The organism is Candidatus Limnocylindrales bacterium (assembly GCA_035559535.1).
In the GTDB taxonomy this organism is placed as follows: Bacteria; Moduliflexota; Moduliflexia; order Moduliflexales; family JAUQPW01; genus JAUQPW01.
The window spans coordinates 1-57671 of record DATMBG010000035.1 but is presented as its reverse complement, the minus strand read 5'-3'; the positions used below and the strand labels follow the sequence as shown (position 1 = coordinate 57671).

Genomic DNA, 57671 nt, shown 5'->3' with positions numbered 1-57671 from the left:
TCTATCTTCGATTTTGCCCAAATCAATCCGGGATTTGGGATGGTTAAGATCAAAATGATCAGTGTGGAAATGATCCACCTAAAAAAGATATACAACGTTGATTTACCTCCTTTTTGAAAAATCCAGTCTTTTAACAAACGCCCTTCCTCCTTACAGTATACTCCCTCTGAAGATTAGGTCAATGAAAAAACAACCGACCCCCTTAGGCCGATACCTTTGGGTAGAGTTACCTTTCTCAGAAAATAAAAAGCCCAACCGGCTTATCGGTTGGGCTTTTTATGAGAGAAATTAATGGAGGCGGCGGGAATCGAACCCGCGTCCGAGATTATTCGGCGATCAGCCTCTACATGCTTAGCCGATGTTTTTTTTCTCACATCCTCCGGGTCCCATCGGCAGGACTTGGAAGATGCCAGTTCGGATGCGTTTTCGCTTACCTTCCTCCGAACCGAGAAGATAAGCCAGCCTGCTTTATTACGCCCGCTTCACTCCTGCAGGCCTGGGTGAAGGAGCGTTAGCTGCACTAGGCAGCTAAAGCGTATTCCTGCGTAGAATAAGTGTCAGCAGTTGTTTTTTTCCTGCTTGTTTTACGAGATAACAGGACCTCGACATGCCGCTGATGCCTCAACTAACCCCGTCGAAACCTGTCGCCCCCCTATGTTTTAAAGTAAGGCTCTGGATTGGGATTGTCAAGGGTGAATAAAAGTCCTATAATTAATTTAAAGTTTATGGTGAATTCGTTGGATAAAAACAAAAAATATCTCGTCGTTATAGCCGATGATTTTGGTTTGACAAAAGGAGTCAACTCCGGAATTGTAGAGGGATTTCAAAGAGGTCTTATCACCGGGGCCAGCCTGATGGTTTCCGGAGATGCCTTTGAAGATGCCGTTCAAAAAGCTAAAGAAAATCCCGAACTGGCCGTAGGAATTCATTTGACCTTAGCCGCTGGAAAATCTCTCCTACCCCCCCGGCAAATACCAACTTTGGTAGATGAAGAAGGAAATTTTTATCCAGGCTACATTTCCTTTTTTTATTATCTGAGCCTGGGAAAAATTCGACGAAGGGATATCCAACAAGAACTCCAGGCCCAGATCGAGAAATTCTTGGATACGGGACTTAAAATCTCACACCTTGATGCCCATCTCCATATCCATTTACATCCGAGTTTGATTTCCCTGGTCCTCCATCTTGCACAAAAATATCGGGTTTCCTATATCCGATGTTCGGAAGAGATGCGGGTTAAAGAGAAAAGATGGGTTCTCTCCCCATGGATAAAAACCGAGGCCCTACGCCTGGCTGCCGGAATGGCCCGAAAAAAAATCCTCAAGGCCGGTTTAAAAACCTCTACCTATTTCTACGGCATATACCATAGTGGCTGTTTTACAGAAGAAACCTGGCTGACCTTTTTACCTCAAGTTAAGGAAGGAATAACCGAAGTGATGTGTCATCCCGGTTATGAAGATGAAGAACTCTATCAACAGGTTGTCGATCCAACTTATCGGAGAAAAGATGAATTAAAAAGCTTGACAAGTCCAAAGGTTAAAGAGATGATAGCCCGGTTGAATATCGAACTGACCAACTATTTGAAATTAGAGCAAATTCGATGAAATATCGCTATTATCTGAAGGCCTTTCGATTAGATCATTGGTTTAAAAATCTTTTTACACTCACAGGTAGCCTGGCTGCACTTTCTTACTTCAATCGGGAACTTCCCTGGGATCTTCTCTCTAAAATCCTGACAGGATTGTTGTTGGCCTGTTTGGTTTCCTCGGTCAACTACGCTATCAATGAAATCCTCGATGCTTCTTACGATCTTCAACATCCGGTGAAGCGATTCCGACCTATTCCCAGTGGTCTGGTGGACATTCAGACACTGGTCATTCTTACCCTGGGACTCCTTCTGGTTTCCTTATCGCTGGCCTTCTATTTTTTTAATCCTTACTTTCAATTCTCCTTAATAGGCCTCTTTCTGGCCGGAATGATTTATAACCTGAGACCCCTTCGCGCCAAAGAGATTCCCTATATCGATGTCCTCTCTGAGTCCATCAATAATCCGATCCGGCTTTTAATTGGCTGGTTTTCTGTGACTTCTGAACGCATACTCCCCCCTTTTTCTCTCATTCTGTGGTTATGGGTCTTCGGAGCATTTTTGATGACGGCTAAGCGGTTAGCGGAGCTCCTTTTCCTGGGATCCCAGGCCGTCTTTTATCGACGGGCTTATAAATATTATTCCAAAGGATCTCTGCTGGGTGTTATGATATTCTATGCGGGTCTGACCATGCTGGGATATGTCTACCTGGCCCTCCAATTCCAGAGAGCACTCTTCTTCACCCTCCCCTTTTTTTTGATTTTTATCCTTTGGTTCTTTATCCTGACTTTAAAAAGTAGTCCCCTGGTCAAGGAACCCGAGAGAATTTTTACAGAACCTCTTTTTTGTATTTATTCTTTAGTCCTTTTCTTGATTATGATTTTCCTCTGCTTTCGGTAAGCTAAGATAACTTGCATTTCATAAAGTAATCCGTCATGGCGAGGAATGAAGGAACCGGGTGATCCATGGGACAGGAAATTATCTCCCTCGCACTGACACCAGACCTGTTTAACTACAAATCAGGACCCGATCATGCTGACTCGAGCCTTTAAATTTCTCGTTGAAATCCTCTGGATAGTTTGTTTCATTTTATTGGAACTGTCCTGGTTTCGTAAAGGTGGTTCTCTTCGGGTTCGCTCGTTTTCTTTTCAGATTCCCGAAGTGGAAAAGCTACTGGTGATTCTCATAGGCCTGGGGTTAGTCTGGTTATCGGTTGCAAACCCCTGGAAGAAAAGCTCTTTTTGGTTTAATTTTAAAAGCTCCATAAGCCATGTAGTCCTCATCCTGCTCTTCACCCTATCGGTCCCTATAGTTTTTCTTGTTAAAGAAAAAAACTCTCTGACCCATGGACTGATGGGAAGCTATTACTCAAGGGAAAGCATGCAGGAAGAGCCGTTATTTAAACGGATAGATCCGGATATCAATTTTCCCAACCATGCCCTGGACGAGTTTTCCAGGGAAAATTATTTTATCACCTGGACCGGATATATCCGAATTCCTCGAACAGATGAGTATACCTTCACGCTACGCTCCGATGATGGTTCCGCCCTGTTCATTGATGACCAACTCATCATCGATAACAGTGGCTATCATAATGCCAGAGCAAAATCCGGAGTTCTTCGGTTAGAGGAAGGATTTCACGCCCTCAAAGTTTCTTATTTTCAATATGACAAGGCCCATCTTCTTCATCTTTATTGGGCAGGTCCCAGACCTTTTCATTGGATGAAAATCATACCAAGCCGATATTTCTACCCTGAAAAACCTGATTTAAAAGCCTATCAACGGGAACAGGGAACGGAAAATATGATTCTGGCTATTAAAATCCTTTGGTTAGGGGTAGGCCTGTATTATACCCGGGCTTTTCTAAAAAGTAGAGAACTTCGGGAGGCCTATTTGACTCCTTTTCTATTTATCCTGATCTTCGTGTTGGCCCTGGTCGTTCGACTGTACCTGCTGGAATACCCTTTGGGAACCCTCGACTCCGATGAGGCCATTGAAGGACTTATGGCCAAACATATTCTGACCCGGGGAGAACGACCTATTCTCTACTATGAACTTCCTTACATGGGAAGCCTGAAAGCCCATTTGGCCGCTGCTGTTTTCTATTTTTCCGGTGTCTCGGTGATAGGGCTTAAACTCATATCGGTTCTCTTTTTCCTTGTCTTTCTCCTGCTTATGTTCCTTTTTACCCGCAAGATTGCAGATACCAAAACTGCTCTCTTGACCGCCCTTCTCCTGGCCGTTTCACCGGGATTCCTGGCCTTGAGAAGTATTTACGCAGGAGCTGCCTACATGGAGCTTCTGGCTTTCGGAACGGCCCTGTTAGTCATTCTTGCCAAGCTCTTATATTCAAAAGACGTCTGGACATCTTATCCTTTAAGATGGTACGGCCTGGCCGGTTTTTTAGCCGGAGTCGGATTTTGGACGAATCCTCAGATCATCTCCTATGTCCTGACTTTTATCTTCTTTTGGTTCCTCAAAGACAGATTGTTTGTTTTGAGAAAATCGTTCGCCGTATTTCTCCTCTTTGCCCTGGTGGGGGTTTTTCCACTCCTGTTATGGAACGTACAAAATCAATGGGAGACCTATACTTTCTTAACTGATGGGGAAAAAAGTTCCTGGGAATCCCAATGGCTTCAATTTCCCACCCATTTTCATGACTTTCTTACCCAGGCCTTGCCGATCCTGGTAGGGACCCATACTCAATATGCCATGACCAATATCGCAGGCGATTTTGCTTACCTGGTCATCGGAGTTTATGTTTTATCTTTAGGATATGCTCTGTGGCGGTGGGATCGTTCCCTTTCTTTTTCACCGGTCTTCAAATCTCCTGAAAACAGATCAGATCCGATAACTCCTTCAGCCGGGAAGAATCCAGAGCGATTAGAGATTCCCCTGGTTTTAACCCTCGTGACAATAGGGCTGTTCTGCAGTAGCAATTTTGGAACCCTTTCCCGAGTCCCCCGATATCTTCTACCCCTTTACTCAACACTTCCCATCTTTCTGGCTTTGTTCCTCTTGCGGATCAAGCGGGTATCTTTGGTTTTGTTCGTTTTCTTGATCGCCGTGGTCTTGGGGGTTAACCTTCTTGGAATTTTCCATATTCATAAGAACTCTGCCGTGGACGGACGAGGGTTACAAACCTTCCTCTCGATCTTGAAGGATCGACATATCCGATATATTGATACCGATTATTGGATTGCCTATACTCTCACCTTTGCCAGCAATGAAGAGGTGATCTGCTCTCCGAACCTGGGTCCGTTTACAGAAGATAAATACCCAACCTATACCCAACAGGTCCTTAATGCCAGGGATCGGGCCTATGTGGCTAAAATTGGGCTTATCAAGGACAAAGAATTAGAAAAAACCCTTTTAGCCAAACCTTCTCATCCCAGATATCATAACATCAAATATTTTTACAGCCTGTATTATCCCATTGTCGATCAGTCTTCGGGTTTGAGGGATTCTCAAGATCGGGAAGAATCTCCTTAACCAGCCCTTTTTGATAGACAGGACTTTGGGATCCTTTTTAATAAAAGGTATGGAAAACAAGGACTAAGGTTGAAGATTTAAAAATCAGAACTTATCTTATGGAAGGATTAGGTAAGAAGTAGAGGAAGCTCCATCAACCCATATTCTTCGAGAGGAATACCATGCGACGATATTTCTTATATAGTATAGTTATTGTAGGGATCAGTTTATGGGGGTTTTTACAGACCCGAGCAGCTACCCAGGAGTCTTCATTGAATGTAGCCTTGATAGCCCACTCGGGGTATCAACCTAAGGATTATGAGCGGCTCTCTCAGCTTTTCTCCGAGATTTCGGACATTTCAGTTAGTATCAATTATATCCCCTATGAAAAGCAACTCGAAGAAATCAACAAAAGTACTTCACAACCCCAGCCCACCTATGATGTGATCGCCGTCGATGCCACCTGGATACCGGAGCTTATCAGTAGGGGAGCGATTCTACCCCTTCAGGAGTTCATAAAGGGGTTTAAAAGTGATCTGGTTCCTTCTACCCTTACGGCCTTTACCTTTAATGAGAAGCTGTGGGCCATGCCGCATCTCAGTAACTTTCAACTCTTATTTTATAACAAAGCCATGCTGGCAGAAGCGGGATTTGATAAGCCTCCTGACACGTTGGAAGAAATGGCGAACCAGATGAGGGTTCTGAAGACGCGGGGTACTGTGGAATATCCCTGGCACGATGCCTGGGGAGTTAACAAGGGGTTGATAGATGAGTATATCTGGTTGGTTGGAGCTTTTGGAGATACTCTTTTTAGCCCTTCAGGAGAGCCTGTTTTTCATAGAGGAGGTGGACTGGAAGCCCTCAAGTTTATGATTCAGGCGGTAGAGAATAAATGGATAAACCCCACTTCGTTGACTTCTGGAGTTCTGGAGACCAAAGATGAATTTATTACCGGAAATTGTGCTTTTAATACCAACTGGGTTTTTCAGGCTGCCATCATCAAAGATAGCAGTCTTTCTAAGGTGAGTAATGTGGCAGAGGTTGGATTGTTACCCGTCTCCAGGAGGGTTCAGCAGAAAAAACAGTACGAGTTTAACTCGGTTTCGGTGGGCGCATTTCAAGGATTGGCCATTGCTGCAAATACTTCAGATCCCAAGCGAGCCTGGAAATATATTCGATTCTTGACGAGTCCTCTGGTCCAGAAAGGGTTTCCACAGGAGACACCCATCTGGATCTCTTTGTTAACGGATACAAAGGCCCAGCAATTAGATCCTTTACTGGATCTTAAACGGAGGGAACTTTTAAGTACCGTTCCTCCTCCTCGGGTTATGAATTATCGTACAGCTTCTTCGATTATTGAAAAGTATGTGATGTCCGCCTTGAAAAAAGAGATAGACCCGGAGACGGCTTTAAATCGAGCTGTGGAAGAGATCAAGGCTGCCGGAATTACGACGGTAACCCTTCCCACCTCATCGAAAAATAACTAAACGAGTAGAACATTCCTCTGGAGCTTAGGGGATAATGTTTTTACCTTAACGGGCGGACGGGGGGGCACCCCTACTTTGGTAAATTTCCTCTTGACAAGGAGGAGAGACATTCATTAGCATAAATGAGCTTTTTGTAGAATGGATCCTCTGAGGTTTTTAATGAGGTTTTTAAACTGACAGGTCCTTAGTTCCTCTGAGATCCATCAGCATAAGAGGTATGATTATTCGAATCGATGAAATTCAAGCATCACCTTCGGACTTCGAACTGGAACTGCACCCCTGGGAGTTTGATTCACAAAACGATGGATTTGTCCTCCACTCTTCCACTCAAGCTAAGATTCGGGTGAGCAGGGTTGGGTTGGACATCGAGGTGTATGGTTACATACCGGCAGAACTTCAGTTGGAATGTTGCCGATGTTTGGAGTCCAAAATATTCCCTGTTCAAAAGTATTTTCATGCCATATATCGAGATGCGAAGTGGATGGAAACCCGGGAGGAGGTCGAGTTAGAAGCCGAGGATCTACTGGTGAGTTATTATTCCGAAGATACCTTAAATCTTACCGAGATCATTCGAGAGCAACTCATTCTGGCCATTCCCATCCAGGTTTTTTGTAAAGCCGATTGTGCAGGTCTTTGCCCCCAGTGTGGGCAGAATTTAAATTTTCGGAGGTGCTCTTGCCGGGAAGATAACATAGATCCAAGATTAGCGGTCCTGGCCAAATTGTTAGAGAATTAAGCAGTGGACCGTAGGTAGTAGGCCGCCGGCGGAGGAAGATCTATGTACGGCCCCCTGCCCACCGTCCCCTGCTTAGGACTTTAAAAATGGGAGTTCCCAAGAGAAGATCGTCAAAATCACGTAAGAATAAAAGAAAATCCCATCACCATTTAAAAGCTCCGACTTTATCTGCTTGTTCAGAATGTGGAGAACCTAAATTACCGCATCGGGCCTGTCCCCATTGCGGCTCTTACCGAGGTAAAACCGTTATCCAGCCCAAGGAAGAGGAGTAAAACCGGGGATCTGGAATCGAGGATCGGAAATCTTAAATTCCTTGATCCGGAATCCTTAGCCTGACGAGAATGAAAATTGCTGTTGATGCCATGGGAGGGGATCACGCACCCCATGCTATTGTAGAGGGTGCGGTGCAGGCGGCTCGTGAATATGGAATGAGTTTGGTCCTGGTAGGCATTGAGGAGGTGGTTCGACGGGAGTTGGAAAAGTATGATACCCGGGGTTTGGATATAGAAGTGCGACATGCCTCTCAAGTGGTGGATATGCACGATTTACCAGCCGTAGCTCTCAGGCGAAAACCGGATTCTTCAATCCGGGTAGCTGTGAACCTGATCCGGGATGGGATTGTAGATGCCGTCGTAAGTGCCGGAAATACCGGGGCCTCCATGGCTATTGCAAAGGTCGTTTGTGGTACCTTAGAAGGCGTGGAAAGACCTGCTATTGCCGCCGTTATCCCTAATCTTAACCGTGCTACAATCCTTCTAGATGTGGGGGCCAACGTGGATTCTAAACCTCGACACATCCTTCAGTTTGCAGTGATGGGACACGTCTACGCGAAAGATATCATCAACGTGGAAAAACCCCGAATCGGCCTTCTGAGTATCGGTGAAGAATCTTCTAAGGGAAATGAACTAACCAAGGAAGTCTTTGAAGCTCTTCGGCGAACAGAGCTTAACTTTATCGGAAATGTGGAAGGACGGGACATTTTTAATGGTAAAGTAGATGTGGTGGTCTGTGATGGATTTGTGGGTAATATCGTTTTAAAAGTAACCGAAAGTTTTGCAGAAACCATGGGTGTTGTCTTAAAAGAAGAATTTTCCAAGAGCCTGAGAACTAAACTGGGCTACCTGCTCATTAAACCGGAGATCCTCCGTCTGAAAAGAAAAATGGATTACGCCGAATACGGAGGAGCCCCTTTACTCGGGATCAATGGGGTTTTGATTAAGGCCCATGGAAGTTCAAAGGCCAAGGCCATTAAAAATGCCATCCGGGTGGCTGGGGAATCTATCCACCAGCAGATCAAAGCCCACATTACGGAAACGATTACAAAATATCAGTTTAATTATCCGGAACCGATCCGGAGAAGAATTAAGGTTAAAAAATCCTTTAAAGATTCCCATCGTCCCGATGAAAGTGATGAAAAACGGGAGATGAAAGAAGAATGGCATAAGCTTGTAAACGAAAAAAATCCTGAAGAAAAAGAAAAAAAGGAGAATAAGCCCTCATGATTTATCCTAAGATTATCGGTACCGGTTCCTATGTACCGGAAAAAGTTATCACCAACTTTGACTTAGAAAAGTTAGTAGATACCAGTGATGAATGGATAACCACGCGAACCGGAATCAAGGAAAGGCGTGTGGTTAAAGAAGATGTTCCCCTTTCTGCTCTGGCCTTTGATGCATCAAAAAAAGCGATTCGCAGTGCAGGGATAGAAGCCCAGGATCTTGATTTAATCATTGTGGGAACTATTTCTCCGGATATGCAGCTCCCTTCTACGGCCTGCTTCCTCCAGGAGATGTTGGGTGCAAAGCGGGCTGCCGCCTTTGATATTGCAGCAGCCTGTAGTGGCTTTATATACGCCTTGTCCATTGCCGAGCAATACATTAAAACCGGTAGCTATAAAACCATCCTCATCGTGGGTGCTGAAGTCTTATCTAAAGTCATCGACTGGACCGATCGAAGTACCTGTGTTATCTTCTCCGATGGGGCTGGAGCTGCTGTCCTTCAGGCATCTTCAGAACCCAGTCAGGTGGTTTTGTCGACCCACCTCTTTGCAGATGGACAGTTTGCTAAATATCTTTACATACCAGGAGGAGGTTCCCTCCATCCGGCCAGTCATGAAACGGTGGATAAACGGATGCATTATGTTAAAATGTCCGGTAATGAACTTTTTAAAGTCGCCATCCGCTCCATGGAAGAAGCCTGTCTGATTGCCTTAAAACATAATGGACTCAGGCCGGAAGATGTAGATCTGCTGATCCCCCATCAAGCAAACCTTCGTATCATTGAAGCCACTGCAAAACGCCTCAATTTACCCATGGAGAAAGTGGTCGTTACCATTCATAAATATGGTAACGCTTCTTCAGCAACCATTCCCATTGCTCTGGATGAAACGATTCGGGCCGGAAAAGTCAAAAAGGGAGATATCATTCTCTCGGTCGCCTTTGGTGGGGGAGTAACCTGGGCTTCCACCGTCATTCGCTGGTAGCTTTCTGAAGGGTGAAGGTAAAATACCCCTTCGTTCCTTCATCCTTTATCCTCTAGAAAATGTCAGAGTATATAGTGGTTTTGATTACGGCCTCGTCTTTAGAAGAAGCTAAAAATATAGGTACAACCCTGGTGGAGGAACGATTGGCGGCCTGTGCTAATCTAATTCCCCATGTACAATCTATCTTCCATTGGCAAAATAAACTGAGCCAGGAAGAAGAAGTGCTGATCCTTCTGAAGACGCAAAGATCTCTCTTTGAACGTATTAAACAACGTGTCCAGGAGCTTCACAGTTATCAAGTACCGGAGATTATCGCTTTACCTGTTCAACACGGTTCAGAAAGTTACTTGAACTGGATCTTAACTGAGACAACGCTTTAAAAGGAAAAAGCGAAAGGGAAAAGGCGAAAGGAAACCCTCAATTTTACCTTTCGCCTTCGTCTTTTCACCTTTCGCTTTGTTTCTTTCCCATGTGGAAATTTTTTCTTATTCTACCGGTTGTTTTAGTGATCTATATCGGTTTATTTGATTCACAAATTGATGGGAAATCAGAAATACCCGATTCTTTGAAGGAACTCAGGGAAAATATCGATAAGATCTTACATAATAAGATCCTGGAAAAAGCTTCTGTAGGAATTCAAATCGTTTTTCAAGATTCAGGAGAGGTGATTTATCAGTCCGGGATGGATCAACTTTTAAATCCCGCCTCTAATACCAAACTGATTACTTCAGCCGTGGCTTTATCGGTCCTTAAGCCGGAATACACCTTTAAAACCGCCATCTACACGGATAAAGCCCCTCATAATGGGACCATAGGAGATCTTTATATTAAAGGCTTTGGAGATCCCGATCTTTCTTCACAAGATCTGTGGGTCATGGCCAAGGATATGGTCAATGAAGGCGTTAGTACGGTTGAGGGGGATATCATCGCCGATGATTCGTTTTTTGATGACCAGATCATTGTTAAAGGCTGGGAGAATTTTACTTCTCCGGCTTCTGTGGGAGTCAGCGCCCTGTCCGTCAATGAGAATACCATAAAACTTTTTATCCGACCGGGACCTAAACCGGGATTACCTCCCTTTGTTATGACGGATCCCCCGGTTTCTTACCTTCGGGTTACCAATCGTGCGCTGACCCTTGCAACCCGCGGCGGCATTACCACCTATTATAATCAAGAGGATGGGGATGGGGAACTCGTAGTAACAGGTAAAATTTCAAAAAAGTCCCGAGGATTGTATTCTCAAATCCAGGTCCGGGAACCGGCTCTTTATACGGCAGCCATTTTTAAGGAAGTCCTTGAAAATTTAGGAGTCAAGATCCAGGGGATCGTCCGAAAAGGAACGGTCCCAGCTAAAGCTCAACTCCTGGTTCTCCATCAATCCAAACCCTTATCGGTTATCCTCAATGATTCCAATAAAGTAAGCGATAATTTCGTAGCCGAGCAGATATTAAAAACCCTAGGTGCGGAAGTTAAAGGGGCACCGGGCAGTACCGAAAAGGGAATTGAAGTTATCCGTGAATTTCTCAAGGAGGAAATCGGCATTCCCCCCGATAGCTATTTTCTAGAAAATGGCTCCGGCTTATCCCGGGAAAATCGAGTTTCCCCGGCACAAATCGTTAAACTCCTCCGATATATGTACAATAACTTCGAGGTTAAATCGGAGTTTTTATCTTCTTTAGCCGTGGCTGGAGTCGATGGAACCATGAAACGACGGCTACGAGATACTGCCGCCGAGCGGAGACTCCGGGCTAAAACAGGCGCGTTAAAAGATGTTTCCTGTCTTTCCGGTTATGCACTGACCCGAGATAATGAGGTCCTGACTTTCTCGATCATGATTAACGGATTTAACACGGGAACTTATCCCATTAAACAGATCCAGAATCAAATCGGACTCCTCTTAACAGAGTTTCAACAGGCTACCTATGCAAAGAGACAAGGAATATGATCGTTTGTGTCTCGGATGCCCATATCCAGGGTGACCCGGATGAAATCAAAGATTTCCTGACCTTTCTCAACCATCTTAAAGGATCTACCCAAACCCTCTATATTCTCGGAGATCTCTTTAACCTGTGGTTGGGTCCAAAAAAAATGGCCCTGCCTTATCAGGAACCCATCCTCCGGGGCCTCCAACAACTCGCGGCTTCCGGTGTGACCGTCAAATATGTGGAGGGGAATCGAGATTATTACCTCTCGGAAAGCTATCGGGGCTCCCCTTTCACAGAAGTAAGTTCCTCTTTCCTGGAAGAACAGATCGGAGGAAAAAGGTTTTATCTTTCCCATGGAGATTTGCTGAATTATCGAGATAGACCCTATCGGCTTTGGCGGACCCTTTCGAGGAATCGTATCTTTTATAAAGGTTTTACGCTTTTACCTTCCCGAATAGGCCTGTCCCTGGCCCATTATCTGGAAAAAAAATTCAGGAAAACCAATCAAAAACATAAATCCTACTTTCCTATGGAGATTTGTAAAGAATACGCCAGGTCCCTTTTTAATCAAGGCTACGACGGAATCATCTTGGGTCATTTCCACATGGAAAAAGTCCTCGCCCTGGATAGGGAAGATTCCAGGAAACTTCTTTATATTCTCCCGGATTGGAAGACCCAACGGAAATTCCTTCGATTGGATGCTCATGGGGAAGGAAGTTTTATAAGTCTATAACGGGGATTTTGCCTGGAAAAGAAAGTAATTATTTAAATGATTGACAGCTTTTCTTTAAAGAGGTATATTTAAATTAAATCGCTAGGGGAGTTTTTAAGGCTGAGAACTCGGTTCTTAAGGGAAATTCCCTGGGAACCGGAAACCCTCTGAACCTGATCTGGGTAATACCAGCGTAGGGAAGCGGTTAAGATTTTATAGATAGAGAAACGCGTGGACGTATACCTTAACGATTGATAAGGAAGTAGTCTACCTTTTCTTTTTAAAAAATTTAGCCGTATTCCCTTCCAGGGGGTACGGCTTTTTTATTTATGTCGCTAAAACTTAAGACAGCTTTAACCATCGCAGGATCTGATTCGGGCGGAGGTGCCGGGATTCAGGCCGATCTTAAAACTTTTACGGCACTGGGAGTTTACGGAATGACGGCCATTACCGCCCTCACAGCCCAGAATACCCTGGGTGTTCAAGGAATCCTGGATATTCCTCCGCAGTTCGTGGGAGCCCAACTGGACTCCATAGCCACAGATATTGGAATCGATGCAGCCAAAACCGGGATGCTCTCTAACCGGGAGATCATTGAAATGGTTTGTAGTAAAGTGGTCGAATATGGCATAGATCGATTGGTCGTAGATCCGGTTATGGTGGCCGCAAGTGGAGACCCGCTTTTGCAACCCAGTGCCCGGGAAGCTTTACAAAATCAATTGATCCCCCTTGCCTTGATTGTAACCCCTAATATTCCAGAAGCCGAGGTATTAGCCGATATGAAGATTACTTCCCTGGAAGATATGGAGAAAGCAGCCCGGATCATCCGGGAGAAGGGGGTCCGAAATGTAATCGTAAAAGGGGGCCATCGAAATGGAGAAGCGGTGGATGTTTTCTATGATGGACAGGAATTCTCTTACTATAGAGCGGAGCGTATTCAAACCCGAAATATCCATGGAACCGGTTGTACTTTCTCGGCTGCTATCACGGCAGAATTGGCTAAAGGTAAGGACGTAAAAGAAGCCGTTCGGATAGCGAAAGAGTATGTAACACTGGCGATTCGTTATTCTCTGGATATTGGAAAAGGACACGGGCCTACCAATCATCTGGCCTGGATTCAGTATAAATAGTCTGTAGGCCGTTGTTCATGGTTGACAGTATAAACCACGGACAACGGGCAACGACACAGGGATTAAATTGTCTAAGACAACCGATGTTATCGTTATAGGAGCGGGAGCTATTGGATGCTGTATCGCCTATCAGTTGGCTAAATCAAAAGTCAAGGTGGTTGTGATTGAAAAAACACAACCCGGATGCGAGGCATCCTCTGCAGCAGCAGGAATGCTATCCCCACGATATGATCCTGCCGGTCATCGACCGTACTTTGATCTCAGTATCGCAAGCTATCAGCTTTATTCCACCTTATCTGAAGAGCTGAAAGACCTTACAGGTGTTGATATCGAGTTGCTACACTACGGAACATTGGAACTTTTTTTGGATGAAGATGATGAAAAGGAAGGTCGGTACCTCCATCCCTTTCAAAAAGAGGTGGGACTGGCTACAGAACTTCTTACTTCTGAAGAAGTATTGGAAAGAGAACCTGCTTTATCTAAAACAATACGTGGAGCTCTCTTCTTTTCAAAGGATTGTCATGTAAATAATCCTCGACTGGTAGAAGCTTTGGCCCGAGGTGCCCTCCAGCTTGGAGCCGAGTTCATGGTAGGGAAACCGGTCACGGCCGTTCTCAAGGAGAATTCTCGGATCACCGGAGTTCAGGCTTATGATGAAATCATTCGAGGCCATACCATAGTTATTGCAACCGGGTGTTGGTCTAATCAGATAGGCTCTCTTTTAACCTATCCCCTTCCGGTCGAACCGGCTAAAGGACAGATGGTAGCAACAACGGTTTTTCCTCCTCTCCTTCATCATGTTGTCTCCTCTCGAAAGGTTTATCTGGTTCCTCGCCTGGGAGGAGATTTGCTGATCGGCGCTACGGTGGAATTTGTAGGATATGATAAACAGGTTACTTTGGAAGGTGTAGAAACATTGATCCGTGCGGCTCTTGAGATGGTTCCCTCCCTGGCCAGTAAACCCCTGACAAGAACCTGGGCCGGGTTACGACCCTACTGCCGGGATTTACTTCCCATTTTGGGGCCTATCCCTGAAATGGAAAATGTGATTGTAGCCACAGGTCATTTTCGGCAGGGAATCCTTTTAACTCCTATAACCGGAAAGCTCATTCAGGAACTCATTGTAGATGGGAAAACTTCCCTCTCTCTGGAGCCTTTTAGCCCAAAACGGTTTGCGATATGAGGAAGGCGCCCTTTAAAGTTCAGGTGGTTAACGTGAGTAAAACCTTCTCTCCAGGTCCGGTTACAGCGCTCCAAAAGGTTAACCTGTACGTAAGGGAAGGTGAATTTGTTAGTTTAGTAGGTCCCAGTGGATGCGGAAAAAGTACCCTCTTTAACATTATCGCTGGTCTCCTCCAACCCGATGAAGAGGGTGAAATTTATCTGGACGGAGAACGCAGGGAAGATAGACGCGGCTTTTCAGCCTATATGCCCCAGAAGGATCTCTTGTTACCCTGGAGAACCATTTTGGATAATGTCATTCTGGGTCTTGAGATTCAAGGGATAAAAAAAAGCATGGCCCGGAAAGAAGCCCTGGCCCTCTTTCCAAATTTCGGACTGGCAGGGTTTGAGAAAAATTACCCGGATTCCTTGTCGGGTGGCATGCGACAACGAGCCGCTCTCATGCGTACAATCCTCTTTAAAAAAGATATCATGTTGTTGGATGAGCCCTTCGGAGCTTTGGACGCCATGACCCGATCTATCATGCAGCAGTTCTTGTTGAAAGTCTGGGAAGAATTCCGAAAAACCATCCTCTTTGTAACCCACGATATCGAAGAGGCGATCTTTTTATCCGACCGAATTTATGTAATGACGGCCAGACCAGGAACGATTAAAGCAGAACTTTCCGTTCCCCTTCCCAGACCCCGGGATCCCCATCTGGTTACCTCAGCTCCTTTCGTGGGTATAAAACGTATCCTGATGGACCTTATCCAAGAGGAAAGTCTAAAGGCCTTTGAAGAAATGTCTGTCGTCCGTTGTCCATCATCCGTAGGGTTGCCTGACTCCGTTTCGAACCCTCCCCAGCAACCCCTGACGGATAGTCCACAACGAACCACAAGACAATCTACAACGGATAAACGGTTATGAAAGTGATTATTAACGGAGAGGAACGAGAAGTTCCATCCGATATCACGATTCTCCAACTGCTCCAATATCTTCAGGTGGATAAACGCGTCGTTGCCGTCGAACATAATTTGCAAATTGTACCTAAAAGCGCCTACGAACACCAGACCCTTAAGGAAGGAGATAAATTGGAGCTGGTTCAATTTGTCGGGGGAGGATAAATAAAGGAAAGTATGGGGGTGTGTAGGGGCGACCGGCCGGTCGCCCGTACTGGGAGTGTGGGGGTATGGGAGTATGTTTTCCTATATTCCCCTACTTCCCTACTCCCACACCTCCACACCCCCATACCATCTATTTTTATATGTTAGAAAACGATCATCTGATTATTGCAGGTAAAGCTTATAGATCCCGTCTCATTGTTGGAACGGGAAAGTATCCCTCTTTTGAGATTATGAGGGAAGCCCTTGAAAAGTCCGGCGCAGAAATTGTGACGGTGGCCGTAAGGCGGGTTAATCTGTTCGATAAATCTCAACCTTCTCTGCTGGATTATATTGATTTGAAAAAGTACACCCTGTTGCCGAATACGGCCGGTTGCTATACGGCGGAAGAAGCCATTCGTACCGCTCGACTTGCCAGAGAGGCCGGCTTTTCCAATCTCATTAAATTGGAGGTTATTGGAGACCAAAAAACCTTATTTCCCGATAATATAGGTCTTCTGAAGGCAACGGAAACCCTGGCTAAAGAAGGTTTTGTGGTTCTCCCTTACACCAACGATGATCCGGTCATGGCTAAGAAACTTGAGGATGCCGGTGCTGCGGCTGTAATGCCCCTTGGAGCGCCGATCGGGTCCGGATTGGGAATTCGTAATCCTTATAATATCAAAATTATCCTGGAAATGGTCTCTGTACCTGTCATTGTAGATGCCGGAGTAGGAACTGCTTCAGATGCAGCTATTGCCATGGAGTTAGGTGTGGACGGAGTACTCATGAATACAGGGATCGCAGAGGCCAAGGATCCAGTTAAAATGGCAGAAGCCATGAATTACGCAGTTCGGGCGGGCCGTCTGGCTTATCTGGCCGGTAGAATCCCCAAGAAATTGTATGCTACCGCCAGCAGCCCTCTGGAAGGGATGCTAGAATAATGGAGGTATGGGAGTGTGGGAGTGTGGAGGTATGGGGGTGTGGGGGTATGGGGGTATGGGAGTGTGGGGGAATCCTCCTACACTTCTATACTCCCACACTCCCATACCTCCATCCTTAAATGAAGATCCCTGAGCTATCTCTATACTTAATCACAGACCGGCATCAGACCCTGGGGAGGAATCTACTTACTGTATTGGAGGAGGCTATTCGGGGAGGGGTTCGAGCTATTCAGTTGAGGGAAAAGGATCTGTCTGCCAGGGAGTTATATACTCTGGCCCAGGAGGTTCGAAAATTAACCGAGATGGCCGGTGTAAAGCTCTTTATTAATGATCGAGTGGATGTGGCCCTGGCCATAGAGGCCGATGGAGTTCATCTGGGGCAGCAAAGTCTGCCTCCCCATGTGGTTCGGCGTTTGATAGGAAACAAACTGCTGGGCGTTTCGACCCATAATCTTCAAGAAGCTCTACAGGCTCAAGACTCAGGTGTCGATTTTATTACTTTTGGCCCTCTTTTCTTTACTCCCTCCAAGGCTCCCTATGGAAAACCTGTGGGTCTCGAGGCCTTAAAAGAGGTGCGAAAGTTTATTTCTGTTCCTATTCTCGGATTGGGAGGAATTAAGAAAGACTCTGTCCGAGAAGTTCTGCTGGCCGGAGCCGATGGGATTAGTGTTATCTCTGCCATACTCTGTGCATCGGATGTCTACCAGGCGGCTAAAGAATTAACCGAGGTTGTTTTATCGCAACGGCGCGAAATTGCAAAATCCTAGGGGAGTTATAGGATTTGTATCCATTTAATAGGTGAAAGAAGAGATGTTGGTGAGAAAGTTTTTGATTTCTTATCTGGCTCCAGGGACCCTCTTCGCTTTACTGCTGGTAAGTTGGGAGGCTTACGTAAAAATCTTTAAAATCCCTCCCTATATTCTCCCCTCCCCCACCAGAATTCTCAAAGTGATGGGGGAATCTTCAGATATGTTGTTACAGCATACCTGGATTACGCTAGGGGAAATAATGGCAGGTTTTTTCCTGGCTTTTGTAATCGGTCTCGCCCTTGCCATTGCCATTGTCTATTCCCGGGTTCTGGAGAAAGTTCTCTATCCCCTCATCATTGCCTCTCAAACCATCCCCGTTTTTGCCATAGCCCCCCTGCTGATCATCTGGTTTGGGTACGGGCTGATACCCAAGGTGGTTATGGCCGCTATTATTGCGTTTTTTCCCTTAGTCGTGAATACGGTGGATGGATTAAGATCGGTAGATGTGGAGTTACTTAATCTGATGCAAACTTTGAAAGCGACTTCCTGGCAGTTATTCCGTAAGATTCGATTTCCTGCTGCCCTCCCTTTTATTTTCTCAGGGATACGGGTAGCCATAGCCGTAAGCGTCATTGGAGCCGTTTTTGGAGAATGGGTGGGATCGGATGTCGGTCTGGGATTTCTCATGAAGAGATCCAATGCCCAGCTCCGTACCGACCTTCTCTTTGCAGCTATCGTAGTTCTTTCTATTTTAGGTGTGGGACTTTTTGCTTTGGTTACAGTTCTGGAAAGAATCTGCTTACCCTGGCGGGTAAAACATAAGGAGGGGAGGACGGTAAGCCTGGAACCGTGGAGATAACGACCGGCCTGTCGATTTCTGCCCCAGGTCTATGAACCCGAGTTTACAGAAGATGGATTTACATGTGTTAACTGATAAGAGATTAGCCAAAGGCCGCTCGCATCTGGATGTGGTTCGGGAAGCCATAGAAGGAGGGGCTCCGGTCATTCAGCTTCGGGATAAGGAAGCTAATTCTCGTCAATTGATCGATATCGGCCAACAACTTCGACGCTTAACCCGGGAAAAGGGCGTTGTTCTGATTATCAACGATCGGGTTGATATTGCCCTGGCCGTAGAGGCCGATGGCGTTCATGTAGGTCCGGAAGATATGCCGGTTCATCTGGCCAGAAAAATCCTTGGCCCCCATGCCATTATCGGTGCTTCGGCAGGAACCCTGGAAGAAGCCCTCCGGGCTGAAGAAGAAGGAGCCAGTTATCTGGGGGTAGGATCTATCTTTGCCACCTCTACAAAAAGTGATGCAGGAGCTCCCATAGGCACGCGTCTTTTAGCCGAAATTAAAGCCCATGTTAAAATTCCTGTGGTGGCCATCGGGGGAATTAATTATGGAAATGTGGAAGAAGTGCTGCGAGCCGGTGCAGATGGGGTGGCGGTGGTTTCTGCCGTCGTCGGTGCGGAGGATATTAAAGAAGCAACCCGGAGCTTGCTGGCTAAGATCCGTGGAATCAAAGGGCTCAAAGCAATCAAAATCCCCTCTCCCGAAGCTTCAGGAAAGGGACCGGGGACATACGCGCCGGGTTAAGCTGAAAAACCCCGTCAGGGGTGAACCCTGGGTAGCCCCCGACGTAAGTCGGGAAGGGGGGTTTCTTCATTTTTTCAGGCTCTGTAGCAGCGGCCTGTGAAACAGGTTGCCCCGCTGGGTCTATTTTTCTTATCCTGGCACGTAGGGAAGCCGGGGGGTGAGGACCACTTAAACGTTAAACAAAACTAAGTAAACAGAGTACTACTACACTGTTACCTTAATTTTGACCTCATAGGGCTGCTTTCACTCCCCAACTCCCCTCTCCCGCAGCGTGGGAGAGGGGCCAGGGGTGAGGGTCACTTAAACATTAAGCAAAATTAAAGTAACAAAGCACTACTCCACTCTCTTTCAAACATGCTCATTACCGAACTTGGAGAATTTGGTTTAATCCAACGAATTAAACAGATCATTGGAAATAAAGGACCTGGAGAAGTTATCGGAATTGGAGACGATACGGCAGTTCTCAACGTCTCAGGAGATCAACTTCTGCTGGCGACCTGTGATGTGCAAATTGAAGGAAGACACTTCTTGAAGGAGAAAATTACTCCTTATCAGTTGGGGAAACGGGTAGCCGCCATCAACTTAAGCGATATTGCTGCCATGGGGGGGAGTCCCCGCTATGCCCTTATTTCTCTGGCTTTGCCCATCCATACAACGGTGGAATTTGTTGAGGAACTTTATAAGGGCATGAAGGAATCCTTCGGTCGTTTTGGCGCCTGTATCGTAGGAGGGAATCTAGCCCGGTCTTCGAAAGAAATCTTTATCGATGTAACCCTGTTAGGGACGGTAGTTCCTGAACGGGTTCTTTTGCGATCGGGGGCAAAACCCGGGGATATAGTTTTGGTTACAGGAACTCTAGGGAAAGCCGCAGCCGGGCTTCAAATCCTTCTGGGAAATGTTGAACCCGGAAATATAAACGTGGAACCTTTGATAGAAGCTTATTTGACTCCTGAGCCCCAAATCCGGGCCGGTCAAGTCCTGGCAGGCCTTCAATGCATTACCGCTATGATCGATATAAGTGATGGCCTGGCCGGAGATATTCAGCGAATCTGTGAAGTCAGTCGGGTAAGCGTTGAGATCTGGATGGATAAAGTTCCTATCTCCGATATCGTGAGGAGGTTAGCTGAAGAAAATCACAAAGATCCTCTGGATTGGGCTTTATACGGAGGAGAAGATTATCAGCTTTTATTCACAGCACCTGAAGAGAAAGTGGAAAGGATCGTCTCCACCCTGCATAAAGAGATTTCCATAGAAGTAACCTCGATCGGAAAGATCCAGGTGCCCGGGAAAGGTAACAAATTAATCGGCAGGGATGGGACCGTCTTGCCGTTAGAAGCTAAAAGCTGGGATCATTTTGCTTAAGAGGACCTGCCGCTTGTTGTCCGTTGTTTGTGGAGGTAGACTCTGGACTACGGGCAACAGGCCCAGGATAAAAGGACGATGCGATATTTATCTAAAAGGCAAATTTTTTTTGTTTTCCTGGCAAGTCTATGCACTTTAACCGTTTTTATCGGACCTGTTGGACTTCAGGGAGCAGAAAAAGACAATGAGCAACGAGCCAAAGTTTCTTTGCGTCTGGATTGGACTCCCTGGTCTTTGCATACCTTTCTGTTCGTTGCAAAGGAAAAAGGATATTTCGCCGATGAAAATCTAGACGTAAATCTTTATGTTCCTTCTAATCCAGAAGATACCATCAAGTTGGTGGCAGCCGGCCAGGATCATTTCGGGTTGAGTTATCAGATTGATACGATTCTGGGGCGATCAGAGGGTCTTCCCGTTGTTTCCATTGCAGCTATTGTTCAACACCCCTTGAATGTAATTCTTTCCTTAAAGGAATCGGGTATTACAAAGCCATCCGATTTAAAGGGTAAAAAGATCGGTTCCCCTCTTATTCCCTCCGATGATGCCTACCTGGAAAAAATTCTGGGGGGGATGGGACTGCGTAAAGGAAGTGATTACACCGTTGTGGACGTAGGATTTAATCTGGTTCAACCTTTATTGACCAAACAGATCGATGCCGTTATCGGGACCTACTCGGTTTGGGAAAAAATTCAAATTGAGCTGGAAGGATTTGAAGTGAATATGATTAAACTTCAGGATTATGGGGTTCCCGATTTTTATGAATCTGTTTTGTTGACCAATGAAAAACTTATTCAAGAAAACCCCGATCTCATTCGACGTTTTATGCGGGCAGCCTGGAAGGGGTTAGATTTTACCATGACCCATCCAGACGAGGCACTTGGGATTTTACTTAAACAAAATCCAGATCTTAGAAAGGATTTGGCTCAGAGATCTTTGGTAGCATTGATTCCCCTTATGAAAAACAGTGTTCCTAAGGTTGGCTGGCAAACGGAAGCCAAATGGCAAGAGCTTCAGGATTTTATGATGGATATGGGATTAATTAAGCAAAAAACAAAGGTTTCCGGCATGTTTACCAATGAATTTTTACCTTAAAGTTTAAGGGCCATTCCGGGGATGGCTCCTACCGGTTTGGATATTTTTTAGCTAAAAAGGGTCAGGAAAAACCCCTTTTTAGCTTTCTTCTTTCTTTCCGAAGCTGAAGTTATTTCCGTCTTGAAGGCAACTGTTAAAATCGCCCTGCCCTTGAATTCCCCTTTTTCCCGTCTACCAAAATCGACAGCTTTCAATTTTTACTTATTTTATACAAAATTGGCATATAATTTGCCTATTTTACAGTTGACTTAATTTAGAATAATTTATACTTATAGATAGATAATTATAATTTTAAGGTAAATTTATTCCTTCTTTAACCATCTTGGATGGGAGAACAGGGAGCATACGCGTCAGGTTAAGCTGAAAAGCCCCGTCAGAGGCGAATGGTCGGTAGCCTCCGAAGCAAATCGGAGATTCAGAGATTTAGAATTTTTTCAAGCTCCCGAGCTGTATCCTGTTAAGCAGGTTGCCCGTTGGGGCCAACATTCTTATCTTGCCGCGTATGGGGGCGGGGGGATACCTCCTTCAGAATCGTTGTCACTCAGGTAGTAGAATCTTTTGCAACTTTTGTCTTTTTAATACATCTTTTTACATTAGAGGTATTTTTTAGTAAATTTTATCTTAAAAATATCTAGTCCTTTCTTCTAAGAAGATTAAAACCCATGGACTCTGAACAGATTGGCTTTCGGTCGGGTAGGAAAGGTCTATGCCAGAGGGAGAAATGAGAACTGAAAAAGTTGCTTTCTCCAAGAATTTAGGCACTTTTTGTGTAGACCAGCCAGACCTGCTAGACCTGGAGGTACAGAAAAAATGGAGTTACAGAAAACCCCTGCAGCAAGGGCTGGATTTTTAATTCTTTTCCTGGGTAATACCCTTGCACTGATGATTTCGTTTTATGGAGCCATCTGGATAAGATATCAAATCTCCCTCTGGCCGATTATTTATCAACAACCCATTTTACCCAGCCTTCTTATTTTTACGGGTTTAGGTCAGTTCATTTTTTATCTCTTCGATCTCTATAATCTCCGGATAAAGCCTAACTCTTTAAGTTTGGTGTTGAGTATTTTTATCTCTATCCTGATTACGGCAGCGGTGATGGGAGGAAGTTATTATTTTATCCCATCTTTGACCCATGGCCGATGGATTTTAGCCTTGGCTACCCTGCTGGCCATGGTTCTGGTTAGCTCCTGGTGGTTGATTTATAACCATACTTTCAAAATCCCTGGAATCCGTCAGCGGGTTTTGATTGTAGGCTCTTCCCAAATCGGTGAAGCCGTAGCCCGGGAAATCCTTTCGAATCCGGATTTAGGTTATTGCCTGGTAGGATTTATCGATGAATGCATGGCCGGAAGGTATTCAAATCCCGAAGATACCGTGAAAGTATGGGGAAAAGGGGATAATAAATTCTGGACGGTTCCCCTTATAGGAACTTTGGGTGAGTTTGATCAGATTGTTAAGAACAACCGCATAGATCTGATTACCGTAGCTCTAGCCGAACGCAGAATGGTCTTTCCATTACAAATTCTTTTAAATTGTAAGCTAAATGGAATAAAAGTCTATGAAGCCATTGATTTTTATGAGCAGCTAACGGGCAAAATCCTGGTGCAAGGACTCCGACCCAGTTGGTTAATATTTTGTCAGGGATTTAACAAATCCAAAACCAACGAAGTTCTCAAACGGGTCCTCGATGTGGTTATATCCGCTCTGGGACTCATCCTGGCCGCACCTCTCATGGCTGTTACGGCCATTTTAATTAAATTAGAGAGTCCAGGGCCCATAATTTTTACCCAGGAGCGGGTAGGAAAAGGGGAAAAAACTTTTCAGGTTTATAAATTTCGTTCCATGACCGTCGACGCCGAAGCTAAAACCGGCCCTGTTTGGGCTACCGATAAAGATCCCCGCATTACCCGAGTCGGTTGGGTGATACGAAAGTTTCGAATCGATGAACTCCCTCAACTCCTTAATATCCTCAAAGGGGATATGAGTTTTGTGGGACCACGACCCGAAAGGCCTCATTTCGTAGAAACCCTTAAAAAAGAAATTCCTTACTATCCGGTTCGTCTAACCGTCAAGCCCGGATTGACCGGTTGGGCTCAGGTGAACTTTCCCTATGGTTCCTCCAAAGAGGATGCTCTGGAAAAGCTTCAATATGACCTTTTTTACATAAAAAATCTTTCCCTTTTTCTGGATTTGGTCATTCTTCTTAAGACTATGAGTGTCATTATTCTTGCAAAAGGAGCAAAATAAGTTAGTTAAATTATAAAAAAGTTATATTTTATATTAAATGATCTTTTTATATGTCATAAAACGAAATCCATCTCGCCGGAGCGAATCCGCCCTTCGTTCTCTCTTTAGTGCAGTACAGGATTTCGTCGTCTAGATAGGGAAGATCTAGGTATGGAAAAGTTCCTTCAATTCAATTTGCAATATTATCGTCAGGTTCTCTCCCGACGAACCTGGTTCTTTTTCCTCCCTTTTTTCTTTGTACTGTGTGGTGCTACGGTGGCGAGTTTTATTTTACCTGAGGTCTATCGGTCCAGCACCACCATTCTGATAGAAAGGGACCAGGTGATTAATCCGTTAACCAAAGGATTAGGGGTTGCTTCAGAAATGGAAGAACGGTTGAGAACCCTCCGTCAGGGGATACTCAGTCGCCCTCTCATTGAAAAGGTCATTAAAAAACTAGGGCTTGATCTGTCCGTTCAGAACCCCGTGGAGTTTGAGGACTTGATTAAAGAAATCCAAAAAAATTTAACCGTTACCGTTAAAGGAAATGATTTATTCAGCGTAAGTTATGAGGGTCAAAATCCGGTTCAGGTGAGGGATTTAGTCAGTACCTTAACGGGTCTATACATCGAGGAAAATCTCAACGCCAAGCGCTCCGAAGCTTACGCGGCTTTTGATTTTATCAACGAACAACTCCAGATTTATAAGAAGAAGCTGGAGGATTCCGAAAAAACCCTTCGGGAGTTTAAAGAAGCCAATCTCAAGGATTTACGATATAAAATTCCGACGGTTTTGAAGGATGGCGGGACCGGAGAAGTCCAGGCGGGGAGCCCGGTGGGAGAATTATTAGGAGCCGGTGCCCAAAACAGTCATATGGCGAAGCTGGAACAATATCAAAATGCTCTGACAGAAGTTGAAATAGCCCTTAAGGAAGCCAATTTGAAAATGTCGCTATTAAAAAATCAGTTGGAGAAGGAACCCCCTACCACGAATAATAAGACCATCCTTGCAAATCCCGTCGAGACGAAACTTAAAGAACTGGAATCCCAACTGGCCGGCCTGCGAACCCAATACACCGACCAACATCCCGATGTTATTCAAACCAAGAATGAAATCGAAATGCTCAAAAAACAACTGGCCAGCTCAAAACCGATCGTAATCAAAAATCCAGAAGGTTCTTCGATGGTCAATCCGGTTTATGAAAACCTTCGAAAGGAGCTTACTGCGGTGGAAATACAGATCAAGTCGTTGGAAAAACGGCGAGATCAACTCCAGAGTAAAATTGAAGAGGCCGAATTAAAAGTCAAAAGCATTCCCAAGCTGGAGCAAGAATTTATTCGACTCACCAGGGACTATAACGTCAACGAGAATATTTATCAAATGCTACTCCGTCGGTTAGAGGAGGCGCGTATTTCCCGGGAATTGGAGGTTAAAGACAAGGGGACCACTTTTACCGTCATCGAACCCCCTGTTCTTCCTCTACGTCCTGTTAAGCCTAATAAACTTTGGATCCTTTTAATGGGATTTCTAGGAGGAATCGGTGTAGGGTTGGGTACGGTTTTCCTGGTTGAGTATAAATATCAACCCTTCGATGATCAAAAGGAGATAGAACTCTATCTTGGAATGCCGGTATTGGTTGAAATTCCTAATATTCGCACCGAAGAGGATATAAAACGTAGGAAAAGATCCACCCGATTAATAGCCTCACTCTGCGGTCTTTATTTATTGATAACCGGAGGTATTTTAACCTGGCAAGCTTTAAAAGAAAATCCTTCTTACTTCCAGGTCCTTGTCAATAAGTTTCAAGACATATATACAACGACCCGCAGGTAGAGGTGGAGACGTTCAGTTCGCTTCTACGAGCTTTTAAAACCAGGACTCTAGGTATGAGTAAGATTGAAGAGGCTTTAAAAAAGGCGGCTCAGGAGAGACAGCTTCAACGGGTTTCTGAAACCCTTACAGATCCCGATTCCCTTAAGGTCATTCCCCCCCCTAAAAAGGGGTTAGAAAAACCCCTGTTAATCCGTCATCGCCTGATCACCTTGACAGCTCCCCAATCTCCGGCAGCAGAGCAATATAAAAAATTACGTACCCGGATTCTTCAGCTTACAAAACCTGATTTTCAAAATACCCTCATGGTTACCAGTGCAGTTGCCGGGGAGGGGAAAACCCTTACGGCCCTTAATTTAGCCATTACCATTGCCCAGGGGCTTCAGGAAACGGTTCTCCTGGTAGATGGCGATCTTCGTAAGTCTTCTCTTCATAAACTTCTGGGGATTGAGCCCAAATACGGTTTATCGGATTATTTAACCAGACACCTGGATCTATCTAAAATTCTTATAAAAACCGAGATTAACAAATTAACCATTCTTCCGGCAGGAAATCTCCCTCCAAACCCTGCAGAATTGCTTGCATCCCAGAAGATGCATAACCTCATTAAAGAGATTAAAAACCGATATGAAGATCGTTATGTGATCTTCGATACCACTCCGTTATTACCCACGACCGATCCTAACATCCTGGGAACTCAAATGGATGGCGTTATCCTGGTGGTTCAGGCAGGTCGAACCGCTCGAGAAGATGTCGTAAACGCCTTGAAGCTTCTGGAGGGAATGAATGTTTTAGGAATTGTGCTGAATAATGTCCATCAGGTTTCTTCCAATTACTACTATCATTATTAATTCTATCCGTTGTTCGTTATCGAACCGGGTTCTTGAAGTTCTCTAAACCGAAACCCGGAGAGTTATTTAACCTGATGCCATAGAATTTATGGCTATAGCAGACAACTAACAACGGATTGAGAAGCCATGTATACACAGTTTTATGGTTTCAGAGAAAAACCTTTCCGACTTACACCGGATACCGATTTTTTCTATCCCAGCTCGGTCCACAAACAAGCTTTGGCCTATCTTACCTATGGATTGGAAGATCGACAAGGTTTTATTACCATTACCGGAGAGGTGGGCTCGGGTAAAACAACTGTTATCCAGGTTCTTTTAAATAACTTAAAAGATACCACCAAAGTGGCTAAGGTGAATAATACCAAGGTAACCTTCCTACAACTTCTGGAAATGATTGTTCGGGATTTCGGCCTGCCGGTTCAGGGGAATTCTAAAACAGAATTACTGGAGATTCTCAATAAGTTCTTGATCCAACAACACAGTCTTGGAAATTACGTTTTACTTATCATAGACGAAGCCCAAAACCTCAGCAGCGCTTTACTCGAAGAAATCCGACTCCTTTCTAACCTGGAGACCAGTAAGGAGAAGCTCCTTCAAATTATCCTGGCCGGTCAACCTGAATTAGGGCGTAAATTGAGATTACCTCAACTTCGACAATTAGCTCAGCGAATTACCGTCACCTATCATATGACCGGAATGGATAGAAAGGATGTTGAAAGTTATATCCAATACCGTTTACAGGTGGCCGGAAATCAAAATAGGGCCTTATTTTCTTCGGAAGCAATTGATAAAATCACCGAGTTCTCTCGAGGAATTCCCCGAATGATCAACATTATCTGTGATGCAGCCCTGCTGACCGGATTTGTGAGTGAGAGGAAGCAAATCGATGAAGCCATTATTGCCGAGGTAATCCAGGAACTCAAAACCTCCCAAAGTGTCCCTCAAGAAGAAGAGAAAGAGATAACCCCTCAACCTGTTCCACAGCCCCTGACATCCAGCGTAGAAGTCCTATCGCTGATGTCTTGCCTGGAGAAGAGGCTGGACGACATGGCCAGCAAGCTGGAATGGGTTTGTAAGACCATTGAGACGGTTAAGCAAGGTCAAAGTGCAGGACCTGGGGAGGGAGTACAGACTTCTACAGGACCAGAGTTACCAAAAACCCAAATAATTTCTGAAGATCCGACCCCAAAGGATATTTTTAAATCTGTTTACGAAGAAAACCGGTTCGAAGATTATTCGGGATCCAAACTCCTTCATGAACTCATCCTCAGGAGTGGCTATTTTCCGTTACTGGTCTCCTTACTAAAAATTAATGTAACCAGTTTTTTTTGGTATGTGAATGACCTAACCAATCTGGTTTTGTGGATCGGGACCTTTGTTCAAGCCTGGTTTTTAAGTTTTGTAAAACCCGGAGATTTACGGTTTCCCCTCCCCGGTAAATTCCTTGGCAACCTGATTTCACCCTTTATCTATTCCAGTGTGGGCAGTATCCTCCAAGGATTCTTGTTTCTTTATCGATTTGAGTCCCTAACACTCTGGATATACTCCCTCCTTATGGGGACTTTACAGATCATTCGCCGACGCGTAGTAAAGAAACAAAGAGCTATTGTTAGTTTCCTTGAAATCTTGGTTCGAACCTCTTTAATCCCGGTCTTATATACCTGGCACGAATTGGAGAGGAGAAATACAGGCTTTTCTTTCGGTGCCTTTCGAGATGTTTTTACCGAACTGTTTAAAAGTCCTGTTTCTGCCTATTGGGTTGAAGGCATTCTCATTTTGGGGATCTTCTGTGGATTAGACAAAATCCTGAAAACCAAAAAACGGGTTTAGCAGGCTATGGGTTATTTTGTAAGAACCCTTCTCGGGCAGGCTTTAATTTCTAAACAGAAAAGCCAGTTCTAAAGTTTTTCTGCAAAAAGGCAACGGACACATGGGCAGTCTTCGAGACTTATTAGTTTTAGCGGTTACTTTTTCTACCATTCCTGTGGCTTTACTTTATCCCTTTCTGGGTTTGCTGGCATTTAGCTGGTTGGCTTATATGCGACCTCAGGATCTGGCCTGGGGATTTGCAAGCCAGTATCGACTGTCTTATTACGTGGCTTTAGCTACCCTGGTGGGGATGGTTCTTAACAAAGAGCTCAAGTTTTTTAAGAAAAGTCCCATTAACGTTATCTTAATTTTGCTTTGGATTTGGGTTTCTTTATCTGTAGTCTTTGCCCTGGATCCTTCCCGATCTATGGGGACTTATATCCAGTTCTCCAAAATCCTTTTAATCTGCTTTATTACCACTGGGCTTGTCAATACCCGGGAGCGTCTTCGATGGTCTATCCTGGTGATCGCCTTTTCCTTTGGATTTTTAGGGCTTAAAAATGGTCTTTTTGGACTTACCCATGGAGGAGAAGTCCGATTTAGATCGGGAGTTGGAGGGTTAATCGGGGATAATAATGATTTTGCTCTGGCTTTAAATATGGCCATTCCTTTTCTGGTTTTCCTGGCCAAGGAGGAAAAAAACAGATACTCCAAATTCCTGTGGATTTTTTTCGTTCCTTTTACAGTGGCTACCGTGATTTTTACTTACTCCCGGGGAGGTTTTCTTGCCTTAACGGCCAGCCTTGGACTCTGCATTCTAAAGTCTAAGAGAAAAGCCTGGGCTCTGATCGCTGCGCCCATTATCCTTTACTTATTTCTCCTCTTTGCCCCGGCTACCTATATGGAACATATCAGCACTATTTTTGCCCAGGAAGATGAAAGAGATGCCTCTGTTCAAGGTCGGCTAAATGCCTGGCGGGAAGCTATTGAACTCTCCGGAAAGTACCCTTTCCTGGGAGTTGGAGTCCGGAATTTTCTCTCCGTTTCTGAAGGATCCATCGTAACCCATAACTCTTATCTCCAGATCCTTATTGATACCGGCTATCCCGGTCTTGGCATTTACTTGCTTTTACTGGGCACCACGTTTCTTACCCTATGGAAAGTAAGAAAACTCGCCAGAATAAGAAACCGGAAGCAGGAAGATAGAGCCTGGAAACCCAGAGACCCTCTTAAGCCTTATGGTTCAAATTCCCTTCCGGATCAACCCTCTGATTTGAGCTGGATGATTCATTACTCCCATATGTTTGAGATATCTTTGATCGCCTTCCTCATAGGAGGAACCTTTCTGGATAGGGTTTACTTCGACCTGACGTATCACATCATGGCTTTGACGGTCTGTCTACAAATACTTGCCTGTGAGCATTTCTTAGGAACCCAGCAACAGGAACAAAACAGGATTCCTTATGGTAGGGGAGTTGGTAAAAAGCTCCAGCCTACTGAGAAGGTAACCGTTTGAGCGGAAAAGTATGCATGACGTTGGAATTATCGGTGCCGGCTATATTTCCTCATTTCATGTTGAAGCTCTAAGAGGTTTATCCCATACTCGCATTGTCGGGGTTTATGATACCCATAGAGAGAAAGCTGAACTCCTGGCGAAAAAAGAGTCTATCCCCAGAGTATTTCGATCCCTGGACGAACTTATAGCAAGCAAATGTTGTAATTTTGCCCATGTCCTGGTTCCACCCCCTTTCCATAAGAAGGTAGCAGTACCTTTACTGAAGGCCGGGATCCATGTCTTTTTAGAAAAGCCTATGGCGACTTCTTCCGAAGAATGCCGGGCTTTAATGGAAGCCGCCAAAGCAGGCGGTGCTTATCTGGGTGTCAATTATAATGCGCTCTTTCATCCGGCCTATCTGGCCATGAAAAAAAAGTTACAGGACCGCACCCTGGGAAATCTCCATTATATTGTTTCGTTTATGAACGTTCCTTTAAGGCAACTTTCCGCCCGGCAGTTCGGTCACTGGATGTTTCAGCTACCCCAGAATATCATCCTGGAACAGGGGGTTCATCCCCTTTCTCAAATTTATGATCTGGCCGGAAAGATGTGGCAGGTTAGTACTCTGGCTTCCGGTCGACAGGAACTAAGCCCGGGAAAACTGTTTTATGATACCTGGCAGATCTCTATGATCTGTGAAAAAGCTGTTGCCCAGGTATTTCTCTCCGTCGGACAGGAGTTTACCACCTCTGGAATCATAGCCATCTGTGAAGATGGACTTGTTCAGGTTGATTTAATGAATAATCGATTTTTTATTCAAAGCAAGACCCGATGGCCTGAATTCTATGATAGCTTTCAAAACGCACAAAGGTTGATTAAGGATATGGGTCAACAAAGCCTGGCCAATTTAGGGAAATATATTTTATCCACCCTACAGATCCTGCCACGATCGGATCCCTTTTTCCTAAGTATTCAGAATAGTATCCGGGCTTTTTACCAGGGGGTTGATCAGGATGAACCTTTTATCGACGGGTCATTTGGATCCTATGTGGTCGAAATGTGTGAAAGGATCAGCGAGGGCGTTGCCTTACAGGAATCTCAAACCGGGGAACCCAACTCGATTTTAGAAAGTTCCCGGCCCCCTAAAACTCCGAACATCTCCTGCGATGTCTTAGTGATTGGGGGGACCGGTTTTATCGGTTATCATCTGGTGAAACGGCTTTTAGCTGCCAATTTAAAGATCCGGGTACTGGCAAGGAATACCTGCTTACTGCCTTCCTTATTTCAGGATCCCCGGGTAGAGGTGATATCGGGGGATATGGAAAATTTAGAAGAGGTCAGCCGGGCGATTAAAGATGTCCCTATTGTGGTTCATCTGGCCCAGGGGGGAGGGGGAGACTCCTGGGAAGAGATTCGGAAATCCATGGTCTATGGAACTCGAAATATCGCCGAAGCTTGTTTACAACATGGGGTTAAGCGTTTGATCTACCTGGGTTCCATCGCTGCATTATACCTGGGGGATAAGAAAATCATAACGGACCCGGCAGACCTGGATCCCCATATCGAGAACCGTGCACTGTATGCCAGAGGAAAAGCAGCCTGTGAAAAGCTCCTGTGGGAATTACACAAGGAGAAGGATTTACCGGTTTGTATTCTAAGGCCGGGAATTGTTATCGGAGAAGGAAGATCCCCTTTCCATAGCGGGTTAGGGCAGTTTAATCAGGATACGTATTGCATCGGCTGGAATGATGGAAAAAATCCGCTCCCCTTGGTTTTGGTGGAAGATGTCGCCGAAGCCATCTTTTTAGCCATGAAAGCAGACACTGTAATCGGTAAATCTTATAACGTGGTCGGGGATGTCCGTCTTTCTGCCAGGGAATATATTGGGGAATTAGCTAGAATACTGGATCGACCCCTACAATACTATCCCCGATCCCCCTTAAAGTTACAGGTAATTGAAATGGGGAAGTGGGCCATTAAAAAAATCATCGGCCGAACCGATGCGACCTTTCCAAGCTATAGAGATTTAAAGTCCAGGGGATTGGTTTCACAATTTGACTGTTCGGCTATTAAGAAAGATTTGAAGTGGACGCCCGTGGCAGATCGGGATGAGTTTATCCAACGGGGACTTGAAGTTCATAAGAAAAAATCTCCCGTGGAGAGCGAAATCCAATCGCACTGAAATACCGTCATGGCCTCTCCACCCCGACATCTCCTACATGTTTTTTCTACCTTCGGAATGGGAGGTCCCCAGGTACGAACCTGTGAACTTATCAACCATTTTGGCTCCAGGTATCGGCATACCCTTATAGCCATGGATGGAAATTATGCCTGTCGGGAAAGACTAAAAGAAGGCCTTAATATCCGATGGATTCCCCTCCGGATCCACAAGAAAGAAGAGTTAAAGAATCTTTTTCTGTTTAGAAGGCTGTTACAGGAGATTCAGCCGGATTTGTTACTCACCTACAACTGGGGAGCTATAGAATGGAGCCTGGTCAATCATTTTTTCCCCATTTGCCCCCAGGCCCATACGGAGGATGGTTTTGGACCGGATGAGTTGATAACCCAAAAACCCTGGAGAATCTGGATCCGGCGTTTTTTCCTATCCCACGCTTATAAAATCATTGTTCCTTCTAAGACTTTATATCGCGTAGCACTCCAGACCTGGAGGTTGAGTGAGAAATCCGTGGTTTATATTCCCAACGGCATAGATTGCGAAAAGTATTCAAAACAGGTCCTTTCCAGAAAAGGGTCGGAATGGGAATTTTGTCGAAATAGTCTGGTCATCGGGACGGTGGCAAGGTTACGGAAAGAAAAGAATCTCCTGCGTCTTTTGAGGGTCTTCTCCCGGCTGGCTCCTGAATTCCAGGCTAAACTCCTCATTGTGGGAGACGGCCCTGAGTATCCTCACCTGGTCAGGTATATCGAAGAAAATAAACTGCAGGAAAAGGTCAGGTTACTGGGCCACAGGGAAGATCCGGCTGAAGTTTTAAGCCTGTTTGACATTTTTGCCATTTCATCTGATACAGAGCAGATGCCTATCTCCGTCCTGGAAGCTATGGCCGCAGGATGCCCTGTTGTGGGAACCGATGTGGGAGATATAAAGGATATGGTATCTCCAGAAAACAGAGCTTATATCGGTCCCCGATCCGATGAAGATTTCTTTAGAAGAATGTTAGAAAAGCTCTTGAAAGAGGCACCCCTAAGAGCCTACCTCGGGGAGCAGAACCGGATTCACTGCAGGAGGTTTTTTGAAAAGAAGTGGATGTTTGAAGCTTACGAAAAGGTATATGAAATGAAGTTGTAAACAAATAAATGGGGGCAATGCATGATAACCATTTAGGTCCCCCCTCTCTTTAACCCTTTTCAGGAATAGGTTTTTCTAACCTAACCCCCTAACTCCCATAGACACCGGGATAAGAGGGAGATCCATACCTCACCCTTCCCTCTCTCCCTCCTCGCATGCGGGGAGGGAAGGAGTGGGGTCGGGAAGGGGGAACGGGGGGGTGAGGGTAGAGGATTACAGGGAGGGCCCTAGATTGCGTGTGGCCGATCGGATATGCAAAAAATTAAAATATTTCATCGAATTCTCGGCTGTCTGGGCATGATAGTTTTGTTCTTTTCCTTTTCCTTAAAAACCGCCCGGGCTTTAGAGGTTCCGTTAAAAGTTAAAGAGTATGCCGGTGTTGATCGTATCAACGATCCGGTGACTACAGGAATTCCGCTCCCCCAGGGAGTGGTTATGAAAGAACAGACTTTAAGAATAAAGGATGGGAAGGGGAAAGAGATCCCTTCCCAGTTCAGGGTTTTGTCTCGATGGCCTGATGGAAGCATCAAGTGGGTTTTGGCAGATTTTCAGGCTACGGTCAAATCGGGTAAAGAAACCCTTTATTCTTTGCAAGATGGGGGCGATCCATCAGAAAATTTTCCCCTTTCCCATTTAAAGGTTACAGAAACTAAAGATATCCTGACGGTGGCTACCGGAGCTTTGCAGTTAAGGATCAGCAAGAAGAAATTTAATCTCTTCGACCAGGTTTTTATGGATATAGATGGGGATGGGAAGGAAGATCCCCTTCTGTTGGATCAACTGGATGCGGGAGTCATTATAACCAAAAAAGACAACAAGACCCTTTACCTTTCTTCTTCAGATGAAGCTCCTCAAGTGGTGGTCGAAGAAAAGGGTCCGATGCGGGTAGTGATTCGAATCGATGGCCGACACAACTCCCATACTGAAAATGGAGTCTACAAAGACCAACTCTCTTATCTGGATTATACGGTTCGAATCCATGCCTATAACGATAAGAGTTATCTCAGAGTATTTTATACCCTCAAGAATCCCGATAGATTTACGGCCAGGAATTATCATGAAGGAGGTCCTGGAGTTTTCCACGAGTTTGAAGGCCTGGCCCTCAAGGTAAAGACAAATCTGACGGGTAATAAGAGCTTTATATTGGGTGGTGATAAGCGGGTACAGGCAAAATTAGGTGCGGGGGAGAGGGTGACCCTTTACCAGGATTCCAGTGGGGGACCCCACTGGGGGCCTTCCAAGGACGGAAGCCCTTTTTGGTCCACTTCCTTCCGGGGGTATAAGATTTACAAGAACGATCAGGAGATAAGCTCCGGGTATCGTTCCTCTGGATGGGGTGATCTCAGCAATGCAACCTGGGGACTTACGGTAAGCCTACGCCACTTCTGGCAGAATTTTCCTAAAGGGATTGAGCTGGAGGACTCTGGTTCTGTAATTGTGGAGCTTTTTCCTACAAGGTGGGCAAAACCCCATCGATTTGAAGGGGGTCGATATAAAACCCACGAGCTCTTCTATTATTTTCATTCCGGTCCTGCGGATAAGGCTCAATCCGAAAGAATCCTCCGATCCTTCCAGAATCCCCTCAGAGCCCTGGCTCCAAATACCTGGTATCAGGCGAGTATGGCTTTGGGTTATATGTCGGTTGAAGATGAGAAGCGTTTCCCTCAATATGAAGAGGCAGCCCGGTCGGTTATAGCGTATAAAGGACCCCATGCCAATATGGGGGATATTTACCGGGAGCGGGAAGATAAGGATGAGTACGGATGGCTCAATTTTGGGGATCACTACCGGGCCGGTTGGAAGGATGTTCGCTACTGGGGAAACAATGAATTTGATTTTTCCTATATCCTGTTACTTCAGTACCTTCGCATGAAAGATCATGATATCCGATTTTTTGAAAACGGAGAATATATGGTTCGCCACCTGATCGATATCGACCAGTATCACACCGATAGAGACCTGTTCTGGGCGAATCATGGAATCCATAAGCATGATGCCAGTGGTATTATGGATCATTCCAGGGAACCACAAACCAGTCATTTTTGGATAAGGGGCCTTCTAACGTATTATGTATTGACCGGGGATGAGCTGGCTCTGGAAAGTGCCCAAGAGGTGGGCCAGTGGCTCAAAAACCTTGAAACAGATCCCATTCATAAACCCGGGGATCTGGCCTATGCCGATGAACCCAGAAACCCTGGACAGATTGTACAGGCTTTGATGGATCTTTATGAGGTAACCGGAAATAAAGACTATTTACGTCTGGCCCGGGATGTTATCCGCTGGAAGATAACCCGAAAGTTGGTACCGGCTAAAGTTGGAGCATATTTCGGAGGAGAGGGGGAAACTCTTCCCTGGCAATTGGGATATGCAACGGAAGGCATAGGTCGTTATGCCTTGACCAAACGGGCTTTAGGAGAACCCGATCAAGAAGCAGAAAATAGTTTAATTAAACTCCTGGACTTTTTAAAAACCCCGGTTCCTGATGGACCTTTTTACCAAGACTCTTCTCGTATCGCTTTCATCTGGAGTGCTAAAGATCCTCAAAAAATGGAGCCGTCCCCCAATCTTCAAACCACGACAGACGGTTTTGCCTATGGTTATCTGTTAACAGGTCGAAAAGAGTACTGGGATATGGCCCGGGAGACTCTCAAGCACGTTTTTGATGACGGAACGCATTATTACACCACAACCCTGGCAACCCCTGCTAAAAATGCCGGATTTCATCTGAGATTTGGGCAGATCTACATGGGACTGACTCAACTGAGAAGTCCGGACCGGCAAGGGCTACCTCCCCGCCATTAAGATTTCCTGCTCTCAGACCCTCCCCTGGGTCCCCTTCCCGCTTTTCGGTCTGAACCTCTCTTCCCCCCTCCCTTGAGGGGGCACAGAGGCATAGGTGCCAGCTTAAGCTGAAAAGCCCCGTCAGGGACGAACCATGGGTAGTCCCGGATACAAACGGATACAAATCGGGGGAATTCAATCATTCAGAATTTTTTCAAGCTCCGAAGGAAGCTCCCCTTTCCTCTATATCCCCCTTTCCCCCGCATGCGGGGGAAAGGGGGATATAGAGGAGCGACCGGTTAAACAGGTCGTCCTGCCGGAGCTAACCTTCTTATCCTGGTGTGTAGGGGGTTAGAGGGATGTCTAGCCCCCAGGTCTAATCCTTAACTTGATGCCTGGGGGATCACCCCTACACATGGGGAATTAATATGGCATATAATCGGGTATTTACGGGATTCCCAGGACTTCTTTAGCCGGTGCAAACCGAAAATCCCTCATCAGAGCTCGGAGTTTCTTCTCCGTCTTATCCAGATTGACGTAATGACGAAATCGAGTCAAATGGCCGACCTGATTTATCCTGGGTTGGTCGGGATCTAACTCCCAGGGGTGCAAATATACCATCACCGGTTGACCTTCTTGATTTATTTTGCGGAGGCCCCAACGAAGGAAAAAATAGGGATAAAGACGCAAGTAGCCCCCTCCGGCGATAGGTATATTGGTACCCCAAAAACTGAGGGTAGAGGGGGGAAATTCGATGAGGCTTCCCAATCTTCCCTTGTCGATTACATAAGGAAATCGCCCGGCGTCGGGAATTCCATAACGATCATGTTTAATGGGAAAGATGCTGGAATCGTACTGGATTCCATTTTTGAGGAGGACTTCAAGGGCCCAAAGGGTTTCTCTGATGATGGAATAAGTAGGAGCCCGGTAGCCTACCACCTTGGTACCCGAGATATCCTCCAAAATTTGAATAGATTTGGATACATCCTCTTCAAATTCTTGTCTGGTCTGCTTATAAATAACTTTATGGGCATATCCATGGCAGGCAACTTCATGCCCTTCGGTACTGATCAGTTTTACGATTTGGGGAAATCGTTCTGCAATCCAGCCCAAAACAAAAAAAGTCGCTTTAACCCGGCTCTCGGCCAGTATTTCTAAGATCTTGTTGGTATTTGCTGTAACCCGACTTTCATATTGATCCCAGGTATCGAAATGGATAAAGCGGCTGAAAGCTTCAACTTGATAATAATCCTCAACATCAAAGGTTAATGCATTAATCGGAAGAACTTTCATAAAGAATGTTTTACTTTTTCGCATGGGAAGTTTGGGGAATATATTGATACAGACCTGCGGAAGTTCCTACATATAATCGGCTGGGGTTTTGAAGATCTGTGAGAATCGACCGGACATGAACCTTAAGATTGTTTTGGTCTATTTGTTCCCAGGTTGATCCCCCATCAGAACTTTTATATACTCCACTTCCATTCATACTTCCCACATAGATCAGATTTGGGTTAAAAGGATCCACGGTTATGGATCCGATTTCCAGGACATCTAATTTAGATTGACTTTTCTCCCACGTAGTTCCACCATCTGTACTTTTAAAGAGACCTTTCCGGGTACCGGCAAATACCACGTTGGGCTCATCGGGCTTAACAGTTAAAACCAAAACCGGCATATCTATGAGGCCATCGGTTAGTTTGATCCATCCCGTCCCCTCTGGATCTGTTCGATAGATGCCGTTATCTGTTCCAGCATAGAGAATATTTTCATTGATAGGATCCAGGGCCAGGGAGTAAACACGAGAGGAACTTAATCCGGCTGGCGTCCAGGTAGTTCCCCCATTGGTTGTTTTAAAGACTCCCGCCCCGGTTCCGGCATATAGCCTATTCAAGTTTACAGGATCTTGCAGGAGAGAAAGAATTTTGAGATTACGCAATCCCTTACTTTTTTTCTGCCAGCTGGCTCCACCGTTGAGGGTTTTAAAGACCCCGTTATGGGTTCCTGCATAAAGAAGTCCCGGTACACGGGGATCTATCACCAGTGCCTCAACATTGGTATCCAATAACCCATTGTTGGAACGGATCCAGGTAATTCCTCCATCTTCACTTTTGAAGATGCCTCCAAAACTTCTATCATAGGGTACCCCCACATATAAGGTTTTGGGGTTTTTTGGATCCTGAACGATGGTTTTTATATAGGTATGGGTGATTCCCGTGGCTGCACGTAGCCAACTTTTTCCACCATCCTCTGTTATTAAAATCCCCCCGTCTTCGATTCCCGCATAAATACGGTTAGGGTCTTCGGGATCCATAACCAGGGATTCTACAATAATAGATTTATCGGTTATAGGGGTCCAGTTTATTCCTCCATTGATACTTTTGAAAATACCCCCTACCGTACCGGCATATAAGATATTTGGATTTCGGTAATCCAGGACAAGGGCCTGGGTTCGAATGTTTGCCAACCCATGCCTCTTTGTAAACTTAACCCATTGATTTCCCCCGTTAACGGTTTTAAAGATTCCATTACAGGTTGCCGCATAAATAACATCCGGATCCCCGGGATCCATGATTAAAGCAAAAACATCTGAATCTAGATCCATGCCAACTGTGACCTTGTGCCAGGTCTCTCCGGCATCCAGGCTCTTATAAACCCGTCTCCAACTTCCGGCATACAGAATATGGGTATCAATGGGATGAATAACCAGGGATTCGATTTCAATATGTTCGAGTCCCTGGCTCTTCCTCTCCCAGGTAAGCCCTCCATCCTGGCTCTTATATACCCCGTTTAAAGTTCCCGCATACAGGATCTCCGGGTTCTGTGGGTCAAATTTCAGAGTTCGAACACTTACAGGCTCCAGGCTGCTAACCCGGCTCCAGGATTGTCCTCCATCGGTACTTTTAAATAAACCTCCTTTATTCCAGAGACCCCGCGTGCCCACATAGAGGGTTTCTGGATGTTCCGGGTGTGGAACAATAGCTTCAATGACCAGGCCACTTTCTCCCAGTCCGGGCTTTAACTCCGTCCAGGAAAGTCCCTTATCTTCACTTTTATAAATTTTTCCATCATTGGTTCCCGCATAAAGGACTTGAGGGTCATGGAAGTTTAAGGCAACGGTCTTAATATCTCCCCCATAGGGACCCCTTACAATCCATTCTTCTTCCGCCCAGATGTTGGGGATAAAAAAACCTAGAAAAGTCCATAAAAAAATTAAAACCTTCCCCTCTGGGAAAGCTATTTTCTTCCTTGAAGAAACTGCTTTCACAATCCCGATGAGATGATCCTTATATCGCTCCATAATCCAGACTAAGGATGAGAATTGAGCCTGGGGCTTCTTTCCATCCACCATCTTCTCATCTCCATCCTACTTGTTTCACACTTCCTTTATCATTCTTACCTTAGGTACTGGATTTTTTGATGTTAAACTCTGGTATTGACGGTGATTTTAAACCGGTAGAGGAAATAACCTCAGTTTCTCAGGTTGTCAGAGTATCTATAAAGCTTTACCATGCTGTGGATTGCTTCCAAAACATAGTCTTTTAATGAAAAACCCGTTTCCTTAGAAAAACGGGTTTTTCATTCCAGACATTTTTATGGCGAGATTGCCCTTATGGATTGAGTCATAGGGCAATCTCTTTTTATCAGAAGCTTGTTTTCAGGGTTTGAGGAAAATCAACTCATTTATTTAAATGGAACTCTATAGATTTCCACTCTTCTATTCTGGCGTCGTCCTTCTTCAGTTTCATTGGATGCAACGGGGTTCTCAGAGCCATGGGCTTCTATGGTAATACGGCCTGGATCAATTCCATGGCGTCTGACCAGATAATCTCTCACCGCTTCGGCCCGTCTTTGAGATATACGCCGATTCGCTTCTTCAGTGCCTACGTTGTCCGAATAACCCCTGAGAACAATACTCTGATCTGGGAATTGCTGGAGTGAAGTTGCAATATTGTCCAGGATAGCTTTGGCAATATTATCTAAGCGGGCGCTGCCGGGTCCGAAATTAACGGTACCTTCCAGAACTTCTTCACAAGTTACTTCAACTGTTACAGTCCGTGTAATGTCGCAGGCCGGATCTCCATCACTGACCTTCACTGTAATGTCGAAGGTTCTAGATGGGGCACCCAGTTCGCGGCAGCTTGGAGCTATCCAGGTAACCTCTGGGCCGGATCCTTCAATTCGACCTCCCGTAGCACTCCAGGTGTAGGTCAATGGAGACGGTCCTGCATCGGGATCCCGGGCCTCAACTCGAATTTGAACACTTCCACCTCCGGTGACTTTATCCGGGCTTGCAGTCATCGTGGTGATCTCCGGGCACTGATTACGTACGACAGGTGGCGGAGCCGGTGTCGGAGCCGGTGGTGGTGGGGTCGGTGTTGGCGTTGGAACCGGTGGCGGAGCAGGTTTCGCTGCAAAGGTATAGGTAAGACCACCAAAAATATGACTTACAGGGGCCTCGGGAACCGGTTCATCTCCTGCAAGCTTACCCCCCCATCCTCCGGTAATGGCTAATCCGTTGGAGAAACCCAAACGAATCCCTACAAGTCCTTCTCCTCCATCATCCACATTGTCCAGAGGACTTTCCTTCGAATCACTCTCACTTCGGGTTTCATGGAAGAACTTGGCTTCTCCAAAGATAGAAAATCGACTGGTGGCACTTCTGGCTACCGTCACTTCAACCCCGCCTCCATAAAAGACGGCATTTTCAAAAATTCCCTGGGTACAAATCCCTGCCGCAACACTTTGAGGAACCATGCAGTTAGCCGTAACGGTATCCCCCTCTCCGGAGAAGAAGTAACTCACATTTCCATACAGGGTCAGAGGGCCAGCATGTTTGCTGATAATACCTCCCAATTCAAAATCCGTTGTCCCACTTCCCAGACCTTTATTTTCATCTCCGGAAGGAAAAGAAACCCTCCCAAAAACTCCAATTCCAGGTACGCCTCGCCTATCCAGCACCAGACTCACTTTACCGACTAAATTGATATCTCCAATCCCACTTTCATCGATCTCTGGAAGACCAAATTCTGAATCTGCTTTGATCCGTACATAAGGAACCATCCCACCAATCTCGATTCGGTCAGTTATCCCAAAAGTCCCAACAACCCTTAACTGAAAAATATCCAGATCTCGAGGATCTGCGGGTAGAGCTGATTGGGTAAAATCCCCATATACTCCTAGAGAAAAACCTTTATGGCCTACGGTATCAGCTCCAAAGAGGGAATAGAGTCCGGTTGTTCCAAATTTCGTGGGGACATACCAGTAAGGTAGATGGGAATCAGGAAAGGATTGCTCAGAACCTCCAACTTCAGTTGTCTCTGCAGCATTCACGAGATTAAAAAGACAGAGGGTAAAAAACATAAGAGAACCAAGAATAGCTATACGTCTCTTTCTCATTACAAACCTCCCTTCTTTTCAGGATTAACGGGTATAACTCCATAAGAACATGACTTCCAAGTAACGAAAAATAAACCCTAACCTAGAGGTTGAAATAAACCCCTTTGAGCATTTCACGAGAATGAGTCTATCAGTTCACTCTTGTCTAACGACCACCCCCTTTAGGAGTAGGAAAAGATTTATTTGTCTAGCAGGTTTTACAGTTTTTCCCTATTTATCCTGTAGAACCTGCATAAGAAGAAAACGTCAGCCATTGAAAAAGCAGCCCTTAACTCATAGAGGATCTTAGGAATGTAACTAAGTAAGGTTATAAAATCACCGGCCTGGATTCCTACTCTGTATCCAAAAAAATAGAAAGCAATTTTCTTACCATACTACATCTTTAGTCCTATTAAATTCACTTCAATTACCTGAATGGTTTCATGGGAATATCTTTTATCTACAATAAATAATTTATTCTAAGTATAAGATGGAAGATTTTAAATTTTATGAATTTTAAGAATTTTTACGAATTGAATCTTTCCCAAAAAAGTTGTATCTCGTGGTTTTCAGCCTTTGTAGAAAGGTTCTGGGTATCAGACAAATCCCATAAAGAAGATATGGTACCAGCCCAGGATTGTCAATCATAAAGTTCCAAAAACTATGGAATTTTTCCAGAAAAGTTAGTCCATTTTCTCCTGGACCCACTTCATTCTTCTTCAAAAGGATGTTTAAAACAGCGTACTAAATTACGTTGTAAATTAATTATAAAAAGAATTTAACTGATTTCTTGCAAATTTTATAAATTTGGAAGTTTTCGTCTATCCAAAAGCTGTTTCATTATTTATTTGCTTCTCGGTTTTTCCCTCCTTGGGCTGTTTCATTTTCTTTCAACCCTTACAACCTCTCTCTTACCTGTCGTAGAAGTATCTGGATCAAGTTGTTCTATTCTATGAAATGGTAAATCCCTTGCTTCTCTGATTCCGGAACAAACAGTCCATAAATTTGTTGAGTACTCAGACCGATTTGCGTTTCGTGGAGTCAAGGGTCGGTTTGAAACCGACCCCTTAAGGAGAGGAAAGGCAATGGAATCGAAGGAATTCTTGAAATAACGAATACTCAAAGGGAGTATCCCAGGTTATTTCCCGATAAAGCTAAACCACTCGAAAGAGCGGGGCGGAAAACCACTACCTAAAGTAAATTTTTACCATGGTAGAAGGGTTGCCGAAGGAAATCGTAAAGCAAGAATTAAGTCTTTCCGCTTTTTACCTTATTTTTTACTACTTTCCTGATTTCCTCAATCCAAAACAGAAGGATCTGGTTTCCGTTTCTGAAGGTGCTACCCGGTAAATTCTTAAAAAGAGTTTTAACCAGTCTTCAGAGAAATCCCTTGCTTCTCCGCTCCGGGCGTTTCTTGCCTGAGGGAGAATAGGGAATCCTTCTGAGCCTGTGTCCCGCCCGGGCTTTTTTCGTGGCTTATCTAATCTTTATGGGAGATCTCCAACCTGTATTGGGTTATCCATAGGCTAGTAAACTCTCTAGCCCATGCTTAGAAAGGGTAGGCAATGAAAAAAACTCTACTATGGGGTCGTATAGAGAAGAGGATGGTTTTCCCCGGATCCAGGGTCAAATCTTCTCAAAATCCTCATCTGATCGTCTTCTTAATTATATTCCTTTTATTTTTATTTTCTGATACCCAAACCTATGCTTTAGAGGTTCCCTTAACCGTCAAAGAGACTGCAGGGGTTGGAGCCGATGGTTATCCTGTCACCGCCGTCGTTCCTCTTCCCTTCGGTCAATATCGGGATCCCAACATCTTTCGTATCATCGATGCTTCGGGCAATACGGTACCGGCCCAATTTAACGTCTTAAATCGCTGGTGGGGCAAAGATAACAGCATCCGCCATCTCCTTATCCATTTCCAACCCACTATTCCCCCCTTTACCTCCCCCGGCACCGGAGTCGCCTCCTACTTTCTCAGGGATGATGGTCTGGGAAATCCGACTTCTACCGGCCTGAGCGTCACAGAAACTTCTACCGATATAACTGTGGTGACAGGTCCTCTTAAGTTTACCGTAAAAAAAACCGGTTTTAATCTCTTCAATGAACTGTGGTTAGATCAGAATAATAACGGAGTTTTTGAAGCTTCGGAACAGATCATCATGGCCAACGCTCAGAATGGGGGTAAGTTCGTGGGTCGATTGGCCGGAGATATACAGTTGGATTCTTCCCTATCCAGTACCACCGTTCAAGTGGAGGAGTCCGGTCCGATGCGGGTGATTATCCGGGCAGAGGCTCCCACGATTTATAACAGCACCACCGATCATAAACACGGATTTGCCGTTCGTATCTATGCCTATGTTGGTAAACCCTTTGTCAAAGTCGATTACCAGCTCCAAAACTCGGCCAAAAACAAAGCCTACGCCTGGCCCCTCTACTTTGAAGAGATGAATCTGGAATTACGATTAAATCTGGTTACCAATCCTACAGTCAGGTTTGGGTTAGGGAACGGCTCGGTTTATCAGAGATCTGCCGGTAATGGTTTATATCTGGCTCAAGAGTTCCACAACAGTTTTAAGATTTATGATCTGGCAACGGGCGGTGTACTGAGTTCGGGAAGCCAGCCAGAAGGGTTTATAGATGTCAGTGATGGGAGTCGAGGGGTTACAGCGATGATTCGTAACTTCTGGCAGATGTGGCCTAATGGATTGGAAGTGGACGGCCAAAACAAACTCTCTTTGCAGTTGTTTCCGAGATGGAGTGCCCAGTGGTACCAAGATCAGATCAGCCCTATCGGTTTATACTGGCTGGAAGACATGCAACATGTTTACAAAGAGACGATGCTCTACTTCCACGGAACTTCGAGTTCCACTACTGAACTGATCAACCTGGCCAAGACTTTCCAATATTATCCGGTGGTTACATTACCCACGAATTGGTATCAACAGACCCAGGTCACTCTGGATTTGGGAGGTGTAATCCCTTATACCCAGAAGATTTCAACCAATGATCAACGTCAACTGACGTACCCCCTGAATGCTTATACGGTAGGAGATACTACCTACCAGTTTAACTGGGTTAATTTCGGAGATCGGGACTTGTATCGAAAGCGATCCTGTCAGACGGGGGGATGGCCTTATGGATTGGGGGCGTGGATCGTGACAGAAAATCCCAGTGATTACTTTGCTTTGGAAGAGCGGGCCATCGGGGAGTTAAACCTTCGTAAACAGTGGATGGCCCAGTATATCCATGATCAAGATTGGAATTTTCTAAGATTGACCGAGAATCCCTATTGTGAAGGAGCCTGGAGAAGGTTTGATGGGTGGAGCGTACCCCGGATGGATGCCCCCTATTTGAGCGGGAGTGGGGGTCCAGTGTGGTATGCTCGGGACAATGAACATGGATGGTTTTACCATGTAGATGAAGCCTATAATTTGACCGGGAATCCATGGATCAAAGACTGGTACCGGTTCATCGCCGAATTTAGAAGGACGTCCCTGGAGCGATTGGATCCGGTTCCCGATAGATCCAGTCGGGCCTTAGGTCATTCTTTAAATCATGCTCTGCAAGCCTATAAAGCAACGGGAGATACCAGTATCCTGACCCGGTTCAAGGACCATATCAGGAATTTTCTCAGACCCGATCAGGACCCCGGATATGGGGATCAATTATCCAGTGTAGAAAGTACAGGGGGCGGATTTCAAACCGGGTACCTGGCTCGGGCCCTTATTGACTATCTGGAAGAAGTTCGCGGCGAAGACTGGCAGGCCTATGCCGAGGGATTCAATTACTTATCGGGATTGATGGAATGGAATTACCATTATGGAAATTTTTCCTATTTTTATGATGCCCGTACGGGTAAGCGGAAGGATTCCAATACCGGAAGTTATGGGACGTATAGTGCAGGGACAGTTCCATCGGATGGAACAGGGCTGACATTGGTTGACCCTGAAGCCTGGTATTATTGGCACACGGGAAAGCAGAAGTATTGGAACCATGTCACGCAGTATGTGATAGGTGGGTTAAACGGAGGAGCCAGGCCCTATGGAAATTTCACCACCTGGAGTGGGCAATTTGAGGGACGGTATTATCTTTTTGTCAAGAACACGCCCCGACCCGATACGACCCCACCTCCGGCAATTACCGATCTAAAAGCCGTTATTAGCGGTTCCAGTATTCTATTAACCTGGACGGCCCCCGCAGTTCCTGACCTGGCCCGTTATCACATCGTCTGGAGTACAAAACCCATCTCTGAAACGAGTACTCCAGATACCAGTGTCACAAACTGGTGGGCCGCAAAAGCCGTGGGTCCAAATCTGATTCCTAACCCTGGAACCCAGCAAAGTCTGGTTATTAACCCTTCTTCTGCAACTCCTTTCTATGCCGCCATCTTTACCTTTGATCAGGCCGATAATATGAGTGCCATGTCCAACGTAGCCCAGGCTACTTCTTCTCCCGTCCCCACTCCTGTTCCCACATCTACGCCGACTCCTGCTCCAACGGCGACTTCAACTCCCACGCCGACGCCTTCCCCGGCCGATATAACCCCGCCTACTCTTTTTAATATCACCCTAACTGCTCTGACCTCATCTGGTGTGACCATCAACTGGAATACCAGTGAAGTTTCCGATACCCAGGTCGAATACGGCGTGATGACGGCTTATGGCCAATCCACCTCTGTGAATCCGACTTTGACGCTCTCTCACTCTCAAATTCTCTCCAATCTGATCCCCAATACCCTGTATCACTATCGAGTTAAATCTAGGGACGCTGCAGGTAATCTGGCCATTTCTTCAGATCTAACCTTTACAACGTTAGGAACCTCAACTGGTACCGTTTATACGGTTGATGCAACGGCCACACCAGCTGGGAATGTTTATAACAGCCTATCGTCCCTTCTGGCTACGAAGAAACTGGTCGGAGGAGATATCGTGCAGATTCGCTCCACCGGAATTTACAAGGATCGGATTGTCTTAACCGGAAATCACTCGGGTACACCTGGAAATCCGGTAATTATTAGAGGTATAGATCCGACACGGGCCGTATGGGACGGCACCAATGTCAATGTAGATACTTACGGTTATTTATGGAAGTTTGATTCGACGAGCCATGATATCGAGCTTCAACACATCGAAATACGAAATGTCCAGCCGGGACCCGATAAAAACAACCGTGCAGTTTACATCTTGGGGACTAATATTACCCTCCGGGATTGCTATATCCATCACAATCCGAACGGGATCTTCTCCTATCTCCCTGCGACCAATACAGTTATCGAGGGTTGTGAAGTCGCCTATAATGGCGTGGATGGTTTTGAGCACAACTTTTATATGCAGGGTATCGGAACCCACATTCGCTTCAACTACATTCACGATGCCATCGGAGGAATAAACATCAAGGATCGTTCATTGCCGGATTCCCAGGGGATTGCTGTAGAAGTTGCCTACAATCACATCAGTCATGCGCAGCAGGGGGGTTATGAGTTAGACTTCAGCGGAAACCCTTCAGCTGGTGGAGTAGCGCAGAATGCCCTGGTGATCGGAAATATTATTGAGAAGGGGAGTACCGGTAATCAGTCCTTGCTGATCCTGTTCGGCAATGATGGACGACAGGGGACCTTACAGATGTATAATAATACCCTCATAGCCTTGTCTAACACGACACCCCTCTTCACCCTGACTGGTTCTGCCTCTGCGTCGGTCATCAACAACATTTATTATGGAAGTACCAAAGTAAGCTCAGGTAATACCACGGGAACCATTCAGGGACAGTCCAACTGGTTTCAAACCGGTACCGTGGTTCCAACAGGTTTTACGGATACCATTTTGGGAACGAATCCGGGTTTTGTAGATATGGTGAATAAAGATTATCATCTGACTCCTGGGGCCTCTGTAGTGGATGCCGGCATTATACCCCCGGTGGTTCCCCAATGGCAGTATGTAACCGAACAGAGTTTTACCGTACGCCCGGTCAATGGTAATGGAATCGATATCGGGGCCTATGAAGCGGATTCCATTCCTTCCACCCCAACTTCCACTCCGATTCCAACGGCCACTCCCCCTCTTGTTCCAACTCCGATTTCCACTCCCGTTCCAACTCCGATTCCAACGGCCACTCCCACGCCAACCCCCAAAGTTAAATCAAAACCACGCCCAAAATCTACCCCCACTCCGGTTCCGACGGCTACTCTGACGCCTGTTCCGACGGCCACCCCCATACCCGTTCCGACCATTACCCAGGCTCTTATTCCAGTTTCTAACCCGGTTAATCCATCCGCCCCAGATTCTCCATCTTTACAGACGGCTCAAAGTTGGGGTATAGCCGGAGATATTCCGATGCCGGCGGATTACGATGGAGATAACAAAGCAGATCTGGCCGTCTTCCGGCCTTTTGACGGGAATTGGTATCTCTTGCTGAGTTCAAGTACAAGTCCTTTCATTCAACCCTGGGGGGTTTTGGGGGATCAGCCTGTAACAGGGGATTATGATGGAGATAAAAAAGCGGATTTTGCCGTATTTCGCTCCTCCACGGGAACCTGGTTCATTCAGAAATCTTCAGGAGGAACGCTCATGAAAAGGTTTGGAAAAGCCTTGGATATTCCCGTTTCCGGGGATTACGATGGAGATGGACTGACCGATCTGGCCGTCTTCCGGCCTTCCACCGGAATTTGGAGGATTAAACCTTCCCGGGGAGGGGCTGTCGTCACCAGAGTATGGGGCCAAAGTGGGGATATTCCTGTACCGGCCGATTATGATGGAGATAAGATTACCGACTTGGCCATCTGGCGACCAACGGAAGGAAAATGGTATATCCAGTTATCAACGGGTGGATTTAGCATCCTCTCCTGGGGACAGATGGGAGACCTCCCGGTGGTTGGGGATTATGATGGGGACGGCTTCACAGATATAGGGATCTTTAAGCCGGCTTCAGGGGAATGGGAGATTAAGTTCTCAAGCCGTGAAGTTACTGTTAAAGAGCCATTGGGGCGGAAGGGAGATGTTCCGGTACCGGCCGATTATGATGGGGATGGCAGAACAGATCGGGCAGTTTGGCGACCAACGGAAGGAAAATGGTACCTGGACCATTAGTACTTTAGTTTTGTTTAACTTTTAAGTAGCCCTTCCCCCTTTCCTCCCCGCATGCGGGGAGGAAAGGGGGAAGGGCTGAGGGAGGGGAGTTGAGGGTGAAAGCAACCCTAGGAGGTCAAAATTAAGGTAACAGGATATTAGAATTTTTGAGAATTTTTGGCTAAAAAAGGTGTGAGTTTACATCTGAACGGAATACTTCCCGCAGCTCGTCCCAGTATCCCCTGTGGGATCTCTGGAGGAGGGAAGCCTCTCCAAAACCCCAAGGGGTGAGTTTTCTCTACGGCTGAAAGCCTACCTCTTCCTTTATCCAGTCTTCTAAAAACCTCTTTTTGCTTACGTTTATCCCAAATTAATCCTTTAACATATGACTCTTTTTTATATTTTATTTCTTATTTTAATACTAAATATCCTAACTAAATCTCTTTTGAGATTATGGTATAAAATATGCTATAATAGTTTTTATTATACATTAAATGAAAAAATAGTTAAAAATAATAAAAATATATTACTTTATCTTAATAGATTCAAAATTTTAATCCAAGGTTTTTGAAGAAATTTTAAATCTTATCCAATAAAATGGGCTAAAATAGCTGGAAATAGCTAAAAATATCATTTTAGGATAGTATTTTATCTTTTCAGTATAAAAGGAGGTATTAGCGTGAGAATTCTTACCTTTACGACCCTTTTTCCCAGTTATGGTTCTCCCCTCCATGGACTTTTTGTTAAAGCACGGATGGAAGCCGTTGCCGAGTATTGTCAGGTAGAGGTGGTGGCCCCCATCCCCTGGTTTTCATCCCTTCGGCCATCCAGAAGTTACGGTCCTTCTTCCGAAGTTAGATATAAAGAATGGATAGGCAAGTTGCAGGTCTATCACCCACCTTTTTTCTTTATACCTAAAATAGGCAAGGGGTTAGATGGTTGGGGGTTATTCCTAAGCGCTTATGCTGCGTGCAAGAAACTACAGCGTTATTTTCCCTTTGATCTTCTGGATGTTCATTATGCCTACCCAGATGGGTATGCCGGCTATTTGATGTCCCGTGCTTTTAATAAGCCTTATACGGTAACCATTCGGGGTAGTGATATCAATGTCTTGGCCCAGGATCCTCTACGCCGTCGGCTCATTTACAAGGCTCTTTCCAGGGCAAATCGTGTAATTGCCGTTTCGAGGTCCCTCAAGGAAGCAACCGTTCGCCTGGGAGTTCCTGAAGAGAACATTACCGTGATCCCCAATGGGGTAGACTTAGCCACCTTTTTTCCCATGGACCGACGGGTGGCAAGAAAGACCCTACATCTCCCCACAGATAAAAAAATCCTTCTCTCTGTAGGCCGGTTGACCGAGTTAAAAGGGTTTCATTTATTGATAGAGGCCATGGGAAGTTTGGTTAAAAGGTTTGGGGAGGATCTTCTCCTGGTTATTGTGGGGGGAGAGGCTGAGAGGGGAAATTTCAGAGCTTATTTGGAGAAAAGAATAACCGAACAAGGACTTGAACGGTATGTTTTGCTGGCCGGATCTAGACCACCCCATGAGCTTCGGGTTTGGTACAATGCGGCCGATTTGTTTTGTTTAGTAAGTTCTCGGGAGGGTTGTCCCAATGTTTGCCTGGAAGCGCTTGCCTGTGGGGTGCCGGTGGTAGCGACCCGGGTGGGGGGAATTCCTGAAATTATCTGCGCACCCGATTATGGGCTTCTTATCCCTGAACGGGAGGTCGAAGCCATTGCAGCAGGGATTGGGCAGGGGTTAAAAACAAAATGGGATACCGAGAAAATTGTTCTCTATGCCCGGCAACAGAGCTGGGCGCGTAAAGCTAAAAAAGTCGTTGAAGTCTTTGAAGCCATTTGCCGAAAACCTCTCAAAAGAACCGAACAGGTCTCTTATTTCTAACGGGTACTTCTGCCATCACAGAACCTGATCCTCGTTAAGGACAAGGTATGTTACAGATTTTATTTAAGAATTCTGCCGTTTACGCCGTGGGAATCATCCTGAGTCGTTTGGTCGGTTTCCTGATGATTCCGGTATATACCCGCGTGCTGACGCCTTCAGATTATGGGGTGATTGAAACCATTGTGCGGTTAGTGGATATTTTAAGTATTCTCCTTGCTTTGGGTATGAGTGAAGCCCTCTTACGCCATTACCATGAAGTAAAGGATGAAAGGGAGCGCCAGGCGCTGGTCTCCACAACCCTTATTCTGATGGTAGGGGTTATAATAGCCGGGATTTTACTTCTCCAGCCGATAATCCCCGGGTTAACTTATCTTCTTTTTGGAAACTTAGACCAGGTCCCCTATGTCAGGGTGGCCCTGGTGGGAATGATGATCGGGAACCTTATCCCCCTTCCCCTCACCCTATTTCGAGCCGAAGGGAAAGCCTGGCGTTTTACGGTTATATCCCTGCTTCAACTGATCTTTCAATTGACCCTGAATATTATATTTGTGGTCTGGTTACAGGAGGGGGTATGGGGTGTGGTCTTGAGCATTTTGATTAATGGCGTGTTCTGGAGTACCGTCCTTATTCTCTATGTCCTGAGTTCTGTGGGGTGGAAGTTAGAAGGGCGATGGATCCCTCCCCTCTTTAAATACGGTTTACCCCTGGTACCTGCCGCTCTGGCTCAATTTCTGCTTCACTTTAGCGATCGTTTCTTTTTGGTACATTATACCAGTACAACCGAAATCGGCCTGTACTCCCTGGCCTATCGACTGGGGATGTTGGGGAGTGAAATGTTCAATGCACTGAATTGGGCCTGGTGGCCCTGGGTGTTTCGGGTTGCTTCTCGCTCAAATGCAGAGAAAGAACTACAAAAAGGGGCTTCCCTTGTTTTGGTACTTTCTGCCTTGATTTGTGCCGGTGTAAGCCTGTTTGCCGATCCGATCATCCGTCTGATCGCTGCGCCTTCTTTCTGGAAAGCGGCTCCGTATGTACCTGTTTTGTCCCTTGCTTATTGGTTTTTTACCGCTACGACCCCGTTAAGTATTTCTGCCCGTCTGGCCAAACGAACCGATCTTTTTGCCGTTGCCAACGCTTTGGCTGCAGGGGCCTGTCTGTTATTCAATTTCTGGCTTATTCCTCGCTACCAGGTCTGGGGAGCCATAACCGCTACCCTGGCTTCGTTTATTCTACTGGTGGCTCTGGTCCTGTATGCCTGCCGGCGGATAGCTCCCTTTAAACATAACTGGAACTTAATCACCCTCAGCATCCTGGGTCTCTGTGTGACCGCCTGGTGGAGTAACTGGATCCATGTACCAGAACCCTTTGCTTTACTATGTCGTGGAATGATATGGCTGGGTATGGCAGCCGGCCTGCTCTTCTGTTTTGTCCGTCTGTATTCTCTGCATTTAGAGAATTCCCCTCTCTTTCCCAGAATTTTATCCTGGGTGAAGATGAATGGTAATCTTTAACTTATAAGGGTATAAAGTATACGTTTATTACCAACTGTAATGGCACAAAATTTGATAGCGGTAAGGAGCATAAGAAGTTGGTTAAGTAGATGGTCTTAATCTAGAAAATATAGTCTTATTTTCTTCAGTTGGATCATGTTGAGAGGAGATACAGCTCTATGAAGAAAATCTTCCCAGTATTACTTTTATTGACTTTATTTATCCTCGCAGGGAGTTATCACGTAGAGGCCGTTCCTATTACGCCTACTGATCTGGATACCGTTATGCCGGGTTCTTTGTTTGCGGGACCCATCACCGGCAGCTTTATCAATTCCAGTGGAAATAGCATAGGTAGTACCACCAACACGGTTTATTATAATCCAAATCCGGGCATTTATACCTACGTGGAGGGAGTTACTCCGGGGGTTGATTCTGTTTCAGAATTTAACACAAATTTTGTCCCCTCAGGGTGGAACGGAGTTGCCGGATTCAGTTTCAGTGGGGCCAATTCAGCCGGTGTAGGCTCGAACAACATTACTATAACCCAAAATTCCAATGGAACCCTGAGTTGGAATATGAATACAAATAATTTTAACTCTGCGACCAGCATAGACTTTTTCTTTCAGTCTACGGATCCGCCGGGTTTTAACACATATAATTTAATCAGCAGTAATACGGTTGGAACCTCTGTGTCCTATGCGCCTGTTCCCGAGCCTGCAACCTTACTGCTTGTTGCAAGCGGGCTGGCAGGAATGCTAGGCCTGGGGAAAAAGTTGTTGAGCTAAATCCTCCGGACTCTCATCTAAGAAATAAGAAAAAAGATCTATATGGAAGAAAGTAGATCTTTTTTGCCTTAATGTGGGCTTAAGGGGTCGGATCGTTGGCCCCTTTTCCCCTTCTCTTTCGGGGGTAATTTTTTCTAACCTGACCCCCTGACTCCCTTCCCGACATGGGAAGGGAGAACTTGGGCATAGGCACCAGGATAAGGCGCCCCCACCCGGTCCCCCCTCCCGACTCCCCCCGTCCACGGGGGGGCAGAGGAAGAAACTTCGCTTCAAAGTTCCTGCTGTAAAAAATTTCGACAGGAGATATTTTCAGCTTGGACCTCTCTCTTCGACGAAAAGATCCGACAAACCTTTAAAGAGGGAAGGATGTATTTGGGATAAAGGGGTGTAAAAATTTTCGACACCTAAGAAGCCTGGAGGAGCTTGTTATTTATAACCCTCTGTTTTTCTGGAATTTTCAGCTATTTGGGGGATGTAAAAATTTTCTACTTCATTTTCTTCCAAACCCACCCCCACCCGGGGTTCGGATACTCACGATATCGTTGGCTTTGAGGGTTAGGCTGCATTTAGAGGGGAGGGGTATTTCCTGGTCATCTCGAATCAGGTAGTTTTCCCCCTTTTGTCCGGGCTCCCCGCCTTGAAGACCGTAAGGGGCAAACTTCCTTCGATCCGAGAGGATGGTAAAGTGGGCCTCCTGGAGGACCTGGATATCCCGGCGGATTCCATCCCCTCCCTTATAACGTCCTGCCCCCCCGGTTCCACGCCGGATGTGGTAACGAGTCACCCGAAAGGGATAAGCATATTCCAGAGCCTCAATGGGGGTATTCATGGTATTGGTCATGTGGGTATGAATCCCGTCAAGGCCATCTCGATCGGGTCGTGCCCCCATACCCCCCGCGATGGTTTCATAGTAGGTGTAGTAGCGCCGTCTTTTCGGATCATATCCCCCCAGGGTGAGGTTATTCATGGTTCCGGAACTGGCCGCAGGGATACGGTCTGGCAGGGCCTGGGATAGAGCTCCCAGGAGGACGTCGACAATCCGCTGGGAGGTTTCCACATTTCCACCTGCTACGGCGTGGGGGGGTTCAGCATTGACAATACTTCCCCTGGGGGCTATGATTTCGATAGGGGTCAGGCAACCGCTATTGGAAGCAATATCCGCATTGACACATAGCCGAAAAACATAAAAAACCGCCGATACGGTAATGGCGTAGACACAATTCAAACACCCTTTTACCTGGGGGGAGGACCCGGAGAAATCTACCTTCGCCCGATCCCCCTGGATGGTGATCTTTACAGCAATTTTAACGGGATCCTCGGTGATACCGTCATCGTCTAAAAAATCTTCGTAGGTATATTCGCCATCGGGCATTTTTGCAATCAGATTTCGAACCATTCGCTCTGAATAGGCTTTCAGGTGACTGATGTATTCGGTTACTTCGGCGGAGCCGTATTTGTTGAGCATATCTAAGATTCGACGTTTTCCTATTTCATTGGCTGCAATTTGAGCCCGGAGATCGCCTTCACGTTCTTGAGGGGTTCGAACATTGGCCAGAATCAGGTCTAGAACTCCTTTATTGAGTACTCCCTTTTCATAAAGCTTGATGGGAGGGATAATAAGGCCTTCCTGGAAAAGCTCTTGGGAAAGAGGCATAGACCCTGGGCTCATCCCACCGATATCGGCATGATGGGCACGATTGGCCGAGAATCCGAACAATTTGTCTTCGAAGAAAATAGGGGTGACCAGGGTAATATCCGGCAGATGTGTTCCTCCCCGATAGGAATCATTGAGAATGACCACATCTCCTGGGAAGAAATCAAAATTTTCAATGGCACTCAACACCGATAAAGGCATAGACCCCAGATGAACCGGCATGTGATCCGCCTGGGCGATCATCTCCCCCCGATGATCGAAAAGGGCACAGGAATAATCCCGACGCTCTTTAATATTGGGAGAATACCCGGTCCGACAAAGGGTTACTCCCATCTCCTCGGCGATGGCCCAGAATTGATTCTTATAAAGTTCTATTTTAATGGGCGAAAACATTTCCTGACTCATCCTTATTAAGGATGATTGATCTAGGGTTCCTTGTCAAGGGTTAAAAACTTAGGGTGCGTGAAACCTTACCCTTCGAGGCTCTTCGACGGCCAGCTCATTTAAATCGATAATAGGTTCTAAAGGTGTGGCTATAAAATATAAAAATCGCTGACAGACTTCACAAACCACGATCCGTTTTCCAATGAGAGAACTCACCACACAGGATGGAATCATGGTATGGCAACCCTGGCAAACTCCCTCTGTGACCCTTACGACAGCCTGACCGTCATAACGCTGGAGTAATTTTTCATAGGATCGCATGACAGAGGCATCTACAAATTTTTGAAGGGCTGCCCGTTGAGCTTCTAACCCACCCTGGCGTTCTTTGAACATCCGTCGCATTTTTTTGCGATCTTCCTGCCAGGTTTTAAGGAGATCCTTGACCTTCCGAAACCGTTCCCTTAAACGGATTCGCCTTTCTTCAATGGGATGTAAGGCTTCTTTGAATTTTAACTTATGGGCTTTAAGGGTATTTAATTTGGCAATCAACAAGGCCGGATCCTGCCGGGAAGGGTCTTCTAAAAGATGTTTGACTTCTCGGATTCGACTCTGGAGGGAGGAGAGTTTTTTCTTTAATTTACGCTGAATTTGGAGGACTCGCGCCCGTTTAAATCTTAATTTTAGAAGTCTATTCCTGGCTTGCAGGATGTTCTGATCCAGAATACGAAGACCTCGACGAAAATCATACAACTCCCGATCTATTTGCTGAAGATGGATCAGGAGTTCCATCTGGGAGAGTTGAGGCAGTCGTTGGGAGAGGGAATCTGGAAATAAAAGTTTAAAATATTCATCGTCTAGATCGGCTAATGTCTTTTTTCTGGACATAGGTCTTCTCCTCTAAAAATTCCTATCCGTTGTATGAGGGATCTTCCCTCCTGGAATGGGCTTCCTAAAAGCATCCCCTGAGGAGTCCCCGGGTAGTTTTTTAAACATCCTTTTTCCTGAATTAATAAACGTAAATTTCAAATCAATCCCCCGCCACGCACTGAATTCCGGGATAAATCTGAACTGAGATTTTTCAATGTGTCAAAGAACCCCATGAATAGGAGGATTTCAAGGCTGTGATATTAATATACGTATGTTAATTATCTGTCAAGAAAAATGTAAGGGAATTTATCCAATTTTGAGTGATGGAGCAAGAGGCGCCGCCCATCCTGCCCCTTGCAGGGGTAGGTGAAGGGTGAGGGGGACCAGAGACTCGCGTTTCCAGGATCAAGCTTTTTTACATTAACTGTCTTTCCATACCGCCGCAAAGAATTTCAAGATCTTTTAGAGAGGTCGATGACAAAGCAGATCATCCAGCCGGACTGAAATAGAATCCCCCATGAGAGGAATGTCCAGGGATATCATTTTTCCCTTCTTGGGAGGGGTATAGTCCTTATATTCATAAATGGCCAGAGTAACGTCCTGTAACTTATAGCTGTTGGTACGGATGGGTATTCTTTTATGCAAAATAAACCGATCGGTTTTAACTTCTTCCCGTAACCACTCTAAAGAAGGAGACTCGTATTCCTTGTCTTCCAATACCACATACCCTATGCCGAAGTCTTGAAGAACCTCATAAATCTGCTCCCGGCTGGTAACTCGTTCTTCAACAATCTGATCCATTTTGGAAGTCGCCAGGATTTTGTCGGCCCGAAGTACAATCAAATCTTGATCCGGATCCTGCTTCCTGATAAAAAATACAAAGTATCCGGTATCCACATTGGCACTGAATAACACACTTTCCCCTTTCCTGTTTTCAATAACGTATTTTGCAGCCTCTTCATAACCCTCTGCATATTCAGGTTCTGATTTAAAAGCAACTACAAATTGATAACCGACTATTCCGACAAGCAGGGTGGAAAGGAGGATCTTCCAGAGGCGATCTTGCGGGAGACACAGGATTGTCGTGGCAAAAAGACAAAAAACCGGTATCCAGTAAATAGAAAACCTGGGTTCATGGACTCCCATGAAAGTAATTTGAAGGTAATAACCTGCTATCCATAAAAAGAAAAAAGTCTCCCGGGGGTCTTTTCGATAGATGGCGGCCCCCATAGAAATCAAGCTGAGGAAGAGGACTGGTAGTGTGAGGTGATACTGCCAGAGGGCTTTAAGGTGATAGAGGATATTAAACGACTCCAATCTGGAAAACAGGGTTTGATCGGTAACCAGAGCCACGGAGGCCTGAGAAAATTTAAGGGTCAGGGGAATAAGAGGTACGAGCAACAGGATAATGAAACTCCCTGAAAGGATCATCTCTTTGCTTAGCAGCTTTTTTACTCCCTTTAACCACCATAGATAAACAATAAAAATAGGAAGCATGAGACCTGCGAGATGCTTCGCATAAATACTGAGAGCAAAACTAACGGCAAATGCAAAGGCATATATGGGCTTATCTTGTTCACAGTAACGAAAAAAGAAATATACTGTCGCAATAATGAGTGCTAAGGTAGGAATTTCAGACATGACGATCCGTGAGAAACTCACAATAAAGGGAGTTGTCACCCATAGGAGAGAGGAAAAAAAAGCGATCTGATCACCGTAGAGGAATCTTATCAGAAAAAACCAAAAAGTAACGCCCAGGAGCATAAAGAAGACCGTACTCCATCTTGCGGAAAAGATGGAAATTCCCAAAAGGGAATAAAAAGGGACCGTGGCAGCCCCCGGCAGCAAGGGATGATGCCCCAAAGAGAGTGCCGGGTATCTGGCATAATATTGGTAAGTATATTCCGTTATATGGCCCAGGGGGAAATATCTGATCAGGTCATAAAAATAGGTCCCATTCATCAAATATCTTGGCATATCCCCCTGTAAAGAGACGGTCCCCTCGCTGGTTATTCCCTTCGTGGATAGAAGAAATACTCCAACATACAGGACAACAATACAAAAAATTACCCGAGCCAGACGGTTTTGTTTTCCAGGGAAAGTTGTTAAATTCACTTTCATATCTTAAATCTCCAGAATGTTTAGAAGACCTATGAGAATCCCATGTAGATTGGCTTTTATCGTTTCATATCGGATGTTTTCCGGTTCAATAACTCATCAAACTCCACCCCTATCGAATCCCCCATCAAAGGAATATTCATCTGCAACCTCTTCCCACGATCCGCCGGCCGATAGTCCCTGTACTCATA

The 57671-nt window shown here is 45.5% G+C and carries 40 protein-coding genes, 1 other RNA gene and 2 riboswitches (1 of these 43 running past the window's edge); of the genes, 33 read left to right on the top strand and 8 right to left on the bottom strand.

Annotated features, from left to right (window positions below):
* Positions 1–137, bottom strand: the start of a protein-coding gene (locus tag VNM22_11815) for a hypothetical protein (GenBank protein ID HWP47840.1). The gene continues 862 nt to the left of window position 1, outside the view; 137 of the gene's 999 nt are visible here — the first part of the coding sequence; its start codon is at positions 135–137; its stop codon lies off the left edge, out of view.
* A gap of 152 nt (positions 138–289) precedes the next feature.
* Positions 290–652, bottom strand: a transfer-messenger RNA (tmRNA) gene (gene ssrA, locus VNM22_11810).
* Positions 653–737: 85 nt separating this feature from the next.
* Here ssrA and hpnK point away from each other — a divergent pair.
* The 29 genes from hpnK (at position 738) to VNM22_11665 (ending at position 35854) form a co-directional block, all read left to right on the top strand.
* On the top strand, positions 738–1604 hold the full coding sequence (hpnK, locus tag VNM22_11805; GenBank protein HWP47839.1) for a hopanoid biosynthesis-associated protein HpnK: 867 nt from the start codon (positions 738–740) through the stop codon (positions 1602–1604).
* Entirely contained in the window at positions 1601–2485 is an 885-nt protein-coding gene (locus tag VNM22_11800) for a UbiA family prenyltransferase (GenBank protein ID HWP47838.1), read from the top strand. The genes hpnK and VNM22_11800 overlap by 4 nt, the downstream gene beginning before the upstream one ends.
* Positions 2486–2617: 132 nt before the next feature.
* The gene (locus tag VNM22_11795) at positions 2618–5077 is read left to right on the top strand and encodes a PA14 domain-containing protein (protein ID HWP47837.1); all 2460 of its coding nucleotides are present in this window, start codon (positions 2618–2620) and stop codon (positions 5075–5077) included.
* A 161-nt stretch (positions 5078–5238) separates the two neighbouring features.
* Positions 5239–6543: an extracellular solute-binding protein gene (locus VNM22_11790; protein ID HWP47836.1), complete on the top strand. Its 1305-nt coding sequence runs from the start codon at positions 5239–5241 to the stop codon at positions 6541–6543.
* Positions 6544–6760: 217 nt separating this feature from the next.
* A complete protein-coding gene (locus VNM22_11785; protein HWP47835.1) occupies positions 6761–7279 on the top strand; it encodes a DUF177 domain-containing protein in 519 nt (172 codons plus the stop codon).
* An 86-nt stretch (positions 7280–7365) separates the two neighbouring features.
* Complete coding sequence (rpmF, locus tag VNM22_11780; GenBank protein HWP47834.1) at positions 7366–7551, top strand: 50S ribosomal protein L32; 186 nt, start codon at positions 7366–7368, stop codon at positions 7549–7551.
* A gap of 69 nt (positions 7552–7620) precedes the next feature.
* Complete coding sequence (gene plsX / locus VNM22_11775; protein HWP47833.1) at positions 7621–8781, top strand: phosphate acyltransferase PlsX; 1161 nt, start codon at positions 7621–7623, stop codon at positions 8779–8781.
* Positions 8778–9761 (top strand): beta-ketoacyl-ACP synthase III, encoded by a 984-nt coding sequence (locus tag VNM22_11770; GenBank protein HWP47832.1) that lies wholly within the window; start codon positions 8778–8780, stop codon positions 9759–9761. The genes plsX and VNM22_11770 overlap by 4 nt, the downstream gene beginning before the upstream one ends.
* A gap of 59 nt (positions 9762–9820) precedes the next feature.
* Positions 9821–10141 (top strand): divalent-cation tolerance protein CutA, encoded by a 321-nt coding sequence (gene cutA, locus VNM22_11765; protein HWP47831.1) that lies wholly within the window; start codon positions 9821–9823, stop codon positions 10139–10141.
* Between the two features lie 89 nt (positions 10142–10230).
* Positions 10231–11706: a D-alanyl-D-alanine carboxypeptidase/D-alanyl-D-alanine-endopeptidase gene (gene dacB / locus VNM22_11760; protein HWP47830.1), complete on the top strand. Its 1476-nt coding sequence runs from the start codon at positions 10231–10233 to the stop codon at positions 11704–11706.
* The gene (locus VNM22_11755) at positions 11703–12419 is read left to right on the top strand and encodes a UDP-2,3-diacylglucosamine diphosphatase (GenBank protein HWP47829.1); all 717 of its coding nucleotides are present in this window, start codon (positions 11703–11705) and stop codon (positions 12417–12419) included. The genes dacB and VNM22_11755 overlap by 4 nt, the downstream gene beginning before the upstream one ends.
* Before the next feature lie 73 nt (positions 12420–12492).
* Positions 12493–12615, top strand: a riboswitch (TPP riboswitch).
* A 112-nt stretch (positions 12616–12727) separates the two neighbouring features.
* A complete protein-coding gene (gene thiD, locus VNM22_11750; protein HWP47828.1) occupies positions 12728–13528 on the top strand; it encodes a bifunctional hydroxymethylpyrimidine kinase/phosphomethylpyrimidine kinase in 801 nt (266 codons plus the stop codon).
* Positions 13529–13595: 67 nt separating this feature from the next.
* Positions 13596–14711: a glycine oxidase ThiO gene (thiO, locus tag VNM22_11745; protein HWP47827.1), complete on the top strand. Its 1116-nt coding sequence runs from the start codon at positions 13596–13598 to the stop codon at positions 14709–14711.
* A 32-nt stretch (positions 14712–14743) separates the two neighbouring features.
* The gene (locus VNM22_11740) at positions 14744–15616 is read left to right on the top strand and encodes an ABC transporter ATP-binding protein (GenBank protein ID HWP47826.1); all 873 of its coding nucleotides are present in this window, start codon (positions 14744–14746) and stop codon (positions 15614–15616) included.
* A complete protein-coding gene (gene thiS / locus VNM22_11735; protein HWP47825.1) occupies positions 15613–15813 on the top strand; it encodes a sulfur carrier protein ThiS in 201 nt (66 codons plus the stop codon). The genes VNM22_11740 and thiS overlap by 4 nt, the downstream gene beginning before the upstream one ends.
* 65 nt (positions 15814–15878) lie before the next feature.
* A complete protein-coding gene (locus tag VNM22_11730) occupies positions 15879–16733 on the top strand; it encodes a thiazole synthase (protein HWP47824.1) in 855 nt (284 codons plus the stop codon).
* Positions 16734–16852: 119 nt separating this feature from the next.
* Complete coding sequence (gene thiE, locus VNM22_11725) at positions 16853–17500, top strand: thiamine phosphate synthase (protein ID HWP47823.1); 648 nt, start codon at positions 16853–16855, stop codon at positions 17498–17500.
* A gap of 49 nt (positions 17501–17549) precedes the next feature.
* The gene (locus VNM22_11720) at positions 17550–18341 is read left to right on the top strand and encodes an ABC transporter permease (GenBank protein HWP47822.1); all 792 of its coding nucleotides are present in this window, start codon (positions 17550–17552) and stop codon (positions 18339–18341) included.
* 31 nt (positions 18342–18372) lie between these two features.
* On the top strand, positions 18373–19080 hold the full coding sequence (gene thiE, locus VNM22_11715; GenBank protein HWP47821.1) for a thiamine phosphate synthase: 708 nt from the start codon (positions 18373–18375) through the stop codon (positions 19078–19080).
* A gap of 354 nt (positions 19081–19434) precedes the next feature.
* Positions 19435–20442 (top strand): thiamine-phosphate kinase, encoded by a 1008-nt coding sequence (gene thiL / locus VNM22_11710; GenBank protein HWP47820.1) that lies wholly within the window; start codon positions 19435–19437, stop codon positions 20440–20442.
* A gap of 78 nt (positions 20443–20520) precedes the next feature.
* The gene (locus VNM22_11705) at positions 20521–21534 is read left to right on the top strand and encodes an ABC transporter substrate-binding protein (protein HWP47819.1); all 1014 of its coding nucleotides are present in this window, start codon (positions 20521–20523) and stop codon (positions 21532–21534) included.
* 810 nt (positions 21535–22344) lie between these two features.
* On the top strand, positions 22345–23781 hold the full coding sequence (locus VNM22_11700) for a TIGR03013 family XrtA/PEP-CTERM system glycosyltransferase (protein ID HWP47818.1): 1437 nt from the start codon (positions 22345–22347) through the stop codon (positions 23779–23781).
* A gap of 150 nt (positions 23782–23931) precedes the next feature.
* Positions 23932–25593 (top strand): GNVR domain-containing protein, encoded by a 1662-nt coding sequence (locus VNM22_11695; GenBank protein HWP47817.1) that lies wholly within the window; start codon positions 23932–23934, stop codon positions 25591–25593.
* Positions 25594–25646: 53 nt separating this feature from the next.
* Complete coding sequence (locus VNM22_11690; protein ID HWP47816.1) at positions 25647–26441, top strand: XrtA-associated tyrosine autokinase; 795 nt, start codon at positions 25647–25649, stop codon at positions 26439–26441.
* A 126-nt stretch (positions 26442–26567) separates the two neighbouring features.
* Positions 26568–28271, top strand: coding sequence for an XrtA/PEP-CTERM system-associated ATPase (locus tag VNM22_11685; protein HWP47815.1), 1704 nt, complete (start codon positions 26568–26570; stop codon positions 28269–28271).
* 100 nt (positions 28272–28371) lie between these two features.
* On the top strand, positions 28372–29766 hold the full coding sequence (locus VNM22_11680) for a putative O-glycosylation ligase, exosortase A system-associated (GenBank protein ID HWP47814.1): 1395 nt from the start codon (positions 28372–28374) through the stop codon (positions 29764–29766).
* A gap of 10 nt (positions 29767–29776) precedes the next feature.
* The gene (locus VNM22_11675; GenBank protein ID HWP47813.1) at positions 29777–31927 is read left to right on the top strand and encodes an NAD-dependent epimerase/dehydratase family protein; all 2151 of its coding nucleotides are present in this window, start codon (positions 29777–29779) and stop codon (positions 31925–31927) included.
* 9 nt (positions 31928–31936) lie between these two features.
* The gene (locus VNM22_11670) at positions 31937–33052 is read left to right on the top strand and encodes a glycosyltransferase (protein ID HWP47812.1); all 1116 of its coding nucleotides are present in this window, start codon (positions 31937–31939) and stop codon (positions 33050–33052) included.
* 252 nt (positions 33053–33304) lie between these two features.
* On the top strand, positions 33305–35854 hold the full coding sequence (locus VNM22_11665) for a beta-L-arabinofuranosidase domain-containing protein (GenBank protein ID HWP47811.1): 2550 nt from the start codon (positions 33305–33307) through the stop codon (positions 35852–35854).
* 426 nt (positions 35855–36280) lie between these two features.
* Here VNM22_11665 and VNM22_11660 read toward each other — a convergent pair whose 3' ends face one another.
* The 3 genes from VNM22_11660 to VNM22_11650 all read right to left on the bottom strand — a co-directional run bounded on the left by VNM22_11660 (position 36281) and on the right by VNM22_11650 (position 41233).
* Positions 36281–37126 (bottom strand): XrtA system polysaccharide deacetylase, encoded by an 846-nt coding sequence (locus VNM22_11660; GenBank protein ID HWP47810.1) that lies wholly within the window; start codon positions 37124–37126, stop codon positions 36281–36283.
* A 10-nt stretch (positions 37127–37136) separates the two neighbouring features.
* A complete protein-coding gene (locus tag VNM22_11655; protein HWP47809.1) occupies positions 37137–39185 on the bottom strand; it encodes a hypothetical protein in 2049 nt (682 codons plus the stop codon).
* A gap of 332 nt (positions 39186–39517) precedes the next feature.
* Entirely contained in the window at positions 39518–41233 is a 1716-nt protein-coding gene (locus tag VNM22_11650) for an OmpA family protein (protein HWP47808.1), read from the bottom strand.
* Between the two features lie 1122 nt (positions 41234–42355).
* Positions 42356–42441: riboswitch (cyclic di-GMP riboswitch) on the top strand.
* A gap of 336 nt (positions 42442–42777) precedes the next feature.
* Between VNM22_11650 and VNM22_11645 the strand changes: the two genes are divergently transcribed.
* The 4 genes from VNM22_11645 to VNM22_11630 all read left to right on the top strand — a co-directional run bounded on the left by VNM22_11645 (position 42778) and on the right by VNM22_11630 (position 52457).
* Positions 42778–48300, top strand: coding sequence for a fibronectin type III domain-containing protein (locus tag VNM22_11645; protein HWP47807.1), 5523 nt, complete (start codon positions 42778–42780; stop codon positions 48298–48300).
* 658 nt (positions 48301–48958) lie between these two features.
* A complete protein-coding gene (locus tag VNM22_11640; protein ID HWP47806.1) occupies positions 48959–50182 on the top strand; it encodes a glycosyltransferase family 4 protein in 1224 nt (407 codons plus the stop codon).
* Positions 50183–50229: 47 nt separating this feature from the next.
* Positions 50230–51693: an oligosaccharide flippase family protein gene (locus tag VNM22_11635; protein HWP47805.1), complete on the top strand. Its 1464-nt coding sequence runs from the start codon at positions 50230–50232 to the stop codon at positions 51691–51693.
* A gap of 158 nt (positions 51694–51851) precedes the next feature.
* Entirely contained in the window at positions 51852–52457 is a 606-nt protein-coding gene (locus tag VNM22_11630; protein ID HWP47804.1) for a PEP-CTERM sorting domain-containing protein, read from the top strand.
* Between the two features lie 490 nt (positions 52458–52947).
* Here VNM22_11630 and VNM22_11625 read toward each other — a convergent pair whose 3' ends face one another.
* The 3 genes from VNM22_11625 to VNM22_11615 all read right to left on the bottom strand — a co-directional run bounded on the left by VNM22_11625 (position 52948) and on the right by VNM22_11615 (position 57483).
* Positions 52948–54504 carry a hydantoinase B/oxoprolinase family protein gene (locus VNM22_11625; protein HWP47803.1) on the bottom strand — a complete coding sequence of 519 codons (1557 nt, stop codon included), beginning with the start codon at positions 54502–54504 and terminating at the stop codon, positions 52948–52950.
* A 60-nt stretch (positions 54505–54564) separates the two neighbouring features.
* Positions 54565–55380 (bottom strand): hypothetical protein, encoded by an 816-nt coding sequence (locus VNM22_11620; protein ID HWP47802.1) that lies wholly within the window; start codon positions 55378–55380, stop codon positions 54565–54567.
* Positions 55381–55824: 444 nt separating this feature from the next.
* On the bottom strand, positions 55825–57483 hold the full coding sequence (locus VNM22_11615; protein ID HWP47801.1) for a glycosyltransferase family 39 protein: 1659 nt from the start codon (positions 57481–57483) through the stop codon (positions 55825–55827).
* Between the last annotated feature and the right edge of the window lie 188 nt (positions 57484–57671).

What these genes read in the sequence shown, in the direction of transcription:
- VNM22_11800 (HWP47838.1), top strand. Translation starts at nt 1,601, where the DNA reads ATGAAATATCGCTATTATCTGAAGGCCTTTCGATTAGATCATTGGTTT.
- VNM22_11795 (HWP47837.1), top strand. Translation starts at nt 2,618, where the DNA reads ATGCTGACTCGAGCCTTTAAATTTCTCGTTGAAATCCTCTGGATAGTT.
- VNM22_11790 (HWP47836.1), top strand. Translation starts at nt 5,239, where the DNA reads ATGCGACGATATTTCTTATATAGTATAGTTATTGTAGGGATCAGTTTA.
- VNM22_11785 (HWP47835.1), top strand. Translation starts at nt 6,761, where the DNA reads ATGATTATTCGAATCGATGAAATTCAAGCATCACCTTCGGACTTCGAA.
- rpmF (HWP47834.1), top strand. Translation starts at nt 7,366, where the DNA reads ATGGGAGTTCCCAAGAGAAGATCGTCAAAATCACGTAAGAATAAAAGA.
- plsX (HWP47833.1), top strand. Translation starts at nt 7,621, where the DNA reads ATGAAAATTGCTGTTGATGCCATGGGAGGGGATCACGCACCCCATGCT.
- VNM22_11770 (HWP47832.1), top strand. Translation starts at nt 8,778, where the DNA reads ATGATTTATCCTAAGATTATCGGTACCGGTTCCTATGTACCGGAAAAA.
- cutA (HWP47831.1), top strand. Translation starts at nt 9,821, where the DNA reads ATGTCAGAGTATATAGTGGTTTTGATTACGGCCTCGTCTTTAGAAGAA.
- dacB (HWP47830.1), top strand. Translation starts at nt 10,231, where the DNA reads ATGTGGAAATTTTTTCTTATTCTACCGGTTGTTTTAGTGATCTATATC.
- VNM22_11755 (HWP47829.1), top strand. Translation starts at nt 11,703, where the DNA reads ATGATCGTTTGTGTCTCGGATGCCCATATCCAGGGTGACCCGGATGAA.
- thiD (HWP47828.1), top strand. Translation starts at nt 12,728, where the DNA reads ATGTCGCTAAAACTTAAGACAGCTTTAACCATCGCAGGATCTGATTCG.
- thiS (HWP47825.1), top strand. Translation starts at nt 15,613, where the DNA reads ATGAAAGTGATTATTAACGGAGAGGAACGAGAAGTTCCATCCGATATC.
- VNM22_11730 (HWP47824.1), top strand. Translation starts at nt 15,879, where the DNA reads ATGGGAGTATGTTTTCCTATATTCCCCTACTTCCCTACTCCCACACCT.
- thiE (HWP47823.1), top strand. Translation starts at nt 16,853, where the DNA reads ATGAAGATCCCTGAGCTATCTCTATACTTAATCACAGACCGGCATCAG.
- thiE (HWP47821.1), top strand. Translation starts at nt 18,373, where the DNA reads ATGAACCCGAGTTTACAGAAGATGGATTTACATGTGTTAACTGATAAG.
- thiL (HWP47820.1), top strand. Translation starts at nt 19,435, where the DNA reads ATGCTCATTACCGAACTTGGAGAATTTGGTTTAATCCAACGAATTAAA.
- VNM22_11705 (HWP47819.1), top strand. Translation starts at nt 20,521, where the DNA reads ATGCGATATTTATCTAAAAGGCAAATTTTTTTTGTTTTCCTGGCAAGT.
- VNM22_11700 (HWP47818.1), top strand. Translation starts at nt 22,345, where the DNA reads ATGGAGTTACAGAAAACCCCTGCAGCAAGGGCTGGATTTTTAATTCTT.
- VNM22_11695 (HWP47817.1), top strand. Translation starts at nt 23,932, where the DNA reads ATGGAAAAGTTCCTTCAATTCAATTTGCAATATTATCGTCAGGTTCTC.
- VNM22_11690 (HWP47816.1), top strand. Translation starts at nt 25,647, where the DNA reads ATGAGTAAGATTGAAGAGGCTTTAAAAAAGGCGGCTCAGGAGAGACAG.
- VNM22_11685 (HWP47815.1), top strand. Translation starts at nt 26,568, where the DNA reads ATGTATACACAGTTTTATGGTTTCAGAGAAAAACCTTTCCGACTTACA.
- VNM22_11680 (HWP47814.1), top strand. Translation starts at nt 28,372, where the DNA reads ATGGGCAGTCTTCGAGACTTATTAGTTTTAGCGGTTACTTTTTCTACC.
- VNM22_11675 (HWP47813.1), top strand. Translation starts at nt 29,777, where the DNA reads ATGCATGACGTTGGAATTATCGGTGCCGGCTATATTTCCTCATTTCAT.
- VNM22_11670 (HWP47812.1), top strand. Translation starts at nt 31,937, where the DNA reads ATGGCCTCTCCACCCCGACATCTCCTACATGTTTTTTCTACCTTCGGA.
- VNM22_11665 (HWP47811.1), top strand. Translation starts at nt 33,305, where the DNA reads ATGCAAAAAATTAAAATATTTCATCGAATTCTCGGCTGTCTGGGCATG.
- VNM22_11660 (HWP47810.1), bottom strand. Translation starts at nt 37,126, where the DNA reads ATGAAAGTTCTTCCGATTAATGCATTAACCTTTGATGTTGAGGATTAT.
- VNM22_11655 (HWP47809.1), bottom strand. Translation starts at nt 39,185, where the DNA reads ATGGTGGATGGAAAGAAGCCCCAGGCTCAATTCTCATCCTTAGTCTGG.
- VNM22_11650 (HWP47808.1), bottom strand. Translation starts at nt 41,233, where the DNA reads ATGAGAAAGAGACGTATAGCTATTCTTGGTTCTCTTATGTTTTTTACC.
- VNM22_11645 (HWP47807.1), top strand. Translation starts at nt 42,778, where the DNA reads ATGAAAAAAACTCTACTATGGGGTCGTATAGAGAAGAGGATGGTTTTC.
- VNM22_11635 (HWP47805.1), top strand. Translation starts at nt 50,230, where the DNA reads ATGTTACAGATTTTATTTAAGAATTCTGCCGTTTACGCCGTGGGAATC.
- VNM22_11630 (HWP47804.1), top strand. Translation starts at nt 51,852, where the DNA reads ATGAAGAAAATCTTCCCAGTATTACTTTTATTGACTTTATTTATCCTC.
- VNM22_11625 (HWP47803.1), bottom strand. Translation starts at nt 54,504, where the DNA reads ATGTTTTCGCCCATTAAAATAGAACTTTATAAGAATCAATTCTGGGCC.
- VNM22_11620 (HWP47802.1), bottom strand. Translation starts at nt 55,380, where the DNA reads ATGTCCAGAAAAAAGACATTAGCCGATCTAGACGATGAATATTTTAAA.
- VNM22_11615 (HWP47801.1), bottom strand. Translation starts at nt 57,483, where the DNA reads ATGAAAGTGAATTTAACAACTTTCCCTGGAAAACAAAACCGTCTGGCT.